The 57,098-nt window shown below is 55.8% G+C and carries 55 protein-coding genes (2 of these 55 cut by a window edge); 31 read left to right on the top strand and 24 right to left on the bottom strand.

Annotated features, from left to right (window positions below):
- Together nagZ and C7534_RS12305 are read left to right on the top strand one after the other, a co-directional pair.
- Window positions 1–621, top strand: partial view of a beta-N-acetylhexosaminidase gene (gene nagZ / locus C7534_RS12310; RefSeq protein ID WP_177412240.1) — the 3' portion only. It extends 378 nt beyond the left edge of the window; only the last 621 of its 999 coding nucleotides appear in the window; the start codon falls outside the window, past its left edge; it ends in the stop codon at window positions 619–621.
- Window positions 622–633: 12 nt separating this feature from the next.
- Window positions 634–1,371 (top strand): S-methyl-5'-thioinosine phosphorylase, encoded by a 738-nt coding sequence (locus C7534_RS12305; protein WP_109785934.1) that lies wholly within the window; start codon window positions 634–636, stop codon window positions 1,369–1,371.
- A gap of 114 nt (window positions 1,372–1,485) precedes the next feature.
- Here the strand turns inward: C7534_RS12305 and C7534_RS12300 are convergent, their stop codons facing one another.
- The 3 genes from C7534_RS12300 to mfd are packed head-to-tail and all read right to left on the bottom strand — an operon-like array spanning window position 1,486 to window position 8,217.
- Window positions 1,486–4,179: a DEAD/DEAH box helicase gene (locus tag C7534_RS12300; RefSeq protein ID WP_109785933.1), complete on the bottom strand. Its 2,694-nt coding sequence runs from the start codon at window positions 4,177–4,179 to the stop codon at window positions 1,486–1,488.
- An 11-nt stretch (window positions 4,180–4,190) separates the two neighbouring features.
- A complete protein-coding gene (locus C7534_RS12295) occupies window positions 4,191–4,757 on the bottom strand; it encodes a CsiV family protein (RefSeq protein WP_109785932.1) in 567 nt (188 codons plus the stop codon).
- Between the two features lie 10 nt (window positions 4,758–4,767).
- Complete coding sequence (gene mfd, locus C7534_RS12290) at window positions 4,768–8,217, bottom strand: transcription-repair coupling factor (RefSeq protein WP_046026983.1); 3,450 nt, start codon at window positions 8,215–8,217, stop codon at window positions 4,768–4,770.
- Between the two features lie 363 nt (window positions 8,218–8,580).
- Between mfd and C7534_RS12285 the strand changes: the two genes are divergently transcribed.
- From C7534_RS12285 to sthA, 3 genes are all read left to right on the top strand, one after another.
- The gene (locus tag C7534_RS12285; RefSeq protein WP_046026982.1) at window positions 8,581–10,044 is read left to right on the top strand and encodes a glyceraldehyde-3-phosphate dehydrogenase; all 1,464 of its coding nucleotides are present in this window, start codon (window positions 8,581–8,583) and stop codon (window positions 10,042–10,044) included.
- Between the two features lie 127 nt (window positions 10,045–10,171).
- On the top strand, window positions 10,172–11,197 hold the full coding sequence (locus tag C7534_RS12280) for an FAD:protein FMN transferase (protein ID WP_109785931.1): 1,026 nt from the start codon (window positions 10,172–10,174) through the stop codon (window positions 11,195–11,197).
- A gap of 198 nt (window positions 11,198–11,395) precedes the next feature.
- Window positions 11,396–12,790: a Si-specific NAD(P)(+) transhydrogenase gene (gene sthA / locus C7534_RS12275; protein WP_046026980.1), complete on the top strand. Its 1,395-nt coding sequence runs from the start codon at window positions 11,396–11,398 to the stop codon at window positions 12,788–12,790.
- Window positions 12,791–12,832: 42 nt separating this feature from the next.
- On the opposite strand, the gene C7534_RS12270 is transcribed toward sthA, so the two are convergent.
- Window positions 12,833–13,555 carry a glycerophosphodiester phosphodiesterase gene (locus C7534_RS12270; RefSeq protein ID WP_046026979.1) on the bottom strand — a complete coding sequence of 241 codons (723 nt, stop codon included), beginning with the start codon at window positions 13,553–13,555 and terminating at the stop codon, window positions 12,833–12,835.
- A 14-nt stretch (window positions 13,556–13,569) separates the two neighbouring features.
- Window positions 13,570–14,148, bottom strand: a complete 579-nt coding sequence (locus C7534_RS12265) for a PilZ domain-containing protein (RefSeq protein WP_109785930.1) — start codon at window positions 14,146–14,148, stop codon at window positions 13,570–13,572.
- A 94-nt stretch (window positions 14,149–14,242) separates the two neighbouring features.
- Between C7534_RS12265 and C7534_RS12260 the strand changes: the two genes are divergently transcribed.
- From C7534_RS12260 to C7534_RS12250, 3 genes are all read left to right on the top strand, one after another.
- Window positions 14,243–15,493: a lipoprotein-releasing ABC transporter permease subunit gene (locus C7534_RS12260; RefSeq protein WP_046026977.1), complete on the top strand. Its 1,251-nt coding sequence runs from the start codon at window positions 14,243–14,245 to the stop codon at window positions 15,491–15,493.
- A gap of 7 nt (window positions 15,494–15,500) precedes the next feature.
- Window positions 15,501–16,184 (top strand): lipoprotein-releasing ABC transporter ATP-binding protein LolD, encoded by a 684-nt coding sequence (lolD, locus tag C7534_RS12255; RefSeq protein ID WP_162830870.1) that lies wholly within the window; start codon window positions 15,501–15,503, stop codon window positions 16,182–16,184.
- Window positions 16,185–16,249: 65 nt separating this feature from the next.
- Window positions 16,250–17,494 carry a lipoprotein-releasing ABC transporter permease subunit gene (locus C7534_RS12250; protein WP_046026976.1) on the top strand — a complete coding sequence of 415 codons (1,245 nt, stop codon included), beginning with the start codon at window positions 16,250–16,252 and terminating at the stop codon, window positions 17,492–17,494.
- 126 nt (window positions 17,495–17,620) lie between these two features.
- On the opposite strand, the gene C7534_RS12245 is transcribed toward C7534_RS12250, so the two are convergent.
- On the bottom strand, window positions 17,621–18,970 hold the full coding sequence (locus C7534_RS12245; protein ID WP_109785929.1) for a heavy metal sensor histidine kinase: 1,350 nt from the start codon (window positions 18,968–18,970) through the stop codon (window positions 17,621–17,623).
- Window positions 18,970–19,650, bottom strand: a complete 681-nt coding sequence (locus C7534_RS12240) for a heavy metal response regulator transcription factor (RefSeq protein ID WP_046026974.1) — start codon at window positions 19,648–19,650, stop codon at window positions 18,970–18,972. The genes C7534_RS12245 and C7534_RS12240 overlap by 1 nt, the downstream gene beginning before the upstream one ends.
- A gap of 155 nt (window positions 19,651–19,805) precedes the next feature.
- Between C7534_RS12240 and copI the strand changes: the two genes are divergently transcribed.
- Both copI and queF read left to right on the top strand, forming a co-directional pair.
- Entirely contained in the window at window positions 19,806–20,339 is a 534-nt protein-coding gene (copI, locus tag C7534_RS12235) for a copper-resistant cuproprotein CopI (RefSeq protein ID WP_109785928.1), read from the top strand.
- 61 nt (window positions 20,340–20,400) lie between these two features.
- Entirely contained in the window at window positions 20,401–21,231 is an 831-nt protein-coding gene (queF, locus tag C7534_RS12230; protein WP_109785927.1) for an NADPH-dependent 7-cyano-7-deazaguanine reductase QueF, read from the top strand.
- A 172-nt stretch (window positions 21,232–21,403) separates the two neighbouring features.
- On the opposite strand, the gene C7534_RS12225 is transcribed toward queF, so the two are convergent.
- Window positions 21,404–21,667, bottom strand: a complete 264-nt coding sequence (locus tag C7534_RS12225; protein WP_109785926.1) for a DUF4404 family protein — start codon at window positions 21,665–21,667, stop codon at window positions 21,404–21,406.
- 109 nt (window positions 21,668–21,776) lie between these two features.
- Window positions 21,777–22,397: a phosphatase gene (locus C7534_RS12220; RefSeq protein ID WP_109785925.1), complete on the bottom strand. Its 621-nt coding sequence runs from the start codon at window positions 22,395–22,397 to the stop codon at window positions 21,777–21,779.
- 202 nt (window positions 22,398–22,599) lie between these two features.
- Between C7534_RS12220 and C7534_RS12215 the strand changes: the two genes are divergently transcribed.
- Entirely contained in the window at window positions 22,600–23,289 is a 690-nt protein-coding gene (locus C7534_RS12215) for an MlaA family lipoprotein (protein WP_109785924.1), read from the top strand.
- Between the two features lie 59 nt (window positions 23,290–23,348).
- On the opposite strand, the gene C7534_RS12210 is transcribed toward C7534_RS12215, so the two are convergent.
- The gene (locus tag C7534_RS12210; protein ID WP_046026969.1) at window positions 23,349–23,648 is read right to left on the bottom strand and encodes a PilZ domain-containing protein; all 300 of its coding nucleotides are present in this window, start codon (window positions 23,646–23,648) and stop codon (window positions 23,349–23,351) included.
- A gap of 276 nt (window positions 23,649–23,924) precedes the next feature.
- Here C7534_RS12210 and rssB point away from each other — a divergent pair, with 276 nt between their 5' ends.
- Window positions 23,925–25,106, top strand: coding sequence for a two-component system response regulator RssB (gene rssB, locus C7534_RS12205; protein WP_046027144.1), 1,182 nt, complete (start codon window positions 23,925–23,927; stop codon window positions 25,104–25,106).
- Window positions 25,106–25,588 (top strand): anti-sigma factor antagonist RssC, encoded by a 483-nt coding sequence (rssC, locus tag C7534_RS12200; RefSeq protein WP_046026968.1) that lies wholly within the window; start codon window positions 25,106–25,108, stop codon window positions 25,586–25,588. Before rssB ends, rssC begins: the two co-directional genes overlap by 1 nt.
- 110 nt (window positions 25,589–25,698) lie before the next feature.
- On the opposite strand, the gene tal is transcribed toward rssC, so the two are convergent.
- A complete protein-coding gene (tal, locus tag C7534_RS12195) occupies window positions 25,699–26,625 on the bottom strand; it encodes a transaldolase (RefSeq protein ID WP_109785923.1) in 927 nt (308 codons plus the stop codon).
- A 340-nt stretch (window positions 26,626–26,965) separates the two neighbouring features.
- Here tal and C7534_RS12190 point away from each other — a divergent pair, with 340 nt between their 5' ends.
- From C7534_RS12190 to C7534_RS12150, 9 genes are all read left to right on the top strand, one after another.
- On the top strand, window positions 26,966–27,349 hold the full coding sequence (locus tag C7534_RS12190; RefSeq protein WP_109785922.1) for a hypothetical protein: 384 nt from the start codon (window positions 26,966–26,968) through the stop codon (window positions 27,347–27,349).
- A 364-nt stretch (window positions 27,350–27,713) separates the two neighbouring features.
- On the top strand, window positions 27,714–28,154 hold the full coding sequence (locus C7534_RS12185) for a low molecular weight protein-tyrosine-phosphatase (protein ID WP_046026965.1): 441 nt from the start codon (window positions 27,714–27,716) through the stop codon (window positions 28,152–28,154).
- 44 nt (window positions 28,155–28,198) lie between these two features.
- A complete protein-coding gene (locus C7534_RS12180) occupies window positions 28,199–30,421 on the top strand; it encodes a polysaccharide biosynthesis tyrosine autokinase (RefSeq protein ID WP_109785921.1) in 2,223 nt (740 codons plus the stop codon).
- Window positions 30,422–30,525: 104 nt separating this feature from the next.
- Entirely contained in the window at window positions 30,526–31,608 is a 1,083-nt protein-coding gene (locus C7534_RS12175) for a glycosyltransferase (RefSeq protein ID WP_109785920.1), read from the top strand.
- Window positions 31,609–31,623: 15 nt separating this feature from the next.
- Window positions 31,624–32,736: a polysaccharide pyruvyl transferase family protein gene (locus C7534_RS12170; RefSeq protein WP_109785994.1), complete on the top strand. Its 1,113-nt coding sequence runs from the start codon at window positions 31,624–31,626 to the stop codon at window positions 32,734–32,736.
- Entirely contained in the window at window positions 32,733–33,953 is a 1,221-nt protein-coding gene (locus C7534_RS12165; RefSeq protein ID WP_109785919.1) for a polysaccharide biosynthesis C-terminal domain-containing protein, read from the top strand. The genes C7534_RS12170 and C7534_RS12165 overlap by 4 nt, the downstream gene beginning before the upstream one ends.
- Entirely contained in the window at window positions 33,953–35,056 is a 1,104-nt protein-coding gene (locus C7534_RS12160) for a hypothetical protein (RefSeq protein ID WP_109785918.1), read from the top strand. Before C7534_RS12165 ends, C7534_RS12160 begins: the two co-directional genes overlap by 1 nt.
- A gap of 12 nt (window positions 35,057–35,068) precedes the next feature.
- Entirely contained in the window at window positions 35,069–36,106 is a 1,038-nt protein-coding gene (locus C7534_RS12155; protein ID WP_109785917.1) for an acyltransferase family protein, read from the top strand.
- A 36-nt stretch (window positions 36,107–36,142) separates the two neighbouring features.
- Entirely contained in the window at window positions 36,143–37,279 is a 1,137-nt protein-coding gene (locus C7534_RS12150; RefSeq protein WP_109785916.1) for an SGNH/GDSL hydrolase family protein, read from the top strand.
- A 4-nt stretch (window positions 37,280–37,283) separates the two neighbouring features.
- Here C7534_RS12150 and C7534_RS12145 read toward each other — a convergent pair whose 3' ends face one another.
- Window positions 37,284–37,691 (bottom strand): mannose-1-phosphate guanylyltransferase, encoded by a 408-nt coding sequence (locus C7534_RS12145; RefSeq protein ID WP_109785915.1) that lies wholly within the window; start codon window positions 37,689–37,691, stop codon window positions 37,284–37,286.
- A gap of 73 nt (window positions 37,692–37,764) precedes the next feature.
- Window positions 37,765–38,598, bottom strand: coding sequence for a UTP--glucose-1-phosphate uridylyltransferase GalU (gene galU / locus C7534_RS12140; protein WP_046026958.1), 834 nt, complete (start codon window positions 38,596–38,598; stop codon window positions 37,765–37,767).
- Between the two features lie 309 nt (window positions 38,599–38,907).
- Between galU and galE the strand changes: the two genes are divergently transcribed.
- From galE to C7534_RS12110, 6 genes are all read left to right on the top strand, one after another.
- Entirely contained in the window at window positions 38,908–39,924 is a 1,017-nt protein-coding gene (galE, locus tag C7534_RS12135) for a UDP-glucose 4-epimerase GalE (protein ID WP_046026957.1), read from the top strand.
- Window positions 39,925–40,066: 142 nt separating this feature from the next.
- Window positions 40,067–40,303, top strand: coding sequence for a hypothetical protein (locus C7534_RS12130; RefSeq protein ID WP_109785914.1), 237 nt, complete (start codon window positions 40,067–40,069; stop codon window positions 40,301–40,303).
- Between the two features lie 140 nt (window positions 40,304–40,443).
- Complete coding sequence (locus C7534_RS12125) at window positions 40,444–41,499, top strand: polysaccharide biosynthesis/export family protein (RefSeq protein WP_109785993.1); 1,056 nt, start codon at window positions 40,444–40,446, stop codon at window positions 41,497–41,499.
- Between the two features lie 44 nt (window positions 41,500–41,543).
- A complete protein-coding gene (locus C7534_RS12120; RefSeq protein ID WP_263295610.1) occupies window positions 41,544–42,179 on the top strand; it encodes a YjbF family lipoprotein in 636 nt (211 codons plus the stop codon).
- Complete coding sequence (locus C7534_RS12115) at window positions 42,176–42,937, top strand: capsule biosynthesis GfcC family protein (RefSeq protein WP_109785912.1); 762 nt, start codon at window positions 42,176–42,178, stop codon at window positions 42,935–42,937. The genes C7534_RS12120 and C7534_RS12115 overlap by 4 nt, the downstream gene beginning before the upstream one ends.
- The gene (locus C7534_RS12110) at window positions 42,934–45,012 is read left to right on the top strand and encodes a YjbH domain-containing protein (protein WP_109785911.1); all 2,079 of its coding nucleotides are present in this window, start codon (window positions 42,934–42,936) and stop codon (window positions 45,010–45,012) included. Before C7534_RS12115 ends, C7534_RS12110 begins: the two co-directional genes overlap by 4 nt.
- 234 nt (window positions 45,013–45,246) lie before the next feature.
- Here C7534_RS12110 and C7534_RS12105 read toward each other — a convergent pair whose 3' ends face one another.
- From C7534_RS12105 to C7534_RS12090, 4 genes are all read right to left on the bottom strand, one after another.
- A complete protein-coding gene (locus tag C7534_RS12105) occupies window positions 45,247–46,641 on the bottom strand; it encodes an undecaprenyl-phosphate glucose phosphotransferase (protein WP_046026952.1) in 1,395 nt (464 codons plus the stop codon).
- A gap of 346 nt (window positions 46,642–46,987) precedes the next feature.
- Window positions 46,988–47,662, bottom strand: coding sequence for a helix-turn-helix domain-containing protein (locus C7534_RS12100; RefSeq protein WP_046026951.1), 675 nt, complete (start codon window positions 47,660–47,662; stop codon window positions 46,988–46,990).
- A 29-nt stretch (window positions 47,663–47,691) separates the two neighbouring features.
- Entirely contained in the window at window positions 47,692–48,453 is a 762-nt protein-coding gene (locus C7534_RS12095) for an EAL domain-containing protein (RefSeq protein WP_109785910.1), read from the bottom strand.
- Window positions 48,454–48,482: 29 nt separating this feature from the next.
- Window positions 48,483–49,223 carry a winged helix-turn-helix domain-containing protein gene (locus C7534_RS12090; RefSeq protein ID WP_109785909.1) on the bottom strand — a complete coding sequence of 247 codons (741 nt, stop codon included), beginning with the start codon at window positions 49,221–49,223 and terminating at the stop codon, window positions 48,483–48,485.
- A gap of 498 nt (window positions 49,224–49,721) precedes the next feature.
- On the opposite strand from C7534_RS12090, the gene C7534_RS12085 reads away from it, so the two are divergent.
- Window positions 49,722–50,555 carry an undecaprenyl-diphosphate phosphatase gene (locus C7534_RS12085; protein ID WP_046026948.1) on the top strand — a complete coding sequence of 278 codons (834 nt, stop codon included), beginning with the start codon at window positions 49,722–49,724 and terminating at the stop codon, window positions 50,553–50,555.
- Window positions 50,556–50,613: 58 nt separating this feature from the next.
- Here the strand turns inward: C7534_RS12085 and dusA are convergent, their stop codons facing one another.
- Window positions 50,614–51,609 carry a tRNA dihydrouridine(20/20a) synthase DusA gene (gene dusA / locus C7534_RS12080; protein ID WP_109785908.1) on the bottom strand — a complete coding sequence of 332 codons (996 nt, stop codon included), beginning with the start codon at window positions 51,607–51,609 and terminating at the stop codon, window positions 50,614–50,616.
- Window positions 51,610–51,798: 189 nt separating this feature from the next.
- Here dusA and C7534_RS12075 point away from each other — a divergent pair, with 189 nt between their 5' ends.
- The gene (locus tag C7534_RS12075; RefSeq protein WP_109785907.1) at window positions 51,799–52,458 is read left to right on the top strand and encodes a hypothetical protein; all 660 of its coding nucleotides are present in this window, start codon (window positions 51,799–51,801) and stop codon (window positions 52,456–52,458) included.
- A 63-nt stretch (window positions 52,459–52,521) separates the two neighbouring features.
- Here C7534_RS12075 and C7534_RS12070 read toward each other — a convergent pair whose 3' ends face one another.
- Window positions 52,522–53,127 carry a transglycosylase SLT domain-containing protein gene (locus C7534_RS12070; RefSeq protein ID WP_109785906.1) on the bottom strand — a complete coding sequence of 202 codons (606 nt, stop codon included), beginning with the start codon at window positions 53,125–53,127 and terminating at the stop codon, window positions 52,522–52,524.
- 304 nt (window positions 53,128–53,431) lie between these two features.
- Here C7534_RS12070 and C7534_RS12065 point away from each other — a divergent pair, with 304 nt between their 5' ends.
- Window positions 53,432–53,650, top strand: a complete 219-nt coding sequence (locus tag C7534_RS12065) for a hypothetical protein (protein ID WP_109785905.1) — start codon at window positions 53,432–53,434, stop codon at window positions 53,648–53,650.
- A 113-nt stretch (window positions 53,651–53,763) separates the two neighbouring features.
- Here C7534_RS12065 and C7534_RS12060 read toward each other — a convergent pair whose 3' ends face one another.
- The 5 genes in view from C7534_RS12060 to C7534_RS12040 are tightly spaced (at most 53 nt apart) and all read right to left on the bottom strand, a layout consistent with a single transcriptional unit that may run on beyond the window.
- On the bottom strand, window positions 53,764–54,549 hold the full coding sequence (locus C7534_RS12060; RefSeq protein WP_109785904.1) for a transporter substrate-binding domain-containing protein: 786 nt from the start codon (window positions 54,547–54,549) through the stop codon (window positions 53,764–53,766).
- A 51-nt stretch (window positions 54,550–54,600) separates the two neighbouring features.
- On the bottom strand, window positions 54,601–55,536 hold the full coding sequence (gene copD / locus C7534_RS12055; protein WP_109785903.1) for a copper homeostasis membrane protein CopD: 936 nt from the start codon (window positions 55,534–55,536) through the stop codon (window positions 54,601–54,603).
- A 3-nt stretch (window positions 55,537–55,539) separates the two neighbouring features.
- On the bottom strand, window positions 55,540–55,911 hold the full coding sequence (gene copC, locus C7534_RS12050; protein ID WP_109785902.1) for a copper homeostasis periplasmic binding protein CopC: 372 nt from the start codon (window positions 55,909–55,911) through the stop codon (window positions 55,540–55,542).
- A 53-nt stretch (window positions 55,912–55,964) separates the two neighbouring features.
- Window positions 55,965–56,852, bottom strand: coding sequence for a copper resistance protein B (locus tag C7534_RS12045; RefSeq protein ID WP_109785901.1), 888 nt, complete (start codon window positions 56,850–56,852; stop codon window positions 55,965–55,967).
- Between the two features lie 7 nt (window positions 56,853–56,859).
- Window positions 56,860–57,098, bottom strand: partial view of a copper resistance system multicopper oxidase gene (locus C7534_RS12040; protein WP_109785900.1) — the final stretch only. It continues 1,468 nt past the right edge of the window; 239 of the gene's 1,707 nt are visible here — the last part of the coding sequence; its start codon lies beyond the right edge, outside the window; the stop codon is at window positions 56,860–56,862.

The following is a 57,098-nucleotide window of genomic DNA, read 5'->3' as shown; positions in this document are numbered from 1 at the left end:
GTCGTCGGAACCCGTTCCTTCGAAGGTGACCCCGAGCGCGCCGCGTTGCTGGCCGGTGCTTTTATCCGGGGTATGAACAGCGCCGGCATGGCCGCTACTGGCAAGCACTTCCCCGGTCATGGCTGGGCTGAGGCGGATTCCCACGTCGCCATCCCGAACGATGAGCGCAGCCTCGACGAGATCCGCGCCAACGACCTGGTGCCGTTCGCCAAATTGAGCAAGCAACTGGCTGCCGTCATGCCGGCCCACGTTATTTACCCGCAAGTCGACTCCCAGCCTGCCGGCTTCTCCCGTCGATGGTTGCAGGACATCCTGCGCGGTGAGTTGCAATTCGATGGTGTGATCTTCAGCGACGACTTGTCGATGGCCGGTGCTCATGTGGTGGGCGATGCGGCCAGCCGGATCGAAGCCGCGCTGACCGCCGGTTGCGACATGGGCCTGGTGTGCAACGATCGCGCTGCTGCGGAGTTGGCGCTCAGCGCTGCCCAGCGGCTGAAGGTCAAACCGTCTGAGCGTATTGCGCGAATGCGCGGCCAGTCATACGCCAATACCGAATACCGTCAGAACCCGCGATGGCTGACGGCTGTCGGCGCGCTCAAAGACGCTCAACTGATTGAATAAGGACTTTACGTTATGACGGTTTACGCGATTATCGGTGGCACCGGCCTGACTCAACTCGAAGGCCTGAGCATTCGCCAGTCACTGGCAGTGGACACTCCGTACGGTGCGCCCTCGGCTGAAGTGCAGATCGGCGAATACGCCGGCAAGGAAGTGTTGTTCCTCGCCCGTCACGGTCATCCGCACCGTTTCCCGCCACATCAGGTGAACTACCGCGCCAACCTCTGGGCGTTGAAGCAGGCGGGCGCCGAAGCGATCCTCGCGGTCAACGCCGTGGGCGGGATTCATGCGGCGATGGGCACCGGGCATTTCTGCGTGCCGCATCAGTTGATCGATTACACCAGCGGTCGTGAACACACGTTTTTCGCCGATGAGCTGGAACACGTCACACACATTGACTTCAGCTATCCCTACAGCGAGCCATTGCGTCAGCAGTTAATCGCGGCGTTGGCGGCTGAAGGCGTCGGCTACAGCAGTCATGGCGTATACGCCTGCACCCAGGGGCCGCGGCTTGAAACTGTTGCGGAAATCGCCAGGCTGGAGCGTGATGGCTGCGACATCGTCGGCATGACCGGCATGCCGGAAGCGGCACTGGCTCGTGAGCTGGAACTGGATTACGCCTGCCTGGCGCTGGTGGTGAACCCGGCGGCGGGCAAGTCGACGGCGGTGATTACCATGGCTGAAATCGAGCAGGCATTGCATGACGGGATGGGGAAGGTGAAGTCGACGTTGGCGCGGGTGCTGAAAGGGTAAGGCAGGCTTTGCATCGAGTTGACCCAATCGCGGGCAAGCCCACTCCCACAGGATTGATGTTGACCTTGTGGGGGCGGGCTTGCCCGCGAAAGCAATCGATCAGACGCAGAGACGTCAGCGCTTCTCCAGCTTATCCGGCAGTGGCGCAAACAACGCTTCAATATCATCGTTCTGCAACTTCCAGTCCCCGGCCTTGCGTCCATCCAGAACGCCGGCAGCCAGGTCGGATTTTTCTTTTTGCAGATGTTGAATCTTCTCTTCCACTGTGCCCCGGGCAATCATCTTGTAGACGAACACCGGTTTCTCCTGGCCAATTCTATAAGCCCGGTCAGTCGCCTGGTTTTCCGTTGCCGGGTTCCACCAAGGGTCATAGTGAATCACCGTATCCGCTTCGGTCAGGTTCAAACCAACACCGCCGGCCTTCAGGCTGATCAGAAAAATCTGACGCTTGCCGCTCTGAAATTCCTTCACCGGCGCACGTCGGTCGCGGGTTTGTCCCGTCAGCAGCGCGTACTCGACGCCACGCTTCTTCAGTTCGACTTCGATAAGCGCCAGCATTGACGTGAACTGCGAAAACAGCAGAATCCGCCGACCTTCTTCAAACAATTCCTCAAGCATTTCCATCAAGCTGTCGAGCTTGCCCGATGTGCTGCCGCGAGACGGCAGGGCGGCATCGTTGACCAGGCGCAAATCACAGCACACCTGACGCAGCTTCAGCAGCGCCTCAAGAATGATGATCTGGCTGCGCGCTACGCCTTTGCGGGTGATCTCGTCGCGGACCTTTTTGTCCATGGCCAGGCGCATGGTTTCGTACACATCGCGCTGGGCTTCGTTGAGCTCGACCCAGTGAATGATCTCGGTCTTTGGCGGCAATTCTTTCGCGACCTGTTCCTTCGTCCTGCGCAAAAGGAACGGTTTGATCCGGCCGTTGAGGTGCGAAAGCCTGACTTCGCTTGCGCGTTTTTCAATCGGCACCCGGTAGTCGCTGTTGAAGCTTTTTACATCCCCCAGCCAGCCGGGCAGCAGGAAGTGAAACAGCGACCACAGCTCACCCAAATGGTTTTCCAGCGGTGTGCCACTCAGGCACAGGCGCTGGCGCGCATTGAGCTCGCGGGCGGCCTGGGCTGCCTTGCTGTTGGGGTTCTTGATGTACTGCGCTTCATCCAGCACCAGTACGTGCAATGGCTGCGTGGCAAGACGTTCGACGTCCTTGGGTAGCAGCGCATAAGTGGTCAGGATCAAGTCGTAATCGGCCAGATGGTCGAAATGTTTTTTGCGACTGGCGCCGTACAGTGCCAGCACTTTGAGTTGCGGCGTGAAGTGCGCCGCTTCGTCGAGCCAGTTCGGGATCAGGCTGGTGGGCATCACCACCATGCACGGCCGATCCAGGCGCCCGGCATTTTTCTCGGTAAGAACATGCGCCAGGGTTTGTAGGGTTTTGCCCAGGCCCATGTCGTCCGCGAGAATCCCTCCGACCTCCAGTTGCCGTAACGACTGCATCCAGCTCAGGCCTTCCAGCTGATAGGGGCGCAGGGTTGCGTTCAAGCCTTCCGGTACGGTCGCAGTGTAGTCCTTGATGTCGCGAAGACGCTGGGCGAACGAGCGGATCTGTTCCCCGCCTTCCCACAGCAGCGGCATGTCTTCCAGCGGATTCAGGCGCGTGGCGTCAGCCTTGCTCAAGCGCAGCGTGGTTTCGCCGGGTTCTTGCAGATAGAACTCGCCGAGCGTCGCCAGTACCGGCTTCAAGCGCCCGAAGGGCAGGGCGACTTGCAGTGGGCCGTATTCGGAGTTCGGACGATTGGGAATGTTCACCAGAATCAGCTCGTCGTCGCGCCGGCGGGCCAGGCGCTCCGGGTTGAGGATTTCGGTGTGGGAGCGCATCAGGTTCAACAGGATCGGCAGTAAACTCAGGCGCTCGCCATTGACGATAATCCCCAGCTCGAGATCAAACCAGTCGCGCTCCGGTGCCTGCTCGACGGTGGCGTACCAGTCGTCCACGGCGGTCAGGTCGAAACCGAAGTCTTCGTCGATCTGCAATTCCCAACCTTGGGTGCGCAGCTTCGGCAGCTCATTCAGGGTGAACGTCAGCCAGGCACTGTCATTGACCATCTCGTAGAGCTCGCCGGCGCTTTCCGGCAACGCTTTACTTTGCCGGGTGGCAATCTTGAAGCCAAGGATTCGCAGCTGTTCTCTGTAGGTTTGTTCGACGTCCGGGTGACGTTTTATCCGCAGCGTCTGGGTTTCCTGGCGAATCAGGATGTCGGTGTTCTTTTGTCCGCAGACGTATTCATCCAGATAGCTGAAAGACAACGCCGCGCGATGCTGGATATAGCGCTGCATTTTGCCGTTGCGCGGTTCGAAAGCGCTGAACTCGATACTCGCCAGCCACAGTCGCGGCACCGGTTGGACATTATCCACCAGGATTTGCGGAGGTGCTTTCGGGCTGCGGTTTTCCAGCACGGCCTGAAGTTTTTCCAGTAGCTCGGCGTCCTGCGCGGCGGCGGGGTAGTCCAGGGTTTCCTGGACCTTCAGCAGTACCGCTGCGCAATGTTTGCAGTTGTTGTGAACCGGGCAGGTGCACGTCGCGTCGACCATCAGCAAGGTGGCTTTGGCCGACTCGCGCAGGCGAATGGTCTGACGGTAAACGTTACCGCCAGAACCTTCGCACGCGGCGATAATCGTAGCATCGCCGACCTCGACGATTCTGACGCGATTCTCCAGGGCGTAGCGACGGCCGCGCTCCAGGCTTTGCTCTTTGAACCGGCTGACCCAGGAAGGTCCCAGGGGTTTGCTCAGGGTCGAGGTCATAGGGACTTCAATCAGTCCGGAATTTCATCGGGGACTGGCCGAGGTGCAGGGGCGGTAAGCGAGGTGATCTTGATCAGCAAGCCGAGGTGGCCGTTGTCGAGGAAGTTCAGCTGGCCGTTCTTGGTATGGCTTTCTTGCTTGAGGCGCTCGCTGGCGGTGACCATGCCGTTGGCGTCGATCTGGTTAACCCAGAAATCGGCGTCTACGTCGGTGAATCGTCCCAATTTCAGGTTCAGCGTGCCCTCGATCGGGAATTGGCCGAACTGTTCCTTGCCGTCGCTGATCGCGATTTTGCTCGGTGCTTCACCGAGTGTCTGTTGCCAGGCTTTGTGCAGCAACACAGTGTAGTCGGCGCTGGCGGTGAGTTTTTCCACTTCGCCATTCAGGCTTGGCGTACGCAGGCTGTCAGGTTTGATGCTTTGTGCGCCGGCGGCCCAGTCTTCCGGTGCTGCGCGGCTAACGATAGCAGGCACAGCGTTTTGGCGGACCAGAATCATTTCGACCTGATACAGGTCATCGGCAAACGCCGTTGGAGCGACCAGGGTTGTCAGCAAGGTCAGTAAGCGAAACAGGCGCATGCGGCGTCCTTCAAGCAGTTTTCGGGATGAGGCACTCAAGCAGCGCCTCTACAGTATTAAAGCGCTCTTGCGGGCTTTCCATCGGGACCATGAATTTAAACATCGTGGCACCTTCGAATTTGTAGCGTTTGGGTTGGCCCTGAATCAGTTTGATCAGTGTCAGCGGGTCGACCGGCGTCTGCGCCGCGAACTCGATGCGGCCACCTTGCGGGCCGCCGTCGACTTTCTTGATGCCCAGCAGTTCGGCCTGCAGCTTCAGCGCGGTGATGCGCATCAGGTTCTTGGTCGGTTCCGGCAACAGGCCGAAACGGTCGATCATTTCAACTTGCAAGTCTTTGAGGCCATCTTCATCGGTGGCCGAAGCAATGCGTTTGTAGAGAATCAATCGGGCGTGAACGTCCGGCAGATAGTCTTCGGGAATCAACGCCGGAACGCGCAGATTGACTTCCGGGCCTCCGCCCAACGGCTGATCCAGGTTGGGTTGCTCGCCCTTGCGGATCGATTTCACCGCGCGCTCGAGCATTTCCATGTACAGCGTAAAGCCAACCGCCTGGATCTGCCCGCTTTGACCGTCGCCCAGCAACTCACCTGCGCCACGGATTTCCAGGTCGTTGGTGGCAAGCACGAAGCCCGCGCCGAGGTCCTGGGTGTTGGCAATCGCTTCCAGGCGTTTTTCTGCGTCCGGGGTAATTTGCTGGCGCGGCGGCGTCAGCAGGTAAGCGTAAGCCTGGTGGTGACTGCGCCCGACACGGCCGCGCAACTGGTGCAGTTGTGCCAGCCCGAATTTGTCGGCGCGCTCGATGATGATGGTGTTGGCGCTCGGCACGTCGATGCCGGTCTCGATGATGGTCGAGGCGATCAGCACGTTGAAGCGCTTGTGGTAGAAGTCGCTCATCACCTGTTCGAGTTCGCGTTCGCGCATTTGTCCGTGGCCGATGCCGATCCGCGCCTCTGGCACCAGTTCGGCGAGGTCGGCGGCGCATTTCTCGATGGTCTTCACGTCGTTGTGCAGGTAGTAAACCTGACCGCCACGCAGCAATTCCCGCAGCAGGGCCTCTTTGACCGTGCTCTTGTTCTGCTCCATGACGAAGGTGCGCACCGACAGGCGACGAGCCGGCGGGGTTGCGATGATCGACAGATCGCGCATGCCCGACACTGCCATGTTCAGCGTGCGCGGAATCGGCGTGGCGGTCAGGGTAAGAATGTCGACTTCGCTGCGCAACGCCTTCAGCTGTTCCTTCTGACGAACACCGAACCGGTGCTCTTCATCGATGATCACCAGCCCAAGGTTTTTGATCTTCACGTCATCTTGCAGCAACTTGTGGGTGCCGATGACGATGTCGATCTTGCCTTCGGCGAGATCCGCGACCGCGGCGTTCACTTCCTTGGTCGACTTGAAACGACTCATCACTTCCACGGTCACCGGCCAATCGGCAAACCGGTCGCGGAAGCTGTTGTAGTGTTGCTGGGCGAGCAGGGTGGTCGGTACCAGAATGGCGACCTGACGACCGCCGTGCACGGCGATGAAGGCGGCGCGCATCGCCACTTCGGTCTTGCCGAAGCCAACGTCGCCGCAGACCAGGCGGTCCATCGGCTTCGGCGCGAGCATGTCGGCGCGTACCGCTTCAATGGTGGTTTGCTGGTCCGGGGTTTCTTCGAACGGGAAACCGGCGCTAAAGGTCGCGTAGTCGGCTTTCGGGTCTTCGAAGGCATAGCCTTCGCGCGCGGCACGACGTGCGTAGATGTCGAGCAGTTCGGCAGCCACGTCGCGCACCTGTTCGGCGGCTTTGCGTTTGGCTTTTTGCCAGGTTTCGGAGCCGAGACGGTGCAGCGGGGCCAAGGCATCGTCGCTGCCGGTGTAGCGAGCGATCAGGTGCAGGTTGGCCACCGGCACGTAAAGCTTTGCGCCTTCGGCGTATTGCAGCGTGAGGAATTCGGCCGCCTGATCGTCGATTTCCAGCGTCGCCAGCCCGAGGTATCGACCGACACCGTGATCGATATGCACCACCGGCGCGCCTTCGCGCAGTTCGGTGAGGTTCTTGATGACCGCATCGTTATTGGCGTCGGCGCGTTTTTCGCGACGACGGCGCTGCATCACTCGCTGACCGAACAGCGGGCTTTCGGCAACTAGCGCCAGCGCCGGATCATCGAGCACCAAGCCTTCGTCGAGCGGGGCAATGGTGATCGCCAGGCGTTCTTTGCTGGAGACAAAGTCCGGCCAGCTGTCGACGGTTTTCGGTCGCAGTTTCAGGCGTTCGAGTAATTCCAGCAGCACTTCGCGACGGCCCGCCGACTCGGCGGTAAACAGAACGCGTCCGGGGAATTCATCGAGGAAGCCGGCCAGTGCCGCCAATGGCTGAGTGGCCTTGGCTTCAATGGCCAGGTTTGGCAATTCCCGCGCCGGGAAGCGCTCTCGACCGACACCGGTTTCCACGTCCTGTTGGCTGGCGACGACGCGGGGCCAGGTCTTCAGGCGTGCAAAGCAGTCTTCGACTGGAAGGAACAACTCGGCCGGCGGTAATAAAGGGCGGGACGGGTCGACACGGCGTTCTTCGTAGCGATTGCGCACGTCGTTCCAGAAATTCTCCGCCGCCTGCTCGATGCCCGGCAGGGAAAACACTTGCGTGTCCTGTGGCAGGTAATCGAACAGCGTCGAGGTTTCCTCAAAGAACAGCGGCAGGTAGTACTCGATACCTGCTGGTGTGATGCCACTGCTCAAATCCTGAAAGATCGGGCAGCGACGGAAATCGACATCGAAGCGCTCGCGAAAGCGTGCCTTGAAACGGGTGACCGCGTCTTTTTGCAGCGGAAACTCCCGCGCTGGCAGCAAGCGGACAGTGTCGACCTTATCGATGGAGCGCTGGTTTTCGGGATCGAATGTGCGCAGCGTCTCGATTTCGTCATCAAACAGGTCGATGCGGAACGGTAGTTTGCTGCCCATCGGGAACAGGTCGATCAGCGAGCCGCGCACGGTGAATTCGCCGTGCTCGTACACCGTGTCGACATAGCGATAACCGCTGGCTTCAAGCCGCGTGCGCATTTGTTCGACGTCGAGTTTCTGGCCAACATCCAGCACCAGGCTGCTGCCGAGCAGGAATTTGGTCGGCGCCAGGCGATGCAGGGCTGTGGTGATCGGCACCACCAGAACGCCATGGTTCAGCTCCGGCAGCCTATATAAGGCAGCGATGCGCTGGGAAATGATGTCCTGGTGCGGCGAAAACAGATCGTAGGGCAGGGTTTCCCAGTCCGGGAAATGCAACACGGGCAAATCCGGGGCGAAGAAGCTCAGCTCCTGCTCCAGCCGTTCGGCACTTTGGCTATCGGCGGTCAGCAGCAGGGTAAAGCGCTTGGCAGCGCTGGCAGCCTCGGCAATTGCCAGGCTGAGGGCAGCACCGGGCAGGTTGCCCCAATGCTGTTTACCTGCCGCGGCAGGGAGAAGCGGTAGACGCAGAACGGGCACGGAAGGTTGAGCTCCAAGCGTTGCGACAAAGTCGGTAATTGTAGCGGTCCCGGGTGCCGCCTGTCAGTTGCAGACTGTGTCTATTACGCAGGTTTGGCGAAATGTAGTGGTAAAGACAAAATTCGGCGGTTTTTTACTGGAAATGACTGGGTATGTAGTGGCAAAACCAATGAGTGTTACGGAGGGTTACGGATAAGGGCGCGCTGTCTCCAAAAAATTGACTGCGCTGAAAGCCCCGGTTTTATTGGGCTTTGGCGAGGTGTGATTTTTTTGAACAGGAAAATGTTACGGATCGCACGACAAGCGCGCATTGCTACGGGAGGGAGTCGGCGGCATAATGTAGCCCCTTTTTTCTGCCCCTACATGTGGAAGGTTCCCGTGACTCAGAAGCCCGACCAGTGTCTTGGTGAATGGATCGACCGTGAAGCACTCGCAGAAGCGATGATTCCGCTTATCGGTCAGCTCTACCGCAATAACAACGTGGTGAGCTCGATCTATGGCCGCAGCCTGATCAACCGTTCAGTCATTGCGATTCTCAAAGCTCACCGCTTTGCTCGTCATCGTCAGTCCGATGACAGCGAATTGTCCGTCCACGAAACATTCCCGCTGCTCAAAGCGATGAGCGAGCTCAAGCTCGGCGCCGCTTCGGTAGACCTGGGCAAGCTTGCGGTCAAGTTCAAGACCGAAGGCAAAGGCCGTACTGCCGAGCAGTTCGTCCGTGAAGAACTGGCTGATGTGGTTGGTCAGCAAAACGTTGCCGCGCGCAAAGGCACCGACGTTGTCCTGTACGGCTTCGGTCGTATCGGCCGTCTGCTGGCGCGCATCCTGATCGAGAAAACCGGTGGTGGCGACGGCCTGCGTCTGCGCGCCATCGTTGTCCGCAAGGGCGCCGAGAACGATCTGGTCAAGCGTGCAAGCCTGCTGCGTCGTGACTCGGTTCATGGTCCGTTCGATGGCACCATCACCATTGATGAAGCCAACAGCACCATCACCGCCAACGGCAACCTGATCCAGGTTATCTACGCGAAAAACCCGACTGAAGTGGACTACACCCAGTACGGCATCAAAGACGCGCTGCTGGTGGACAACACCGGTGTATGGCGTGATGCCGACGGCCTGGGCCAGCACTTGGCTTGCCCGGGGATCGATCGCGTTGTTCTGACCGCGCCAGGTAAAGGCAAGCTGAAGAACATCGTTCACGGCATCAACCACGGTGAAATCACCGCTGATGACAAGATCGTTTCTGCCGCTTCCTGCACCACCAACGCCATCGTGCCGGTGCTGAAAGCTGTCAACGACAAGTTCGGCATCATCAATGGTCACGTTGAAACCGTTCACTCGTACACCAACGACCAGAACCTGATCGACAACTTCCACAAAGGCGATCGCCGTGGCCGTAGCGCCGCGCTGAACATGGTTATCACCGAGACCGGTGCTGCCACTGCTGCTGCCAAGGCTCTGCCTGAACTGGCTGGCAAGTTGACCGGTAACGCGATCCGCGTTCCGACGCCAAACGTGTCGATGGCCATTCTCAACCTGAACCTTGAGAAAGCCGCCACCCGCGAAGAGATGAATGAGTACCTGCGCTACATGGCGCTGCACTCCGATCTGCATAAGCAAATCGACTACGTCAATTCGCAGGAAGTGGTTTCCACCGACTTCGTTGGCTCGCGCCACGCAGGTGTTGTGGACGCTGAAGCGACCATTACCCAAGACAACCGCGTTGTTCTGTACGTTTGGTACGACAACGAGTTCGGTTACAGCTGCCAGGTAGTTCGCGTAATGGAAGACATGGCCGGTGTAAACCCGCCAGCTTTCCCGCGCTAAGCGCTATCCGCTGCAAATGAAAACGCCCCGACCTAGGTCGGGGCGTTTTTGTTTGTGCGGTGATCATACCCTCATTTCTATCGCATAATGGCGGGCCTTGACGGCGTGTCTGGGCTTTTTTCAGGGGATGCAGGATTTGTTGAATTGGCGGCTTTTCAGTCTCGTCACATTGATCGCCGCGTTGCCAGGCTGCGGCAACAGCGACTCCATGGAGAGTTTCGGCGGCCCGACCATGGGCAGTACTTATTCGATCAAGTACGTGCGCCGCGAAGGTCTTCCCGCCCCAAAAGACGTCAAGGTCGAAGTCGAAAAAATCCTCGCTGAGGTCGATCAACAAATGTCGACCTACCGCAGCGACTCGGACATCGAGCATTTCAACGATCTCCCTGCCAATCGCTGTCAAAAAATGCCTCCGCCCATCCTCAAGTTGATCCGTGTTGGCGAACAGCTGTCAGAGCAAAGCGAAGGCTCCTACGACTTGACGGTAGAACCATTGCTCAACCTTTGGGGGTTCGGCCCGCAGGCGCGAGCGGAAACTGTTCCCTCTGCTCAAGCGCAGGCAGAGGTTAGGCAGCGTGTCGGATACCAGCACCTGCGCATCGACGGTGATCAGTTGTGCAAGGATGCCGCCGTCGAAGTCGACTTCAACAGCATCGCCGCCGGTTATGCCGTCGACACCATTGCCGCAAAACTCGAAGCCATGGGTATCCACAATTACCTCGCCGAAGCCACGGGCGAACTCAAGGCTGCCGGCAAAAAAATCGATGGCTCAGCGTGGCGCGTCGCCCTGGAAGAGCCTCGTGACGACCAGCAAGTGGCGGAGCGCATCATTGCTGTCGATGGCTATGGCGTTTCCACCTCCGGTGACTATCGCAATTATTTTCAGCAGGACGGAAGGCGTTATTCCCACACCTTCGATGCCCGCACCGGTGCTCCGGTCCTACACACTCTGGCGTCAGTAACGGTGATTCATCCTTCGGCATTGATGGCCGATGGACTATCGACGCTGTTGCTGATTCTCGGCCCTGAACGGGGGTGGGACTATGCCCAGGCACATGACATCGGTGCATTCTTTGTGATTCGTGCCGATACAGGTTTCGTCACACGAACCAATCAGGCTTTCGAGCGGCTCAGTGGTGCAAAAACTGACTGAGGACAATACGAAAGCTGGCGTTGTAGTGCAGGCAAAAGTAGCCTACGACGCGACCAAGGGTTAATGTGCGCGGCGTTGACGCTTCTATAGACTGTGTCCGGGTTCTGCACTGGCCCCAAATTGTTCCTTCACGCCACAGATTGGCGTGATTTAGCCGCAGGGTGCCGATGGCATCGCGGCCTGTTCTGAGGAGTACGCATGGCTGTCTACAACTACGACGTGGTGGTGTTGGGTTCCGGCCCGGCGGGAGAAGGCGCGGCAATGAACGCCGCCAAAGCAGGGCGCAAGGTGGCGATGGTCGATAGCCGTCGCCAGGTCGGCGGCAACTGCACCCACCTGGGTACCATCCCGTCCAAGGCACTGCGTCACTCGGTCCGGCAGATCATGCAGTTCAACACCAACCCTATGTTCCGGGCCATTGGTGAGCCGCGCTGGTTCTCGTTTCCGGACGTACTGAAAAGCGCCGAGAAAGTCATTTCCAAGCAAGTCGCTTCGCGCACCGGCTACTACGCCCGTAACCGCGTCGACGTGTTTTTCGGTACCGGCAGCTTCGCCGACGAGCAAACCATCGAAGTGGTCTGCGCCAACGGTGTGGTCGAAAAGCTGGTAGCCAAGCACATCATCATTGCCACCGGTTCGCGTCCTTATCGCCCGGCGGACATCGATTTCCACCACCCGCGTATCTACGATAGCGACACCATCCTCAGCCTCGGCCACACCCCGCGCAAACTCATCGTTTACGGCGCCGGTGTGATCGGTTGCGAATACGCGTCGATCTTCAGCGGTCTGGGTGTACTGGTCGAGCTGGTGGACAACCGCGGTCAGTTGCTGAGCTTCCTCGACTCCGAAATTTCCCAGGCGTTGAGCTACCACTTCAGCAACAACAACATCACGGTTCGCCACAACGAAGACTACGATCGCGTTGAAGGCGTGGACAGCGGTGTGATCCTGCACCTCAAGTCCGGCAAGAAGATCAAGGCCGACGCCTTGCTCTGGTGCAACGGCCGTACCGGCAACACCGATCAGTTGGGTCTGGAAAACATCGGCGTGAAGGTCAACAGCCGTGGCCAGATCGAAGTCGACGAGGCTTACCGCACCTGCGTACCAAACATCTACGGTGCCGGTGATGTCATCGGCTGGCCGAGCCTGGCGAGTGCCGCGCATGACCAGGGGCGTTCGGCTGCTGGCAGCATCGTCGACAATGGCAGCTGGCGCTTCGTCAATGACGTGCCGACCGGCATCTACACCATTCCGGAGATCAGCTCGATCGGCAAGAACGAGCAGGAGCTGACTCAGGCCAAGGTGCCGTACGAAGTGGGCAAGGCGTTCTTCAAGGGCATGGCGCGGGCGCAGATTGCCGGTGAGCCGCAAGGCATGCTGAAAATCCTGTTCCACCGTGAAACCTTGGAAGTGCTGGGCGTTCACTGCTTCGGTTATCAGGCGTCGGAGATCGTGCACATCGGTCAGGCGATCATGAACCAGCCGGGCGAACTGAACACGCTGAAGTATTTCGTCAACACGACGTTCAACTACCCGACCATGGCCGAAGCCTATCGGGTAGCGGCGTACGATGGCCTCAACCGGCTTTTTTGACGGGCTCCGGCCGGTGGCCTGAGCCGGCCGGGGAGACCGATTTCAGCAATTCTCGAGCGTGGCGCTGGCCAAACCGGGAAAGTCTGTAATCAGGCTGTCAACGCCGAAGTCGGCGAGTCTGCGCATCAGCGCGGGCTCGTTGACTGTCCATACCGACACATGCAACCCCTGGCGCTGCGCCTTCTGCAGGCGCTCCGGCGTACACAGGGTCCAGTTCAACGCCAGAATCTCACAGCCGTAGCTTGCCGCAACCTTCAACGGGTCGAGCCAGGCGTATTCGGCCACCAATCCGCGAGACACGTCCGGCACCAGGTCCAGCGCGGCTTTCAGCACTTCGCGTGAACTTGAGGTGATCGTGACCTTGTCGAGCAGACCGAAACGCTGAGCCATTTCACGAATCGCCAGTACCGTCGTCGCAGCGCGAGTGCGTGAGGCGCTCTTGACTTCCAGTTGCCAGTGATCGAAGTCGCACTTCTCGAACAATTCTTCCAGCGTCGGGATAGGGCAGGGTTTGATCCAGCCCGGGCCACCCTTGCGTGCGTCGTAGGTCACCAATTCGGCCGCCGTGTGTTCGACGACTTTGCCGCGACGGTCAGTGGTGCGTTTGAGTGTCGGGTCGTGTATGACCATCAACTCATTGTCCATGGACAAGTGCAGGTCCAGTTCGCAGCGGCGCACGCCGTGCTTGAGGCATTCCTGAAAACTGATCAGGGTGTTTTCCGGTGCTTCGCCCTTGGCGCCGCGATGGCCGTAGATGAGGGTCACGGTTCTTCCTTAAATTAAATGCCTGATTCGTTTTCGCGGGCCAGTCGTCGTTCCTGGGCCTGCTTTTGCAAAATATAGCGGGCGAGCAACTGCCGTTGAGCATCGGTCGGGCGTTCGAACTCGGTGCCGATATCAAAGGCACCAGCCTTGCGGTCGCAATGGGTGACGCGGGCTCGCAGCAACAGGCCGAGGGCTTGCGGCATCAGCACCATTTTGACGGACAGGTGTGCACCTACGGATATAGGTGTCGGGTGCTGGAAGTCGATGCCGCCTTCGGAAATGATCACCGGCTGCGGTTCGCCGATCTGTCCGAGCACGGTGATCGCGATCACCTGGCTCAGTAAATCGATACGTTTGTTCTGGGATTTCAGGAAGGCTGCGAGGTTGCGCTCGCGCTCACTGATCTGGCGTAACAGGTGTTGTGACTCGAATTCGCTCAGGTGCAGTTCGCTGAGCAAGTTGAATAGTGGAGAAGCATCCTGCAACACTTCCAGGCCTGCGGCCTCGGGAGCGGACAGGGTCCGAATTTCCAGTGCGATCGTGTCCTCGATACGGTAGTATTCGCGGCGATCTTCTTCATCTAATGTCGACATGGCGAACCCATGGTAGCGGCGGTGGTCTGAGTGTAAAGCTGGTTATCGACCCCCGCCACAAGGACGTTCCTTTTCCCTCCGAACAAGCCCCGACATGTTCAGACCTCTCTTCGCATTTATTGGCACGCGTTATACCCGTGCAAAGCGTCGCAATCATTTTGTGTCGTTCATTTCCCTGACCTCGATGATCGGACTCGCCCTTGGCGTAGTCGTGATGATTGTGGTGCTGTCGGTCATGAACGGCTTCGATCATGAGATGCGCACCCGTGTGCTGGGCATGGTGCCCCACGCGACCATCGAGTCCGGTGAGCCGATCAGCGACTGGCAAAGCCTGGCCGCCAAGGTCAAGCAGAACTCGCAGGTGACGGCCGTTGCGCCGTTTACTCAGATGCAGGGTTTGCTGACCAACAACGGCAAAGTCTCCAAAGTCCTGCTCAACGCCATCGATCCTGCGCTTGAACGGCAGGTCTCGATCATTGATAACTTCATGCAGCAGGGCAAACTCGACGATCTCGTTCCGGGCGAATTCGGCATCGTTATCGGCGACAAGGCGGCAGCCAAGCTCGGCGCGGCTATCGGCGACAAACTGACGTTTGTCGCGCCAGAGGTCACCGTGACCCCGGCTGGCATGTTCCCGCGCATGAAACGCTTTACCGTGGTGGGCATTTTCCATGTGGGCGCCGGTGAGCTGGACGGCTACCTGGGCATCACCAACCTGCAGGACCTGGCCCGGCTGCACCGCTGGAAGCCGGATCAGGTCCAGGGCATCCGCTTGAAGTTCGACGACCTGTTCCAGGCGCCGCGCACCGCGTGGAGCATCGCCCAGCAACTCGGCGAGGACCGTTTCTACGCCCGTGACTGGACGCGCACCCACGGCAACCTGTATCAGGCGATCCGCATGGAAAAAGCCATGATCGGTTTGCTGTTGCTGCTGATTGTCGCCGTTGCTGCGTTCAACATCATTTCCACGCTGGTGATGGTGGTGAACGACAAGAAGGGCGACATCGCGATTCTGCGCACACTGGGCGCCACGCCGCGCACGATCATGGCAATCTTCATGGTGCAGGGTACGGTCATCGGTGTGGTCGGTACGCTGATCGGCGCTGTGGTCGGGATCTTCGCCGCGTTGAATGTCAGCGCCGCGATCTCGGCGCTTGAAGGCCTGATCGGCCACAAATTCCTTAACGCCGACGTGTACTTCATCGATTACCTGCCGTCGCAAGTGCAAAGCCAGGATGTGTTGATGGTCTGCGCCGCCGCGTTGGTCCTGAGTTTCCTCGCCACCCTGTATCCAGCCTGGCGTGCCGCGCGCACCCAGCCTGCGGAGGCGCTACGTTATGAGTGAGTCGGGCATGAGTGATAAAGCAATCTTGAGCTGCCGCAACCTGGGCAAATCCTACGAGGAAGGTCCGGAGTCGGTTGAGGTTCTGGCCGGTCTGCAACTGGAACTGCACCCGGGTGAGCGCGTAGCGATTGTCGGCAAGTCGGGTTCTGGCAAAAGCACCTTGCTCAATATGCTGGGCGGGCTCGATACGCCGACCAAGGGCAGCGTCTGGCTCGACGGTGAAGAACTGTCAGCGCTGAGCGAGAAGAATCGCGGCCTGCTGCGTAACCGCGCCCTCGGGTTCGTTTACCAGTTTCACCACTTGCTGCCGGAGTTCACGGCCCTGGAAAACGTCTGCATGCCGCTGCTGATCGGCAAGACGTCGATCCCCGAGGCGCGTCAGCGTGCCACGGCGTTGCTGGAGCGCGTAGGGTTGGGCCATCGTCTGGAGCACAAACCGGCCGAATTGTCCGGTGGTGAACGCCAGCGTGTGGCCATCGCTCGTGCCTTGGTGAACAACCCGGGCCTGGTGATGCTCGACGAGCCGACCGGCAACCTCGACTCCCACACAGCCCAGGGTATTCAGGATTTGATGCTGGAACTCAGCACCTCGATGCGCACGGCGTTCCTGGTGGTGACCCACGACATGAACCTGGCCCGCCAGATGGATCGCGTCCTGCATTTGCAGGAAGGTTGCCTGACACCCATCTGATTGGCCGAAACCCGGTGTGCTGAACAGTGCGTCGGGTCTTTTATTTTTATACGGTGCCCCAGCGAATGTTCAGACCGTTATCGATCTTTATCGGCACGCGCTATACCCGCGCCAAGCGCCGCAATCGCTTTGTTTCCTTCATCTCGATGACCTCGATGATCGGCCTCGCCCTGGGTGTGTTGGCGATGATCGTGGTGTTGTCGGTCATGAACGGATTTCAGCGCGAAATGAGCTCACGCATCCTTGGCATGGTGCCGCATGCAACCATCGTCGGCGTTAACCCGATCGACGATTGGCAGCCCGTTGCGGCGGCCGCGATGAAAAACCCGGAAGTGACGGCCGCCGTGCCGTTCACCGAAATGGAGGGCATGCTGTCCTACAAGGGCTCGATGCAGCCGATCCAGGTCAGCGGTGTCGATCCGGCACTCGAAGGCAAGGTTTCAATTGTCGCCAAGCACATTGTTCAAGGGCGCCTCGATGCCCTGAAGCCGGGTGAGTTCGGCGTGGTGATCGGTGAAATCACGGCCCGGCGCTTTCGCTTGAACGTCGGTGACAAGATCACCCTGATCGTGCCGGAAGTGAGTACTGCGCCGGGCGGGATTACCCCGCGCATGCAGCGCCTGAACGTGGTTGGCGTGTTCAAGGTCGGTGCCGAGCTCGACGGTTCGATGGCGTTGATCCACGTCGCCGATGCAGCGCAGATGCAGCATTGGGAGCCCAATCAGGTGCAGAGTGTGCGCCTGGCGGTGAAGGATTTGTACGCGGCGCCGCAAGTATCCAGCGATATCGCCAGTGGTTTGGGTGCTGCCTATAAGGCTGACGACTGGACCCACACCCAGGGCAGCCTGTTCAGTGCGATGAAGATGGAAAAAACCATGATCGGCCTGCTGTTGCTGATGATTGTCGCGGTGGCGGCGTTCAACATCATCGCCACCTTGATCATGGTGGTGAACGACAAAGGCGCGGATATCGCGATCCTGCGCACGATTGGCGCTACGCCTGGGCAGATCATGGCGATCTTCATGGTTCAGGGGACGGTGATCGGTGTTTTCGGGACCTTTATCGGCGGCGTGCTCGGCGTGATCGCGGCGCTGAACGTCAGTGAAATGGTGGGCTGGATCGAGCGGGTGAGCGGCCAGCACATCTTCAGTTCTGATGTGTACTTCGTCAGTAACCTGCCTTCGGAATTGCAGGGCGCCGATGTGCTGCTGATTTGCTCGGCGGGGTTCATCTTGAGCTTTCTGGCGACCGTCTACCCGGCCTGGCGTGCGGCGAAAATTGAGCCAGCTCACGCGTTGCGGTATTCGTAACTCCTGAAATCGCCATCGCGGGCAAGCCCGGCTCCCACAGTTGATCGAGTTGAATCACACATTTGTGAACGACTCAAAACCCTGTGGGAGCCGGGCTTGCCCGCGATGAGGCCGGTACTGCTGGCCTCAATCTCCCTTTGGCAACTCAATCACAAACCGCGTCCACCCATTCGCTGATTCGCAACGAATCTGCCCGCCATGGGCACGCACGATCGACTGCGTAATCGCCAACCCCAACCCCGCATGTTCGCTGCTGCCTTCCTGGCGCGCCGGATCGGCCCGATAAAACCGGTCAAACAATCGCGGTAGCAACGCCCCGTCAATCCCATCGCCACTGTTCTCAACCACCAGGCTCAACCCTTTAGCCTCCTCGACAATCCGCACTCGAACCTCACCCTGGGCCGGTGTGAACCGCAACGCATTGTCCAGCAGGTTGGACAATGCCCGACGGAGCATGCTGCGATCACCCTCCAGATGCGCGGTGCCTTCCCGCGTGAGCGTCACCTGAGCGTCTTCCGCCAGCGGTGCAAAATACTCCAGCAACAGATCCACTTCCTGCGCCAGCTCCAGCGGCTCGCGTTTGGGCGTCAGCAATCCGTGATCCGCCTTGGCCAGGTACAACATGTCGTTGACCAGTTGCGCCATCCATTGCAGTTCTTCGAGGTTGCTGTGCAGCGCCTCGCGGTAGTCCTCGATGGGCCGGGGGCGGGTGAGGGTGACCTGCGTGTGGGTCAGCAGGTTCGACAGCGGCGTGCGCAATTCATGGGCGATGTCAGCGGAGAACGCGGAGAGCCGTTGAAAAGAGGCATCAAGGCGTCCGAGCATGGCGTTAAAGCTGTGGGCCAATTCCGCGAGCTCAGGCGGCATGTCTTCTTCGGGCAGTCGAGCATTGAGCGATTGCGCCGACACACCGCTGGCGACCGCGCTCATGCGCCGCAACGGGCGCAACCCGCTACGCGCAGCCCAGGCGCCGAGCAGGGCGGTGGCCAGGGCTGACAAACCCACGGTCAGCCAGATCAGGTGCTGCATGCGTTGCAAAAAGTGCTGGTGATGGGTGATGTCCAGCAATAACGTCAGTTGTGGGGAATCCGGTCTATCGTCAAACAATGGCGCAATCAGCACGCGGTAGTCGGTGCCGTCGTTGTTCAGGGTCGATAAACCGGGCTGTTGCGGGAGTTTTTCCGGCAGGTGCGCGGAACTGTCATACCAGCGCTGGCCGTCACTGCCGGTGATGCGTAGCGACAAATCAGCCTGGCGGCTGAGTTCATCTGCCAGTCTGATTTCGCTCTCGCTGGATTGAATGTCCTGAAGCGCCCGGCGTAAACCAATCAATTTCCCGTCCAGCAATTGCTGATCGAGTTCGACGAAGTGCGCTTCGCTGGCACGGCTGAACAATACTCCGGCGAATAGCGAAACCACCGCCGTGCAGGCCGCAAACAGCAACGCCAGACGGCTGCTCAACGAAAGGTGCCGCATCAGGCTGCACGCTCTTCGAGGACGTAGCCCATGCCGCGCACGGTGTGTATCAGTTTGTTGGGGAATTCATCGTCGATCTTCAGACGCAACCGACGGATCGCGACTTCGATCACATTGGTGTCGCTGTCAAAGTTCATGTCCCACACTTGCGAGGCAATCAGCGATTTGGGCAGCACTTCACCCTGGCGACGCAGGAGCATTTCCAGCAGGGCGAATTCCTTGGCCGTCAGGTCGATGCGCTGGCCGCCGCGCTCAGCGCGCCGCCGAATCAAGTCCAGGTGCAAGTCTGCCAGTTGTAATTGGGTTTCCTGAGGTGAGGCGCTGCCGCGACGCAGCAGGCTACGGACCCGGGCCAGCAGTTCGGAGAAGGCGAATGGTTTGACCAGGTAATCATCGGCGCCCAGTTCGAGGCCATGAACCCGATCTTCCACTGCGTCTCGTGCGGTCAGAAAAAGTACCGGTGTGTCCAGGCCATTACTGCGCACTGCTTGCAGAATCTGCCAGCCATTGCGGCCGGGCAGCATCACGTCGAGAATCAACAAGGCGTAGTCACCGCTCAGCGCCAGTTGTTGGCCGGTGTTGCCGTCAGCCACCAGTTCTGCGTTGAACCCGGCCTCGGTCAGGCCCTGACGCAGGTAGTGGCCGGTTTTCGGTTGGTCTTCGACGATCAGCAGTTTCATGGGCAACTCGAGATAAATGGAACGAACGCTTTATACCGTGGGCAGCGTTAATTCAGGTCAACCTGACAAAGTTGTAATCTGGCTGTCAGGTTGCGGGCAGTGACAGCAGTTTAGAGTTTTCCACAGGCTGAACCTTATCTTGTTGGAGTACGACGATGTTTTTGCGCAAATCTTTGCTGCCGGTGGTGTGTTTGTTGGCGCTGAACTCGCCAGTGTGGGCCGGCCCGGCAAACACCTACGATTTCGGCCAACCTGCGCCGGCGGCCAAGGCGACTCGCAGTGTTGAAGTGGTGATGGGTGATATGTCGTTCTCGCCCAAGGCCATCGATATCAAGGCCGGTGAGACCATTCGTTTTGTGCTGGTGAATAAAGGCCAGTTGCTGCACGAATTCAACCTCGGTGATGCAGCGATGCATGCCAAACACCAGCAGGAAATGTTGCAGATGCAACAGAGCGGCATGCTGGCGCCTATCGCCATGAAGGAAATGGACCACAGCGCCATGGCCGAAATGGACCACTCATCCGGGCAGGGAATGAAGCATGACGACCCGAACAGCGTGCTCGTGGAGCCGGGCAAGACCGCCGAGCTGACCTGGACCTTCACCAAGGCCACCAACCTGGAATTTGCCTGCAATATCCCTGGCCATTATCAGGCTGGCATGGTCGGCAAGTTGACTGTCAGTCAGTAAGGACTCAATGGCGGGAGCAAAGGCTGGTAGAATCCGCTGATTCTTCAGTCAGGTTTCCGCCATGCATCCCGCAGCCGAACATTCGCCGCTGGGCAAATCCAGCGAATACATCGCCACTTACACGCCGTCCTTGCTGTTCCCGATCCCGCGTACTGCGAAATGGGCCGAGTTGGGCCTGACGGCTGAAACCCTGCCGTATAAAGGCGTGGATTTCTGGAACTGCTTTGAGCTGTCGTGGCTGTTGCCGTCGGGCAAGCCCGTGGTGGCGATTGGCGAGTTCAGCATCCCGGCGGATTCGCCGAATATCATCGAATCGAAGTCGTTCAAGCTGTACCTGAACTCACTGAACCAGACACCGTTTGCCGACACGGCAAGCCTTGAGGCGACACTGGCCAAAGACCTGTCGGCCGCTGCCGGCAAACCGGTCGGTGTGCGCATTCGCAGCTTGAAAGATGTCGAAGCCGAAGGCGTCGTGGCGCTGCCCGGCGTGTGCATTGATGACCTGGACATCAGCGTCAGCAACTACGAGCATCCGCGCCCGGAACTGCTGCGTTGCGATGAATCGCGCATCGTGGAGGATAGCGTGCACAGCCATTTGCTCAAATCCAACTGCCCGGTTACCAGTCAGCCGGATTGGGGCAGTGTGGCGGTGGAATACCGTGGCGCGGCACTGGATCACGCGAGTTTGCTGGAATACATCGTGAGCTTCCGACAACACTCGGACTTTCACGAGCAGTGCGTGGAGCGGATTTTCCTCGACTTGCAGCGGTTGTTGAAACCGGAGAAGTTGACGGTGTATGCGCGCTATGTGCGCCGTGGCGGGTTGGATATCAACCCGTACCGGAGCACCGAAACCGTCCAACTGCCGAATCATCGGTTGGTGCGTCAATAAAAATCCAATGTAGGAGTGAGCCTGCTCGCGATAGCTGACTGACATTCAATATTGATGTCGTCTGATCCACCGGTATCGCGAGCAGGCTCACTCCTACAAGGGACTGCGTTTCAAATTGTGGACATGAAAAAGCCCCGCCAGTGATGGCGGGGCTTTTTTGCGTCTGGCGGGTTCAGATGCCCATGTTACCCAAGGCTTGCGCGATGTTGCGCAGGGTGCCAGCCAGGGTAGGGTGTTCGAGTTCGAAGCGTTCAACTGCCAGGTTAACGCCATCGGCGAGGCTGGCGTCCTGGGTTTTGGTTTCTAGCTCAAGCTTGAGTTCGATCTGTTGCATCAGTTCATGCAGGTTTTCGCGTTCGGATTCGGACAGTGGAGGATTCTGTTCCAATTGCTCGCGCAGGGCATTGAGCTGTTCTTGCAGTTCGCGGGCAGGCATGGCGTTCTTCCTTCTCTCGATTGGCACTGGCATAGACCGCGGCAGTGCGCCAAAGGTCTATGGCTGACCTTTAGATTAATCCACTCTCGCGCAACCTGCATGATCTCGGTCAGGGCTTTTCGCCCTTGAGTCGGCGCAGGCTGATATCGGCCAGGCAGGTGTCGAGTTCACCCAGGTGATCGATCACCGAATGCACGCCCAGGCCGAACAACTGCATCGTCGCCTTGCCGCGCAGGTGTTCACGTTCCTTTTGGCTCAATGCGTGCCATTCGCTGGGCGCCAGGCCGCAGAGCGAGCCGCAGGACGCCAGGCCAATCGTCCACAAGCCGGCGTTCAAACCCGATTGCAACAAGCGTGGTTCGCCACTGACCAGCACGCAGCCATCCAGACGTTCGACATTCAACGCCATCAGGGCTTGCCAGCAAGCGTTTGGTGCAGGCCATGGATTGATTGTTGCCGGGTGTTGCGTCGATGTAATCCAGGACGGCAGGGTAACGGCCAGAGAATGGCTGAGGGCGGGGGGTAGTTCATCGAGCCAGGCGCAGGGGATTTGCTGGCGCTGCAAACTGCGCAGGCTGTCCAGCGCGCCGGGCGTGGCTTCGGCGAGCTCCGCAGAATACGCCCCGTGCTGGCGCGTCCGGGCGCCGAAATCCACCAGGCAACCACTGAGGCCGAACAAGACGGCGGTCAAACTGGGGGCAGCGAGAGGCAAAGTTTCGGCGTGCGACATATCAACGTCCCTGAAATAGCAACAAGGCTAGGCGGCGTGAGTGACAGTTGAGTGACATTGATGTGAAACGCTCTCAGTCAGCGCGAGTCATCTATAGTCGAAATGCGCGCGATGCTGCCTAAACCGGGTTTTCCGTCTTATACTAATCAGCTTAATGCCCGGGCCAAGTGCTCGCGCCAGTACAAATCCAAGGAGTTTTTCTATGCGCTGGAGCAATCATTTCGCTCAGCTTTTTGTGTGTGCCAGCCTGTTGCTGGTTCCGTTTGTGGCTCAGGCTGCTTCGGAAGACGATCCTTGGGAAAGCGTTAACCGTCCAATCTACAAATTCAACGACGTCATCGACACGTATGCCCTCAAGCCTGTGGCTCAGGGCTATGAGTTCATCACGCCGCAGTTTCTGGAAGACGGCATTCACAACATGTTCCGCAACGTCGGTGACGTCACCAACCTGGTGAACAACATTCTGCAAGCCAAACCGGCTGCAGCGGGCACCGACACTGCACGCATCATCTTCAACACCACGTTCGGCTTGCTCGGTTTCTTCGATGTGGGCACCAAGATGGGTCTGCAGCGCAGCGACGAAGACTTCGGTCAAACCCTTGGCTATTGGGGTATGGGTAGCGGTCCTTACGTGATGCTGCCGCTGTTGGGTCCAAGCACCTTGCGTGATGCGCCGTCGAAGGTCGTCGACAGCTACACGGGCCCGTACCCGTACATCAACGACGTGCCGGTGCGTAACTCGGTCTTCGGCCTGAATATCGTCGACACGCGTGCCAGCTTGCTGTCGAGCGAAAAACTGATCACTGGGGACAAGTACACCTTTATCCGTAATGCGTATTTGCAGAACCGTGAGTTCAAAGTCAAAGACGGCCAGGTTGAAGACGATTTTTAATCTCGACCGGTAAAAACGAAGAAGGCGGCCATTGGCCGCCTTCTTCGTTTGGATCCGGTTTATTTCATTTTCAAGATTGTAAGCCCGAGTTTCTGAGCATCACCGTCCAATGACTTCACCCACACCACCTCGGTGTCGGCTTCGAGCCCCTTCAACGCTGCGTGATCGGAATCGATGCGCACATTGAGCCGGTCACCGACTTTGAACTCTCGTTTCGCTTCGACCTGCATACCACTGCTGGAAAGGTCGATGCAGACGGCTGGCACCTCATCGCCTTCATGAATCAGCGACACATCGGCATCGACGCGCATGCGAATGAAATCACGCTTTTCGCTGTAGTCCCGACCGGTTTGACTCATGGGCTCGATCCTTCCATTGGGTTACGGATTTGCCTGTTCTTATAACTCCCGGTGATTTGACAAGTAAAGACGCCAAGCGACCATCGGCGTGAGCTTGAAACGCCCCGCGGATGGGAGTACCGTCTGCGCCTTAGAAGGGCACCTCTGGTGTACGTGTGAGTAGGGCAAACGCTCGAAAACGGTGCAATAGAGAGGCTAGAAAGCGAATCCAGTAGTGTGAGCCGGGCTAAAGGCCTTGCCTGCTACGCCAACCTAATTCTGGCGCCGTTTGCCCACATGCCAAAAACCAGTGCCACGCTGCTGATAATCGATGATGACGAAGTAGTGCGCGCGAGCCTCGCGGCCTATTTGGAAGACAGTGGTTTCAGTGTCCTGCAGGCCAGTAATGGTCAGCAGGGTCTTCAGGTATTCGAGCAAGACAAGCCCGACTTGGTCATCTGCGATCTGCGCATGCCGCAGATGGGCGGACTCGAACTTATCCGCCAGGTCACCGAGCGGTCACCGCAAACCCCTGTGATTGTGGTTTCAGGTGCCGGCGTGATGAACGACGCGGTCGAGGCGCTGCGCCTGGGTGCAGCGGACTACCTGATCAAGCCTCTCGAAGATCTGGCCGTGCTCGAGCATTCTGTTCGCCGAGCCCTGGATCGTGCGCGCCTGCTGCTGGAGAACCAGCGCTACCGCGAGAAGCTGGAAAAGGCCAACCGTGAGCTCGCTGCCAGCCTGAACCTGCTCCAGGAAGACCAGAACGCCGGTCGCCAGGTACAGATGAACATGCTGCCGGTCAGCCCCTGGGCCATCGACGAGTTCCAGTTTGCTCACCAGATCATCCCGTCGCTGTACCTGTCGGGTGATTTCGTTGACTACTTTCGGGTCGACGAGCGCCGGGTAGCCTTCTACCTGGCGGACGTTTCCGGTCATGGTGCTTCTTCAGCCTTCGTTACCGTGCTGCTGAAGTTCATGACCACGCGCTTGCTGTTTGAATCCAAACGCAGCGGCACATTGCCGGAATTCAAGCCTTCAGAGGTCCTTGGTCATATCAACCGGGGCCTGATCAGTTGTAAGCTGGGCAAACACGTCACAATGGTCGGTGGAGTCATCGACGAGGAGACAGGTTTGTTGACCTATAGCATCGGTGGTCACCTGCCGTTGCCAGTGTTGTACACACCCGACAGTGTTCGTTATCTGGAAGGGCGCGGTCTGCCTGTAGGCCTCTTCAATGAAGCCACCTACGAAGACCACGTACTGGAACTGCCGCCGACGTTCAGCCTGACGCTGATGTCTGATGGCATTCTGGATCTTTTGCCAGAACCCACACTCAAAGAAAAAGAAGCGGCGTTGCCCCAAAGGGTCAAGGCTGCGGGCGGCACCCTGGACGGGCTGCGGCAGGTTTTTGGATTGGCCACGCTTGGGGAGATGCCGGATGATATCGCCCTGTTGGTGTTGAGCAGGAATCTTTAATGAGTACCGGTAGAATCCAGTTCGCCGAGCAGGACGGCACCTTCGTCCTGAAATTCGTCGGTGAAGTTCGCCTGACCCTGTGTTCGGCGTTGGATGCGACTATTGATCGGATCTTCACCGCGTTGAACTTCAATGCGATCGTGATCGACCTGACCGAAACCCGCAGCATCGACAGCACCACGCTGGGCCTGCTGGCCAAGCTGTCGATCCTGTCGCGGCAAAAGGTCGGCCTGCTGCCGACCGTCGTCACCACCCACGAAGACATTACGCGTCTGTTGGAGTCAATGGGCTTCGAGCAAGTGTTCAACATCGTTGACCAGCCCGTGCCCTGTCCCGAATGCCTGGACGACTTGCCAGACCAGGATCAGTCCGAAGAAGTGGTGCGGATCAAAGTCCTCGAAGCGCACAAAATCCTCATGGGTCTGAACGACTCCAATCGTGAAGCGTTCCATGACTTGGTAAATGCGCTGGAGCGACACTGATTCCCTGTAGGAGCGAGCCTGCTCGCGATGGCGTCCTGACAGTCACCAGACACATACAAAAAAGGGCGAACCTGTGAGGGTTCGCCCTTTTTGCGTTGGCCTGTCAGCTGTTACAGCTTGGCCTGCAACAACGCCTCAAGCTTCTCCTGATCCCGGGCAAACTGACGAATCCCCTCAGCCAGTTTCTCGGTCGCCATCGCATCTTCGTTGGACAACCAACGGAACTGCGCTTCATTCAAGCTCAAGCGCGCTTCACCGGCATGCCCAGGTGACAACTTGCGTTCCAGCTTGCCAGTGTCAGCCGCCAGTTTCTCCAGCAGATCCGGGCTGATAGTCAGGCGATCACAGCCTGCCAGTTGCTCGATCTGGCCCAGGTTGCGGAAGCTCGCACCCATGACCACCGTCTTGTAGTCATTGGCCTTGTAGTAGTTGTAGATGCGTGTCACCGACTGCACGCCCGGATCATCCGCACCGGTATAGTCGTTGCCGTTGGCTTTCTTGTACCAGTCGTAAATCCGGCCCACGAACGGTGAAATCAGGAACACACCGGCATCCGCACACGCCGCTGCCTGAGCAAACGAGAACAGCAGCGTCAGGTTGGTCTGAATCCCTTCTTTTTCCAGCGTCTCTGCCGCGCGGATACCTTCCCAGGTGGAGGCGATCTTGATCAGCACGCGGTCACGGCCAATACCGGCCTTGTCGTACAGCTCGATCAGACGGTGCGCACGCTTCAATACGGCGTCAGTGTCGAACGAGAGGCGTGCATCCACTTCGGTAGAAATACGACCCGGTACAACCTTCAGGATCTCTTGCCCGACCGCTACGCCAAAACGGTCGCTGGCCAGGCCCACATCGCCCTTGCAGTCGTGAACGCAAGCATCCAGCAATTCGGCATACGCAGGAATTGCCGCGGCTTTGAGCAGCAGGGAAGGGTTGGTGGTGGCGTCCACCGGTTTAACGCGGGCGATAGCTTCGAAGTCGCCGGTGTCGGCAACCACGGTGGTCATTTGTTTAAGTTGTTCCAGCTTGGAAGTCATGGGCGTGCTCTGTCCTGTGGGTCTAATGACATTACCCGAGCGCTGACAGCCACTCAAGGGCGCATGTACGTATCGATGGCCCCAGCGGCAACAACCTGAAAACAGGTGTTTGAAAGGTGAGGGGCGCGGTGTCGGTTTATACGATGCCAAAACGGGGCGCAGGTTCAACGTAACTGACCGTTGACCCCGCGCCAACAATGTCGCCGCCGGTTCTTACGGGCGGGCCTTTGATCGTTTAGCGCTGTTAAAAAGTGTCGATTTTGACCGTTATAATATGTCAAATAATCAAGGCCGATGAAGTGTAATGTGCTGCCGATTAACGTAGGTAGCGGATGGAAAGATGACTTCACAGGAAACACAAGTGTCTGGAATTGTGGAGGCTTTCGATGACTTTATACTCGCTTATGTCTTGAAGAAGTTGACCGATGTATTGGAAGAGCTGATGGCGGTCTCGAAAAGAAACTACCCGGACAATATGAGTGGTGTGCTTGAGATGGGACGGGTTAAAGCCGCAGCGAAAATTCCCATCTGGTTAAAAAGAGTGAAGTACAGTGATCCCTGTAAAGTGACCCGCATGATGAAGGAGCAAATGGACGACGCGCATAAATGTAACCAGAACTTGCGCTTCGAAGCACAGGTCGTATTGCTGGAGGTGCTGGTGGAAGGGGCGCTGGCAATAAACGTGGCGTGTTATTCCGAGTTTATTGGTAAGCGCCTGCATTAAGTGAAGAGAGTATTTTTTCTATTGTGATTTTAATAGCGTCTTGACAGCGCGGACTTCCTGATGATTACGATGTTTGTCCGGGCGGAGGCGAAGTCAAAACAGGTTTGGCCAGTCATATACAGCGATATCATCAACCCTCTTATGCAAACGCTCCAATGTTATTTTTTGTCGGGTAAATGACGGCGGGATTGTTGTCGTTATTTTTGGTCCGGCTATTCTTGTTGGGCGTTTTTTGTATGTCGTGCTATTTAATGCACTTGTATTTTTATGATGGATTCATCTCTGAATGCGGGACCGATTTTGTCGGTTCACTCATGTCCCCGCTACACATTGGCCGAATCGACACTACACGGGAAGAGTAGCCTTGTTCAGAAAGATTCTTATCGTATGCGTTGGTAATATTTGCCGAAGTCCAACCGCTGAAATGTTGCTCCGCAACGCGCTGGATCCTTCAGATATCTCGGTGACCTCCGCGGGACTCAACGCGCGGGTGGGGGAGTCTATGGAGCCAAACGCACTTTCAGTTCTCGAAGAACAGGGTGGCGCCGCCCAAGAGTTTAAAGCGCGGCAGATCACTCCAGCCATTGTTAATGAGTCAGACCTCATTCTGGTCATGGAGAAAGAGCATGTAAAAGGCGTGCTGAGTATTGCCTCGCACGCGAGGGGCAAAGTGTTTCTTCTGGGCAAGTGGCAGAGTGAGCGCGAAATAAAGGATCCGTATCGTCAAGGAAAAGCTGCTTTTGTCCATGCCCATGCATTGATTGAAGATGCTGTTTGCTCATGGGCACAGCGCCTCGGACGTTGATGGATGATTTTCAGATTAGTATTAATGGTAAAAGAATAGACCTTATGCAGTTACCGTCAGTAGTCAGTGGCCGAGATAACGATAAAGACGAGATTGATCTTCTCGGTTTGCTAGGCACATTGATTGATCACAAATGGTTAATAGGCGCCATTACCGGAGCGTTCATGGTGACCGGTGCCGCGTATTCGATTTTGTCGGCGCCCGTGTATTTGACAAACGCCCTGGTGCAGGTCGAGCCGAAAAAGAACGACATGTTGGGCTTTTCGGATATCAGCAGCATGCTGGGTGGGCAATCCCCGGCGGCTACCGAGATCGGAATTATCAAGTCTCGCGCAGTCATCGGCAAAACAGTCGATGACCTGCGTCTGGATATTGTGATCACGCCGAACACCTTTCCCGTCGTGGGTGGTTTTATTGCGCGGCGATATAAAAGTACTCCCGGCCAAACTATTTCGCCTCCACTCCTTGGCATGAACAGTTTCGCCTGGGGTGGCGAGCAGCTTGAAATCGAAAAACTCAAACTGCCCGATGAACTGTTAGGTGAAAAACTGACCCTGATTGCCGGAGAGCAGAACCGCTTCAAGCTTTACGATGAAGAGGGTGGATTGTTGGCCGATGGAACCACAGGCGTCGCCGTGGTAGAGAACGGGGTCGAGGTGCTGGTCGCGAACATGATTGCGAACCCTGGCACTAAATTCGAAGTCGTACGCAACCCACGAATTGTCACTATTCAGAATTACCAGGACATCCTTGAAGTCTCCGAACAAGGTAAGGAGTCGGGCATTATAAGTCTGGCGCTAGCCAGCACCGACTACTCTCTGGCTGTGAAAATTCTGAACAAGATTTCGACGCTTTATGTAGAGCAGAATGTGCAACGCACCTCTGCCGAGGCGGCTCAGAGCCTGGATTTCCTGCAGTCACAGCTCCCTCAAGTCAAAGAGGATCTGGTCAAGGCCAGCAATGCGCTGAACAGCTATCAAACCCGCGGAAATACAGTAAATATCTCACTCGAAACCAAGTCTGTCCTGGAGCAGATGGTGGTTTTGGATACGCGCATCTCCGATTTAAAACTCCAGCAAGCAGAACTGGATCGAAAGTTCACCCGTGAGCATCCGGCCTACCGCGCCTTGATGGCCCAGTTGGGGGATTTGAATAATCAGCGCCGCGGTTTGGAGAAGAAGGTTCAGGATCTTCCGGCAACGCAACAGGAGCTTTTGAACCTCACTCGTGATGTGGAAGTGGCGACACAGATTTATACCCAACTGCTGAATAAATCCCAGGAGCTGGACATCGTAAGAGCGGGGGCGGTCGGGAATGCTCGATTGATCGATACCGCCGATGTCGACATCACATCCCCGGTCAAACCGCGCAAAGCCTTGCTCATTATTATTGCAACGTTGCTGGGCGGGTTTGTCGGCGTTGCCTTGGTGTTGGTGCGTAAATCGTTGAGCCGAGGACTTGAGGGGCCGGAAGCCATCGAACAACTCGGGCTGCCCGTCTATGCCTCTATTCCCTACAGCGCCCTGCAACAAGAAGAAGACAATAAAAAACTTCGGTTGGGCGATAGCGTCAACCGCCAGGCTTTCCTATTGGCGCTGCGCAACCCTACTGACCTGTCCATTGAGTCGATACGCAGCCTGCGAACCTGTTTGCATTTTGCGGGGCTGGATGCGACCAACAACCGGATCATGATTTCCGGTCCGAGCCCGCAGGTGGGCAAAACGTTTGTTTCCTCTAACCTGGCCGCGGTCATTGCTCAAAGCGGGCAGAGGGTCGTACTGATCGATGCCGATATGCGCAAAGGTCACCTGCACAAAACCTTGGCTACACCAATCAGCAACGGCTTATCCGATCTTTTAACCAAACGCTGCAGCATTGAGCAGGCAATCAATAGGCTCGAGGTTGATAACCTGCATTTCATCAGTCGTGGACAGGTACCGCCTAATCCATCAGAGCTGTTGATGCATGCCAACTTCAGAGAACTCCTGGCAGAACTGAGTGAACTCTACGACGTCGTCATCATCGATACGCCACCTCTTCTGGCAGTAACAGATGCTGCAATCGTTGGGCGTGAAGCTGCCATTAATTTGATCGTGACTCGCTTTGGTGTAAATCCGGCCAAAGAGATTGAATTGACAATTCGTCGGTTTGCGCAAAACGGTATCGAGTTGAAGGGGGCTATTTTTAATGGTGTCGAGAAGCGGGCATCCAGTTACTACGGTAACGGCGCTTATTACAACTATGAGTACGCCTCTGACAAGTCCTGATGCAAGTTCTATCTACCAGGTAATCGGTTGGGAGTGAGTGGGTGATAACTCACCACTCTTAATCGTGTTTTGCCTGCGACTAAGTTCATGGAGATAGGTGGATTATGAAAAAAATATTACATGTGGCGGAAACTATCAAGGGTGGCGTTGCGACGGTCATTCGTACGATATCAACCCCCCCTCGGGACCATGCTCTGAAGTATGAACTGGTTTATCTGGTTCCGTACGACCAGAAGAAAGAGTTGCATGGCATTGATGAAAAAAACATCAGGACCTTTTCCCGAAACAAGCGCGATGTCATGTCCCTGTTGCGGTTTGCCTGGCAATTGGCCCGCGTGATCTTCAAGGAAAAACCGGATGTCGTGCACTTGCACAGCACGTTTTCCGGGGTCATTGGCCGATGTGTCTGTCTGCTACTGCGCCCTTGGCGGTCACCTAAAATTGTCTACTGCCCGCACGCATTTTCCTTCTTGATGGAGAGCTCGCCAGTCAAGCAGAAAGTGTATTCGCTGGTGGAGCGACTCTTGCAGAAAGTAACGGACGTCATTATCTGCGTCAGTCAGTATGAAATGGATAAAGCCGCGTCGTTTGGTATTGATCGTCACCGCATGAAGCTGATCTACAACGGGATTCATTATAAAAGTGATGAGAACAAGTCCAGCGAAAGCACGGACATTCAGCTTCTATTTGTAGGTCGACTGGATTACCAAAAAGGCTTCGATCTTTTGCTCAAGGCGTTTGCTGAAGTCGAGCGAACTGACTTGAGACTCACTGTCGTTGGGAGTGCTGTCAATGAAGACTTCGTCGAGTGCCCCGATATTGACGCCGTGGAGTACCTGCCTTGGGTGACTCCGGCTGAAGTCAACGAACTGTACAAAACGGCGGATGCCTTGATTGTTCCAAGTCGCTGGGAAGGCTTTGCCATGGTTCCCCTCGAAGGGATGGCCATGGGCGTGCCGGTGATTGCCAGTGACTGTACATCGCTTCCTGAATTGGTGACGGACAACATCACCGGCTACCTGTTCTCGACCGGCGACTACCAGGCCCTTGCCAGCATATTAGTGAATATCAAAAAACATAAGCTGCTGGAACTCGGTACAGAAAGCCGCAAGAAAGTGCGCGAGCGGTTCAGTGCAACGTTGATGATTCAGCAAACCTATGACGTGTACTCCGCTAAAACTTATTAAGTAGACAATCAGATGATGAACGTAACTATTTTGCATGGCTACAGTGCGTCCAGTTCGGGTGATGGTCTACTCGTGGATTTGGCAATAGCCACGGTGCAACGCAATTTTGGTGCCGGCACTTTAATCAACGTAGTTGCGTCAGACCCTCAATCATTTAGCTATCTTTCCTGTAAGCGATATGAGGCGCCGGTCATGGCGGCTAAGGGATTCGGAAGGGTGAGGGAAGCTATTTTCCTTAAACAGTCTTATGTCCCCCTTGCCGATCTTTTGAATACCAGCGATCTGGTTGTCGGGGTGGGCGGTGGGTACATGCGCTCAAAAAGTACCTTTGAACACTTCAAGCTGAAACTGGGTCATGCCAAACAGCTTGAAACCGCGATTTTGAGCAAGGTACCGACGGTTTACCTCCCACAAAGTATCGGTCCGTTCCATGGCGAGAGCAGCAAAATCGTAGAGCACTACGCCAGCGCCGATGCGGTATTTGTCAGAGACAACCGGTCTTCGGAAATTTTCCAGTCCAATGAGAATGTCTACCGGGCGCCGGACCTGGCGATCCAGGCGTTAGCGAAAAAGATACTGCTGCAGCCCAAGTTTATCCACTGTGCATCATCTCCTGCCGTGGTCTGTGTTGTTCTACGCAAGCCGTCGCACTGGAGCAAAGAGAAGAAAGTCGCCTACGTTGCAAACCTGAAGCTTCTATTGAGGAGATTAAGGGCGAAAAGCCAAGTGGTCTGCGCTGTGCAAAGCACCGTCTGCGGCAATGACGATGGCGCGTTTTATCGCGAACTTGGCATTACCGAAGACCTGCTGCCTTTGAAGGCAACACTTGCGAAATATCAGCCGGATCTGGTTATTTCCGTGAGGTTACACGGGGCTATCGAGGCGCTCCTGGCCGGTGTACCCGCGTTCCATATCAGTTATGAACGCAAAGGTTTTGGGGCGTATCAGGACATGGGAGTGGAAGACTGGGTGATCAACGAAGGCGATATCAATGTCGATACCATCATCGACACTGTTTACGCCCCCAACGCTCTATCGAGGTTTGCCAAGAAACTCACGGATACCTGTAAAGAAATCGAAGCCAAAACAGTGCTGATGGACAATATCATCAAAGGGGTTGTTCGATGATATTTCGGTTGTTGCTTAGGGGGACTGCATTAGGCGCGAAGTTTTTGCTGGTGTTGGCCATCACTCATTACCTGGGTTATGACGCATTAGGCTTCTACGGCGTCGTGGTGATCGCCCCTTTGCTAGCCTCGAAGTTTTACAGCGTCGGGTTCAGCTCTGAAATCAATCGGTTGATCAGCATCGGGGGCAGCTCCCGATTCGTCATCGATAAAGTACTGGTCTTGTACCTGGCCGTCGGATCGTTGTTTTCGGTGGTCACAGTCATACTCTACTCACTCTTCAGCGATGTTCCGGCGAGCACCGCGTTGATCGCCTGCGTCATGCTGCTCCTGATCACGGAGCATCTGTCCTTCGAAATTAATTCCTTTGTTTTTTCTGCGCAAAAAGCCAATTGGGGAGCGTTATTGTTCTTCATAAAAACCGGGCTCTGGGCGCTGATTGCTGTGGGAGGGCTAATGACGGGCGTGGTGTCCAGCATTGCCAGTGTTCTTTGGTTGTGGGTGATCAGCAACCTTCTGGTGATCGTGGCCGGATACTTTATTGTGGTGAATGTACATAAGGGGAGGGAGGTCAGTGCCCTCACTACGGCTTCTGTCTGGAAAGCCGGATTGCCCTTTTATCTGGGCGACGGTTTGATGTTATTGAGTCAGTTTGCCGAGCGTTTTCTGATTGTGGACCTGGAGCCGTACGACAGCCTTGGCAAGTACGTGTATGCCTGGTCTGCCGCTAACACGTTGCAAGCGCTGTCTTTTGCCGTTGTTGCCGTCGTTGGCATTCCGGTACTCGCCAAGCGTTATAAGAATAATCAACAGGCACTGACGGTCCGCCAACTCTTTTTCAATCAATGGGTGTTGCGTTCCCTGGTTGTTTCCTGCGCAGTTGCTGTGCTGATTTATGCCTTCTTTAATGTCGTGCTGGATTATGTGGACGCGGCAGTTCCGCGTCCGGATAACGGGGTTTTGTGCATCCTGATTTTCTCGTTTGCGCTGCGAGCAGTCGGCGACATCGTATGGGGAGGTCTTATTGCTTCGAAGAACAATCGGGTGTCGTTGGCCAGTGCGGTGATCTGCCTGCTGATTTCACTGCCTGTCAGCTATGTCCTTATTAAACACTATTCAATTTATGGGGCGGCCTGGGGGAACGTTTTCTCGATTACGGTGCAGCTGGTCGTTATTGCTTTGCTGGCCAGGTTTGCCCAGGCGAAGGGGGCGTTGTAATGGCTTTATCTCTGCCTTCCATAGAATTTCGCGGTACAAAGCTGGATTCGTCGATCTCACTCCTGATTTTGATGTGCGGTCTTTTTCTGTCCGTAGCAATGCCGCTGCTGGTTCACCGAGAACCGGGCCCGGATGCGATGACGTTGTGGTCGTCATACGCTCGTTCAGACTACTGCAATTTCTGGAATCCCTTTTCGCCAGACCGGTCTTCTTACGATTGCACTGCTTACGTGCTACGTCCCACCGGCATCAATCTGGACAATGCCTGGGCCTACGGGATGATGTGCAACTTGTTTCTCACGTCTATCCCGATCTTTATCTTCAGAAGAATACCGCTGACGATTTTTCTGACCCTGTGTCTGTGGGGGGTGGTCAGGTCGTTCTTTCTCGATAACCTGACCAAGGAAATCATTGTTTCGGTGGCGATGATTACCATCCTGGTTTTTTCATTTTCGAAGCAATACAGAGTGGGCTTTTTTCTCTCTGCGCTGTTTTACGGCATCTTGGTTCGACCCTACTGGATACTGTTTTCGCTGGTCTGGGTTGGCGTGTGTGTCATGAAGAAGCGTGTGTCACGTTTCAGCTTTTTCCTGATGTTGTTCACGTTCTATTTGGCCATCGCGACAGCGATTCAGATGCTCGCCGGCTATTCGGTTTCGTCCATTCGAGCCAATAGTAACGAGCAGCGCACACTGGGCGAAGAGGGCTCAAAGTCATTGATTGTGTCGTGGATTAACGGCGGCGACTTCGTTTCGCAGGCCGTGGATTCGATGAGCATCTTTTTCAGGTTGTCTTTCCCGGTGGAGTTAATCCTTCTTTCCGGCCTGGGGCAGATCATCTTTGTCGTCCTGATGATGATGACCTCGTTGCTGATGTTCAAAATGATGACGTCGAGTCACTACAAGGGCTCAATCATCGAACCCAAAGTCAAAGAGCTTATCGCTATTCCGCTGTCCTTTTTATTGGTGCAGGGCCTGTTTGAACCTGACTTCGGATCGTTTGCCCGACATTTCTCCATGGTGGTTCCGGTTCTGTTTGTGGGGCTGGGGTTGCAGTTGCGCTCAAAAAAACCTGAGTCGCTTGAATCAAGCGTCTTGAACTGAGGTTTGTGGTTTATGCAAAGCAATAAGAAGTCGTTGGAAATAGAAACACTCAGAGGGCTGGCATGCCTGCTGCTGGTGCTCTATCACGTGATAGGGCCATTAGGCGGCGGATTGAAAATCGACCTGGGATCACCTTTTCGAATCCTGGCCGATTCGATGGTGTACGTCCGGATGCCGTTGTTCACTTTTATATCGGGCTACATCTATTCGATTTACAAAATCAGAGGCAACGACTTTTCCGCTTACTGGCGTGGCAAGGTAAGAAGATTGATCGTGCCATTGTTTTTTGTCGGTATACCATTTTCGGTGCTGCAGGTTGTCGGGCCGGGGGTAAACAACGACTTCGGGTTAATAGACGCCTTGTTGTCGTTTTACGTGCCGATTAACCACTTCTGGTTCTTGCAGGCGGTTTTTATCATCTTTATGTTTGTCGGATTTCTTCAGTGGCGCGGCTGGTTGCAGACGGCGACACGGTTGTACCTGTTGTTTTTGTTTTCCGCAGCGGTGTTCTTGATGCCGCTTTTTCCAGTCGATGCCTTTGGCATCAATGGCGCCATCTATTTGCTGCCGTTCTTCGTGACGGGGATGATTTGCCACGAAAAGGTCAATGAGTTAAAGCAGTCCCTGAAAGTGATCGGGCCCGTCGTGTTCGTCTTGATATCGGTCGCACTGCTCTACATTGCCGCCGTGGATCGCGAGTTCATTGTCGATCGCAGAAGCCTTGTCGGATTGCTCGTTGGCTGTGCCTCCTGCATCGCGTTGTTGTCGAGTGACATGCGCTCGAAAGCGCTGATCTGGCTCGGTGGATATTCCTACGCGATTTTCCTCTTTCACGTTCTGTTTGCGGGCAGTTCACGGGTCGCGTTACGTCGTTTGGGTGTCACCGATGAAAGCGTTTTGGTTGTTGGCGGTGTGCTGTTCGGATTGTTGGGGCCCGTGGTGCTGTCGAATGTTTTCAGCCGTTTCGCCATCACATCGACTTTGTTTTTGGGCGAACGTGCGATCAGCAAAAAGACCCCGGCGAAAGGTCTGAAGGTGTCTCGCACCTGAACACCAAAGCAGGTTTCCTGATAGATAGATGAGCCAATGGTCTATGTCGATGATGTGCGTCCTGTCCCGGCTCCGGTCATCGAGGTGAGAAGCTCACGCGAACCGCTTGCCGGACTGGGCAAGGGTAAAGCGGGGATGGTGCTGGACATCTCGGTGATTGGCGACAGCTATAGCGCCGGGCAGAACTTTTATCTGAATGGCCTCACTCAACGCTTGGCGAAAGACTTTGGTTTCGCCGGGCCTGGTTATGTCGGGTTTAACCACGGCGTAGCGCTCGGCGGTACGAACTTCAAGTACACCCGCAGCAATCAGCAGTACTTCGGTGGTGATTGGAGCGTTTCCAGTCTTGGGCAAGCGAGCCCGGACAGTCGCACTGTTACCGGGAAGGCGGGTGCTTATCTTGAGATCGATTCCAGCCAGACGGCTGCGATTGATACGTCCATTGCCCACGCCAACTTACTCTACTTGGGAAACGGCAAAACCAGCGAGATGAGGTATCGGTGGACACCTTCAGGCCCGTGGCATCCATTGACGATAGCGGGGGCCGGTGTTCAGGAAGTGCAACTAAGCGTCCCCGCCAGTGCTGACTGGGCGCTAAGGCTCGAAGTGGTGAAAGGTGCGCCGACATTATTTGGCTTGTGGCTGGCCAATGACCGGGGCGGCATCAGGGTCTCCAAACTCGCTGCTTCAGGTGCCACCTCCGGTGACTTTTTTAAAAGCGACAACCAATGGCAGACCCAGTGGAAGGCCGTCGTTTCAAAGATACCGGCAGACGTTTACCTGATTATGTTGGGCGGCAATGATCAGGGGTTTGGCGTTAAGCCCAAGGATTATCTTGAGAACATGAAAGGCTTGGTGCAGATGGTTCGCGAGGTTCATCCGGCAGCGAGCATCAATGTGATCTTGCGTCAGGACACAACACGTTCCAGTGCCTATCCGATGTCGGACTATGCCCAAGTACTTGAACCATGGGCGCGTTCGCAGAACGTCGCCTATTGGAGTTTGCAGTGTGCGTTCGGTGCCGACTTCAAACGCTACGCCAGTGACGGGCAGACCCCCATGATCGGCCCCGACAAGATTCACCCCATCCCGGGTTCGGGAGGTCGGCTTATTGCCGATTACTTCTATCGACTGCTTGTCGGTGAATTGCCGTGTGGTGCCGCTTCAAAGTAATCCTTCACCGTTCAAAGTGCTCCAGCTGACTCAGCAGTTCTGCGGTTTTCAGAGGCATGAGTTCGGGATCACACCGCGTTTCAACATTGATGACGATCGCCGGGTCGTTGTAGCGAATGCGAACCCGGAATCGCCAATCGTTGAAAATCACTTTAAGCCCTTCGCGTTCATCGATATCCAGGGCCTTGTCGGCATACAGACTTTTCAGGTGAGCCAGGAGGGAAAGCGGGTCCCTGATCGGGCGATGGATATCGCCCGAAGAGGGGAACACCCCGATACGTTCAACCAGCAGGGTTGTGCCCAGCCAGGCAGCAGTGTCGAAGGATAACGATGGCGCTTTTGACAGCCAGGCCATCATTCCGAAGTTGCTCGCTTTCAGTTCGGTGTCTACCGAGCGTTTTGCAGTGGTCATAGTGGCCTGCCTGGATGAAAGAGTGTGACGGAGGGCTCCGCAAGGTGAGCGGTGAGTGTCCTGAGCCGATTGGTTAAAGGCCCTTGAGATACAGCTGCTCATAACAAAAGTTGGTGGCGTCGATATAGCCTTCTGCACCACCACAATCAAAGCGCAGGCCTTCGAACTTGTAGGCCAGCACGCAGCCATCTTGCGCCTGCTTCATCAGCGCGTCGGTGATCTGGATTTCGCCGCCCTTGCCGGGCTGGGTATCGGCGATCAAATCAAAAATGTCGGGGGTCAGAATGTACCGGCCGATGATTGCCAGATTGGACGGTGCGTCCTCGGGGGCGGGTTTTTCAACCATGCTGTTGACGCGGTAGATCCCTTCGGAAACCAGTTCGCCGGCGATCACCCCGTATTTGTGTGTCTGATCCCGCGGGACTTCTTGAATGGCCACGATCGAGCAGCGAAATTTATTGTAGAGCTTGATCATCTGCGCGAGCACACCGTCACCTTGCAGGTTCAGGCACAGGTCATCCGCCAGCACCACGGCAAAGGGTTCGTCACCGATCAAGGGGCGACCGCTGAGAATCGCGTGCCCCAGGCCTTTCATTTCGACCTGGCGGGTGTAGGCGAAGGTGCAGGTTTCTATCAGCTCTCGTGTGCCGGCCAGAAACTTTTCTTTCTCGGTGCCGCGAATCTGGTGTTCCAGTTCATAGCTGATATCGAAATGGTCTTCCAGTGCGCGCTTGCCCCGACCGGTAACGATGGCCATGTTCTGCAAACCGGCGTCCCGTGCTTCTTCAACGGCGTATTGGATCAAAGGCTTGTTGACGATCGGCAGCATTTCCTTTGGCATTGCTTTTGTTGCAGGCAAGAAACGCGTGCCATAGCCGGCGGCGGGGAACAAGCATTTACGAATCATAGATATTTCCTGGAAAGTCATTGTTCACAGCCACACAGGAGAGGGTGGCCATGAGTTTGGATGTTTTACGATGGTTGTACTTTAATACCTGAGGCGTGGTTTGATGGCAATTAATGGCATGTGCAGAATGGGGTAAATGTTATTAGTTGTCGGGTCTGCCTGTATTTGGTTAGTTTTAGTCGGTGTCTATTAATAGTGTCGGTTCTTGTGAAGTGCTAATAAGTCGTTGGCGTCAATTTCTTGCGTGCGCTAATTGCTTTAAATATGGCATGCAGTTGAATACTTCAATACCCCACTATGGACCGCTCTATGAAGATTCTGGTAACGGGTGGAACCGGTTATATCGGTTCGCACACCACTCTTGCGCTGCTTGAAGCAGGCTTCGAAGTGGTTGTGCTGGACAACCTTTGCAATAGCTCTGATGCCGCCCTTCATGCGGTTGAAGCCATTTGCGGAAAATCCGCCTTAATGATTCACGGGGACGTGTGCGACAGAGCGTTGCTGGACCGGATTTTTCAGCAGCACTCCATTGATGCTGTTCTGCATTTTGCCGGGCTCAAAGCCGTAGGTGAAAGCGTGCGCAAGCCGCTTGAGTATTACGAAACCAACGTTTGCGGAAGCATTACGCTTTGCCAGGCGATGTCTGCGGCCGGTGTATTGCGGTTGGTATTCAGTTCATCGGCCACGGTGTATGGCGCGCCTGAGCAGATGCCGATTCGTGAAGACTTTCCGACGGGCACGCCCACCAATCCCTACGGGCAATCCAAGCTGATCATCGAAAACGTATTGCATGACCTGTGTGCGGCGGACCCGCGCTGGAGCATCGCACTGTTGCGTTATTTCAATCCGATCGGTGCTCACGCAAGTGGGCAAATGGGGGAAGACCCCAACGGTATTCCCAACAATCTGGTGCCGTACATCAGCCAGGTTGCCGTCGGCAGTCTGCAGGAGTTGTCGATATTTGGTGACGATTACCCCACCGTCGATGGCACCGGCGTACGCGATTACATCCACGTCGTGGACTTGGCTGATGGTCATCTCAAAGCGTTGCAGTCGATCTCGGCGCGCACCGGGATCAATATCTGGAACCTGGGCACTGGCGATGGTTACAGCGTTTTTGAAGTACTGCGGGCATTTGAGCAAGCGTCGGGGCGAGCGGTGCCTTATCGGATGATGCCGCGACGCTCGGGCGACGTCGCCGAGTGTTGGGCCGACCCCTCTAAAGCGGCGAAGGAGTTGGGTTGGAAGGCCACACGGAATTTGCAGGAGATGATGACCGATACCTGGCGTTGGCAATCGAATCATCCCCGGGGATACGTCGATTGAAACTGATGGGCGGGCCTTCAACGGCCTGTTTTTCTGCTGAACTGTTATATCAGGCTTCGATGTTATTTATGGTCGGGAAAATTGACTGGAAACCCATCCAGCAAGTCCGTAGATATAAAGAACTTGCAGGAAGGAGTTTGATATGAAAAAGATGATGGTAATAGCCTTGTTGTCCATGATGAGCAGCTGGGTACTCGCCGTAGAAGAACCTCTCACTCTGGAAACAAAAGTGTTGGGTGACGTGACCGCTGGACAAGCCGTACTGGCAAGTACCGCACTGATTGCAGGTGCCGTGGCCGCCTCCAACAGTGGTGGAAGTTCCAATGGCGGAACCACCGGGACAACAGGTACTACCGGGACGACCGGCACCAGTAACTAAGAAATTTCGCAGGTGTAATACGAGATTGCCCGGCTAACACTGGGCGATCTTGTTTTGTATTTGCCCTTGAATAGCGTAGTGCCTTTATGATTCGTAGTGTTCCTTTTTTAATGCTGGCAAGTATTGCTTTGCAAGGTTGCATGTTTTCGCCGGGTCAACATCTGAGCACCAGTGATATCACTCGCGAAGGGGCCAGCGAAAGCAGTCGGGTCGAGCTGATTCCAATTACCCCCAAGCTCATCGCCATGGACAGGGCCGCACAGATCGATAAGCCACTGCCCGCGGAATTACTGACGGCACCCGCCGAGTACCGCATCGGTAATAACGATGTCTTGTACATCACGGTGTGGGATCACCCCGAGTTGACTGCACCCTCAGGGGCGCAGCAGCAGATCGATGCAAACGGACGACTTGTCCGTTCCGATGGCACGCTCTACTACCCCTATATCAAGGAAGTCCAGGCCGCCGGCAAAACCATCCAGCAACTGCGATCCGATATCGCAGAAAAGTTGTCGACCTTCATCTCTGATCCGCAAGTGGATGTCGCCGTGTTGCGTTTCGCCAGCCAGAAAGTGGTGGTGTCGGGCGCCGTATTGAAAGCAGGTCCTCAAGCGATTTCCACCACCCCGCTCAATGTTGTTGAAGCCTTGGGTTCCGCCGGCATTGACCCGCTGAATGCTGACTTGTCCGGGTTGCTGTTGACGCGAAACGGGCGGGTGTATCCGCTCAACCTTGATGCGCTCAATCAACAGGATGCGGCGTTGCAAAAGGTCTACCTCAAAGGCGGCGATCAGTTGTACCTGCCGTACAACGACAGCAAAAAGATTTATGTAATGGGCGAGGTCAATCAGCCACGCGCGTTGACGTTCAAGACACGCACCATGAATCTTTCTGACGTTATAGGTTCGGTAGGGGGATTGAATCAGGCCACCTCGAACGGCAACGCCGTGTACGTCATCAGGGGCGTAGAAAACCTCGATGTAGAACCCGCCAAAATCTTTCAGCTGCAAGCTGAGTCGCCTGCCGCCATGGCACTCGCCACTCACTTCGATGTTCGCCCCCAGGACATCGTTTATGTGGGACCTGCCAACGTCACCCGCTGGAACCGCTTCATCAGTCAATTGGTGCCTTCGGCCGCGATTCTGGGCATTGGCGCTGCCGCACAAAACAACTTAAGCGAAGCTAACAACCGATAAGGTCTGGTCCAACTGTGAGAGCGTTGAGAGTTAGCGTCTGCTTGATGGCGGCGTTGCTGTTGTGTGGATGTAATCCGCTGATGAAGGCCACGCTGGCGAACTTCAAAGCCGTGGCCGGCGGACCTGATGATCTGGAGTTGACCCCGGCTCAAGTAGCCGAAGTTCACTACCCCCAACTCAAATTGACCACCCCTTCCGGCGTAGGGGTGTTGGCGATGGTGCGTGAACGAGGTGACTTGCAGTACTGGGTCGCGTCCGGCAAGCAGGTGTTGTTGCTGCGCGATGGCCTGGCAATTCGCAGTGTCGGTCTTGGCGTCGGAGGGGATCTGGACGGGACCCGTTTTGAAGCGGTCTCGCCATTCAAACAGGGGCTTCATCGGCTGCCCGATGGGTACACCAGCCAGCGCTGGATCGATCTTTATCATGGCTACGAAGTGGGTGTTGTCGTGAACAGTCGCTTCACGCGACACCCCATGGAAACCATCAGGATTCTGGACAAGGAATACGCTGTGATGCGTGTTGATGAGCATATTGATGCGCCGCTTATTGGACTGCACGCGACCAATCATTATTGGGTCAATCCGGATAACGGTTTCATCCTGCAGAGCGAGCAGCAACTGACAGCGCAACTCAGGGTGACGATCGTTCAACTGACCTCTGAACGCAGGGCTGTCCGTTGAAGTTTCCCAAGGTGTTATGGACGTGCCTGTGGTTGATCTCCGGCGGCGTGAGTGCAGCTGTCACCGTCAGCGGTGACGTGCGCAATCCGGGAGTGGTCGAACTGCAACCCGATGGTCGAGTGCTGGACGTGATCCGCGTCGCGCAACCCAATCCTGAAGGCTACTGGATGGCGGCAGGGTGGCTGCGACGGTCATTGCTCGAAGAGCAGACTCGGCTTAAAGCCGGAGTCTTGTTCGACTTGAAGGTGTTGCAACGTACCGCGTTGCTCCTGGAGCGAACCAGCCGGGCGACGTTGGCGTTGCGGATGTACGAGCAAGTCAGCTACTTGCCCGTCACGGGGCGCCAGGTGGCCGTCCTGGATCCGGTCGCGGTAGAGGTCGGGTTCGCTCGCAATTTCCGCCTCGCTGACGGCGACAGGCTGATCTACCCGATGCGCTCCAGTGTGGTTGAAGTGCTGGGTGCTGTCGCCGAACCGTGCCGGCTCGCGTATCGCCCCATGCAGGAAGCGCGTGACTACCTGCAAGGGTGTGCACCGCTTGCCGATGCTGAAGCCGATTACCTCTGGATCATTCAGCCCGATGGCGTTATCCGCCGGGTCGGCATTGCGCCGTGGAATCGCGAAAGCGGGCAGGTGCCTGCCGCGGGCAGCAAAATCCTGGTCCCTATCAAAAACGATGATCTTAATCCGCCTATACCTGAACTGAATCAGCAGTTGGCCGAATTTCTTGCCACGCAACTGGCTGAGGTGGTTCCTTGAATTTACGTTTTGCAGCGGTATTGTTGTTGCCATGTGGTTTGGTTCATGGAGAACCGCGATTTACTCAGAGTGATTTTGGCGGTGTGGGCTTGATGCAGACACCGACTGCCCGGATGGCGCCGGCCGGCGAGCTGAGCGTGAATGCCAGTCGAACCAGTCCCTATAGTCGTTACAGCGTTTCACTGCAGCCATTTGAATGGCTGGAAGGCTCGTTTCGCTATACCGCGATCACCAACCGTAAATATGGCCCCGAGTCGTTGAGTGGTGACCAGAGCTATAAAGACAAGGCTGTGGACGTCAAGCTGCGCCTTTGGCAAGAAAGCCACTGGGCACCTGAGTTGGCCGTGGGTTTTCGCGACGTCGGTGGTACTGGTCTGTTTTCCAGCGAATACGTGGTGGCGAACAAGCGCTATGACGACTTTGATTTCAGCGCGGGTGTTGCCTGGGGCTATCTGGGGAATCGAGGCGATTTTGAAAACCCGCCAGGTTGGGTGGATGACCGCTTCAATACCCGCCCACAAAGCGAAGGCACCGGTGACGTCAATACCAACGCCTACTTCCGTGGTCGACCCTCTTTGTTCGGTGGCGTGACCTACCAGACGCCCTGGGACCCGCTCAGTCTCAAACTCGAGTACGAAGGCAACGACTATAAAAACGAGCCGAAGGACAACCACATCAAGCAAGACTCGCCCATCAACATTGGCGCAGTGTTCAAGCTGACCGATTCGGTTGATCTAAGCGCTGGCTGGGAGCGTGGCAATACGGCCATGTTCGGCATCACCCTGCACACCAACTTCGTCAGCCGCAAGGCGCCGGCCAAGACCTACGATCCGCCAGCGGAGCGCCTGCCGGCGCATGCACCCGCGACTGCGCCGGATCAAGTCAACTGGGCCAACGTGTCCCAACGGCTGCAAAAAAATGCGGGCTACAACGTTGAGCGCATTGCCCAGCGCGGCTCAGAGTTATTGGTGTACGGCGAACAGTCGAATTATTTCTATTCGGCAAAAGCCGTCGGCCGGGCCAGCCGGATTCTGGACAACAGTGTTAACGACGATATCGACTGGTTTACCGTGGTCAACAAGCGCTACGACATGCCGCTGGACGAAACCAGTGTGCCTCGCGAGACCTTTCGCGAGGTGGTCAACAATGAGGAGCCATTGCACAGTCTGCACCGTGCGACTGAGGTCAATAACCCGCTCCCGCGCACGGAGACCACGCTCTATACCGGGGCGCTCGATCCATTCAAATATGGCATCGGGCTGGGCTACAAACAGAACGTGGGCGGCCCTGATGGGTTGCTCTATCAGTTGACTGCCGATGTGGACGCCGAGTACCGCTTCACGCGCAATATCTGGTGGAGTGGCCTGCTCAGTACCAATCTGGCCAACAACTACGATCACTTCACCTACGACGCGCCAAGTGGTTTACCCCGGGTGAGGACGGACCTGCGCAAGTACCTGACGACCTCGGATGTCACCATGCCGACGTTCCAACTCAATCACGCTGAACGGCTGGATAAAGACCTGTATGGCATGGTCTATGGCGGCTACCTGGAGTCGATGTTTGCCGGCGTTGGCGGTGAGGTACTGTTTCGTCCAATGGGGCAGCGCTGGTCTGTCGGCGCGGACCTGAACTTCGTGCGTCAGCGCGAGTTTGACCAAGGCTTCGGCCTGCGGGATTACTCGACCGTTACGGGCCACATCACCGGTTATACCGACTTGCCTTTCGAGGCTCAGGCGGCTGTCAGTGTCGGTCGTTACCTGGCGCGGGATTGGGGCGCTACGGTCGATCTGTCACGGGAGTTCGCCAATGGTGTGCGATTCGGGGCCTGGGCCACGTTGACCACCGCAACGAGTGAGGAATACGGCGAGGGCAGTTTCGACAAGGGCATTTACATCTCCATACCGTTCGACGAAATGATGAGTATGTCGACGATGCGTCGCGCCAATATCGTCTGGTCCCCACTGACCCGGGACGGTGGTGCACGGCTCAATCGCAGTTACTCGTTGCACGCCATGACCGATAGCCGTGACACCGATCTGTTCTACCGCAACTTTGACAAGATCACTGAGTGACTGCGGGCGATCTACAGGGCAATCAGCGCTGTAGATCGCACCCGGATCAACCGCAAGATGTGGCGCAGAGTTCTCTGCGCTATCTCCCCCCAAGACACCAATGCAACACTAAGCCCGGGAATCCCTGAGGTGGTTGGTCGTACTTGAGTGGCCATCAGAGAGCCCAATCGGCGCCCACGAAAAAGGGGACTTGCGTCCCCTTGTCGAGCTTGCCTGTGTCCAACTACCAAGCCATCAGTAAATATCTTTAGACAGCAGGGTGAAGGGCGTCTTCACCAGGATCTTCAGGTCCAGCCACAACGACCAATTGTTGATGTACTTGAGGTCGATCTCGACGCGTTTCTGCATCTTGTCGAGGGTGTCGGTCTCGCCGCGGCAACCGTTGATTTGAGCCAGCCCGGTAATCCCCGGTTTGATTCGGTGGCGCGCCATGTAGGCGAGAATTTTCCCTGAGTAGTAATCATTGTGTGCAACGGCGTGCGGACGTGGCCCGACAAGCGCCATTTGGCCTTGCAATACATTGAACAGTTGCGGCAGTTCATCGATCGAGGTGCGGCGGATAAAACGTCCCACTGAAGTAATCCGTGAATCGTTACGACTGGCTTGCTTTACTTCATGATCATCGTGCACGCGCATCGAGCGAAACTTCCAGACCTGGATCACCTTGCCGTTCCAGCCGTGACGGTCCTGCTTGAAGAACACCGGGCCAGGCGAGTTGAATTTCACGGCCAAGGCAATGAGCAACAGTAGTGGGCTCAGCAGAACAATGGCCAAGAGCGCAACGCCCTTTTCCAGCAGGCTTTTACTCAATGCAGCGGTGGGCTGGCTGGTCAACGGGCTTTCATTCAAGTAAATCGCCGGCAAGCCGTCCACGATACTCACAGAATGATTAAGCAGTGTCAGGCTATTCAAGTCCGGCACCCATACCACGTCTACGTTAGCTCCCAGCAAATCGATATACATGGCCTCGATTTTTGCCGCTTCACTCAGGGGCAGCGTAATGTACAAGCGTCGGATGTCATGGACTTTGATCAATTCCAGCAGTTGCTCTTGCGGACCCACAATACGCGGTGAACCCATTCCCGGCGGGAGCGAGGTATCCGTGCTGACCAGTCCCACGAGTGGGGAGTGTTCCAGGCTACGAAGGTTCCTGGCCAGTCCCAGCGCCAGCTCGCCAGTACCCACGATCAGGGTCTTATGCTCGCGTTGTAGTGACCTTCGATAGTATTGCGAGAATCCGTGCAGTGGGACGTACAGCAGGGCTTGCCCGATGTAGCCGCATGCGGCCCATATCAGGATAAGTTGACGAGAAAACAATTCGTCAGCCTTACAGATAAACGCCACACAGGCTAACGCGGCCAAGGTCATTGACCACCCCATCAGCAATCGTCCCAAGCCTGTCAGGTAGTTATCCTTTTTTGCATAGACACCACACCACGAATAGGCGGGAACCGAGGCAAGCACAGTAAGAATTGCGCACACTCGATAATAAAACTCTACCGTTCCGGTCTTGTAATAAACCAATGAAAATAACAGGGCAATAACAAAGCCCTGACCCAATGCCCATTGTCCCCAGAAGGTCAATCCTTTGAGGTGGGTATTTCGATTGATACGAAGATTGTTAACCATGCGATATCCCCAAAATACGTCCATTTGCGCGTCGACAGACAACAGCCAAAGTTGATGAAATAGGCGTTATTATTTTTATAAGTTGGCAAAACATTGACGACCGAAACGCCACTGTGCGGCGTACTCGTCAGTGAATAGGTTAAATTATTGGGGGGAGGGCTGTCTGACGACTTCTAACGAGTAGTTAGTTTCTGCGTCCATTAGCCTGGACGGTAAAGTGTTAGAAATAGTCGATAATGTGCGGAGGGCGGCGGAGTATTACTAGAGGAGTTTGTTTTGGCGCCAAGGAGGGACTAGTGTGCTTTTTATTTTTGTAATGCACGATCAGTCTGGTTGTTATGTTTGCTCAGTTGAGGCCTTTTCCTCGAATGATTTTTTGTATAAGGCAGTAGCCGCGGTTCCTGACCGCGCGGAAAAGACGCTCGCCATTGCTGGCATTTTTAAACTTTTCCTGTAATCGGCTAAGGCACATTTCGAGACCTCGATAATATTCGGGCTCTCTGCCAATGCTCCGAATAAGATCATCCTTGCTGACCACGCGATCGTCATGGTGCAACATTCTTTTGACCAGTGTGGCCTCCAGGCCCGTCAAGACAATCTCGATGTCATCTTTGATTAAGGCGCCGTTGCCATTGCTCAGTCGCCAGGCATCTGCATAGGGGGTGTGCGGTTTGGCCGTTTTGGAGAGGGTGTCTCTGGTTTCAACTGCAAGTGAATGGATGTTGTCAAACCGAGAATCGGAATGAGCCACTAGCCATTCGGATTCAAACATCGAAAGTATGCGTTGCGTATCGTGTTTAATAACAGGTGGGACAATGTTGTCCAAGTGAGGGGGAATGAATTCCATGAGTTTAGGGGCGGAAGAGGGCATGACAACACCTTCGACAAACATTTTTGCCTGTGACGTGCCAAATGAGTTGTATCGCTCGCTTGACAGTAATTCCTCAAGCTCAAGTTGTAATGCCGGGCTATGAGTAACTACGACAAAATATTTTCTGGGGAGGGGTGTGCGGCTTTCCATGTCTTCTCTCCTGAAGTGCACTCTCGGTTTTAATTTAAAAGTATGTCGGCGGGGGAGTAGTGGCTCCCTTGGAAGTAATCAAAGGGCAGTGCACGGGCCAATATGTGGCTGGCGGCATGCTCGACTCTGTCAGCTATAAAGACGACTTTTGTAGTGTGAGTCAGCATGGTCATACGTTCATGCAGTCGATTGAATAACTCGGGGTTGCCAGTCAGTTTAAGGCCAGAGTCTAGGGTTGAAAGGGAGATTTTTATATAGTCGAATAGATTCAGGGTTGTAAAGATTTCGATACTTTCGTCGTGGATGTTATAGCCATCGAAAGCGATTTCTATGCCGTGATCTTTCAACAGATATACGTTGTTGAGGATTTTCTTTTTGTCGGTGAAGCTGATCGCCGAAAGAGGCAGCTCATTGAGAGCGATAGCCAATGTCTGACCGAAATTGCGCAGCGCATCGTTGCACTGTATCAACTCTTCGGTGAGGGCCGCACTGGTGAGATCTGATTGTGCTACGCATACAAAACGTCGGCTTAAGTACTTGTTTTCGCTAGTGGCATTTTGATCTTTTAGCGAGAAGGCAATCAGTCGAGTATGCATGAGTACTTCACTGTAGATGCCACTCATCTGATGCAGCGGTGGCGTACAGGATGCACGAGTAGGCGAAACCTGACTGTCGTCAAGTTGTATTCTGATCTCACTGCCAAATGGGCAGTCATCGCGAGCGAGGATCAGTTGTCGAGACAAGTAATGACTTGCACGATTGACGTGAGACACGCTTCCCGTTGCGTTCATACAGCAGTAACTCCCTTGCACATTAATCATCAGGCGGTCGAGATCAGACCCCTGATTAAACGATATCCATGACCACGAATACTTTGAATAGCGTTCGTGCCATACAGGCCTTTTATTTTTCCGCGAAGGCGGCTAATGGACTTTTCCAAGGCCCTTGGATCATAAAAAGTTATATTGAGGCCCATGATTATGGCGATTTCATCATGGCTCAATATTTGGTTTTTAGTTTCGGAGAATGCTTCAAGAATTTTCATTTCAGAAAACGAAACATCTAGTTTTTTACAGTCTCCGATCAGACACATGCGAGTCGGATCCAGGAGTAGATTATGCTGCTTTTTCCATTCGGCGCTATTAAAAAACTCGGAAATCACGTCCGGGTTTTCCTCAGTTACAGTGTCAAATTTAATGCAGTGATCGGCGCCGGCAAGATAGTATTTCATCTTGTTGAAGGTGCCTTTTCCGGTGATGGCAACTACAATAATAAGTGCATGGTTACCGGCGCGAATGTTTTCAACCAGGGTGAGGCTTTCAGCAAACGCCTGAGGGCTGTCAATGACAATAAAAACTGCGCGATACGAGTGGAGGTCCTTGTTTTGTTTGAAGGGGTTGCTGTAGCACATCGTATCAACGGATATATCATCGGTGACGTGGTGTACTACTAAAGTCTTAAAGCTCTCCACTAACGTATGGGTCCGTCCGATGGTGAGAATACCGGTCATTTCCTTTGTATGGTTGTGACTGGTAGTCGTTATTTTCCTTGTAAGCATCATGCTTTGACTCGGCTGGGTGCTGACATTTGAATGTTAAAGCACCAATTCTCATTTGTGACTGACAATTGGTAACATTTCATTGGTTTTCCTAGCGGACGGCATAGTTTTTTTTAACATTGCTGGTGAGGAGGACGTGAATCTTTGCGCTCGTGTGTGGGAGGTGACGATTGAGGAGAGAGTGTCATTGTGCCATCTTTTGCTGTGATGTCCTGCATTTTCAGATCGATTCGCTATGGGGTCGGTTAATGCTGCTGTTACTTGGATTGTTGTTGGGGTGCTATGAATTACCATTGCGTGATTGCTTAATTGGTTAGTTTGAGTTTTTCTTCAGTCATGATCTATCCACTTTGTGCCGATACATAACATCGAGTATGTTATTTGTGGCGCTGGACAATTATTAACATTGGGTTTTAATTTTGGAGTGGATGCGGTTTACTTTCTCCTTGGCGATACATTAAAAAGCACGTCAGTGTGTGCTTTTGACGATGAGGGGGAGCAATGGATTTTTTGACTACCGTAAAGGTATTGATTTTAGGGGTGGTCGAAGGGCTGACGGAGTTTTTGCCCATATCAAGTACTGGGCACCAAATTATTGTTGCAGACTTGCTCGATTTTGGCGGCGAACGAGCGATGGCTTTCAATATCATTATTCAACTGGGCGCCATACTCGCGGTCGTCTGGGAGTTTCGTCGCAAGATCCTCGAGATCATCACAGGCTTGCCGACTCAACGTAATGCACAACGTTTTACTTTGAACTTATTGATCGGTTTTCTACCGGCCGTTGTCCTGGGCGTGTTGTTCGCCGATAAGATCCATGAATATCTGTTTAATCCAATCACCGTGGCGGTGGCATTGGTAGTGGGCGGCATCATCATGTTGTGGGCTGAGCGACGAGAACATGTGGTGTATGTCGATCACGTTGATGATATGCGCTGGACCGACGCCCTTAAAGTCGGCTTCGCCCAATGCCTGGCGATGATCCCGGGCACCTCACGTTCTGGATCGACCATTATTGGCGGACTGCTGTTTGGGCTGTCACGCAAGGCCGCAACCGAGTTTTCGTTCTTCCTGGCAATGCCAACCATGGTCGGTGCCGCGGTCTACTCAGGCTACAAATATCGGGAACTGTTCCAGGCCGGCGACCTGCCGGTGTTTGCCTTGGGTTTCGTGACCGCGTTCTTTTTCGCCATGATTGCTGTGCGCGGCTTGCTCAAGTTCATCGCCAGCCACAGTTACGCTGTATTTGCCTGGTACCGGATCGCATTCGGTTTGTTGATTCTGGCAACGTGGGTATTCGGTTGGGTTAACTGGACTGAAGCGGCAGCACTCTGATACGTGCACCAGGCTGAAGACATACAGCCTGGTTTTCGTAAATCCAGACGGCTAACCGTTAACGTCCCTCAAGTAACTCCGCTGCTTGATCCAGCAACGCCAAAGGCTCTTTGGCCTTGTGAATATCCACGGACAACAGCTGCCGAAACTTGCGCGCCCCCGGAAACCCGGTGCCCAGCCCCAGCACATGCCGAGTGATGTGGTGCATCGAACCGCCCGCATCAATGTGCGCCGCTATATATGGCCGCAACTGCGCCAGCGCCTCGGCCCGAGTGATCACCGGTGCCGTACTGCCAAACAGTTGCTGATCCACTTCAGCCATCACATAAGGATTGTGATAAGCCTCGCGGCCCAGCATCACGCCGTCGAACGTTTGCAAATGTTCATGGCAGGCTTCCAGCGACTTGATCCCGCCGTTGAGAATAATCTCCAGGTCCGGAAAATCCTTCTTCAACTGCGCTGCCACGTCATAACGCAGGGGCGGAATGTCGCGATTCTCCTTCGGCGACAACCCCTCCAAAATCGCAATTCGCGCATGCACGGTAAAACTCGTGCACCCGGCATCCCGCACTGTGCCGACGAAATCACACAGTTGCTCGTAACTGTCCCGCCCATTGATACCGATGCGGTGCTTCACCGTCACCGGAATCGACACCGCATCACGCATCGCCTTCACACAATCAGCCACTAACTGCGGATGCCCCATGAGCACCGCGCCGATCATATTGTTCTGCACCCGATCACTCGGGCAGCCGACATTCAGATTCACCTCGTCGTAACCGTGCTCCTGTGCCATGCGGGCGCAGGCGGCAAGGTCCAACGGGACACTGCCTCCGAGTTGCAGGGCGAGCGGGTGCTCGGCTTCGTTGTGACGCAGGAAGCGATCGTGATCACCGTTGAGCAGCGCGCCGGTGGTGACCATTTCGGTGTAGAGCAGGGCGTTTTTCGACAATAGGCGTAGGAAAAAACGGCAATGGCGGTCAGTCCAATCCATCATCGGGGCGACGGAGAAGCGGCGGGAAAGTGGGGCGGGTGTGGCGGTGATTGGGGGCATTGGCGGTCTGGAATCGGTGGGGCGAAAGACGGGAGTTTATCAGGAATGGATCTGTTGGGTTGAGGCGAGTCCTGCGGCTATATCTCCGGCTGCCATTGGCAAATCTACTGGAGGTAATGGGCGAGACAGCATTTACGCGGACTGATAGCATATGGCTACTAACTACAAAGCCGTTCGAGGAAGGATCCCATGTTGAAGAAAATTGCGTCATTTGCTTTAGTCACCGCCATCATTTTTCTATTTGCGCAAGGCGCAGCTGCCGAAGACAAGCTCTTCAAGAATTACGTCTATCAATCCCCCCTCGCGAACTACACCGAAGCCACTGGTTACTACGACTGCTCCGAAGATGTCGGCGGGACGGCAAGGTGCATCGACGACGTCGATTTCCTGGAAGAGAAATTCACCGTGGCGTTGGTGTTCTCGGGAGACAAGCTGATCATGGTGTCGTTGATCAGCCCGTTCGATCAGGATTTGTATGGCAAAGCCATCGCAGGGCTTTCCAAGACATTCACGTTGGTTTCCATGACCGATGATAAGTCGATGCTGGACGTGGTCGAAGTTGCGAAAAAAGTGAGTAGCAAAGACGAGTTGACAGCGAAGTTAACTAACTTCGAACAGGTCGCGCTGACCTCCGGGAGTCTGACCTATACGTTTTTGGAAGGTGTGAGTGCCAAAGGACAGTCGAATGCGGTTGGCGCGTTGAACGCATCGCCTGAGAATACGAGATCTGCTGAGTTGGTGCTTGCGGGAGAGGGGGCTGACGCGGGGGTGTTGATTCGGTTTTCGTTTCCGCGGTTAGAGGCGAATAAGATTATTCAGGCGGCTAAGAAGCCGGTTGAGGCTTTTTGATTTTTTCAGCCCTGAAATATTGTTACACCTATTTCAGGGCTGGACACTAGGCATGTACGCAGCTCAAAAAAACCAGCTGCGATCATCCTCAAGTTCCTGGCGACATTGCTTGAGCTGCGAGCTGTAGTTCTGTGATTGTTGTTCTACTTTGCGCGCTACCTGCATTAGCCAGGGCTTGCTGAGATAGGTGCCGTTGCGATATCCCCCGCGTCCTTCGTGGTACGCCAGATACTGGTTATAGGTATCCCATTTGGAGATCCCGAGTTGGCGCTGAGTGCCGGTGGTGTACCAGCCGATGAACATGATTGCGTCATCAAAGTTGTCGCGCGAACCGCCATTGCCGGTGCCGTCTTTGTACTCGCCCCACACGGGGTCTTGCGCTTGCGCATAGCCGTAGGCGGAGCTGACTCGACCCCAAGGGATGACCCACAGCAGGTAGTCGCGAGGGGGGAGCGCATCGGCAACAAAACTGCTTTCCTGCTTCATGATTGCCATCGCCACATGTTGAGGCGTGCCCCACTTTTCCTGCATCTCCAGCGAGTTTTCGTACCAGTCAGGGTATTCACGATAAATATTGCAGAGGTTGTTTTGGTCCTTGGGTGGCGACGTTGTGCAGCCCGTCAAGATCAGCAGCATCAATACAGGTATCCATGTTCGCCATTGCTTCATTCATCGTGTCTCGGAAAAGAGTAAGGGTGACGTCAGCCCAAATAAGTCGCACGTGGCCCGCATGGACCAAAGCACCGACGGCAACGTGTGATGTCATCTGGCTGGACGAGGTCACCCGTTGGCGAGGCTGCTTTGTAACGTTCTGCTACCGTTGAACGACCCTTTTTCACCTCCCGGGCCGCCGAAGCTGAACCAATGCTGTCGGCGCGCAAAGTTTCATGATGCCCGGCGAAATGGCAGTCTAGGATGACCACTTAAGGTCGTATCACCGCGCTTGCATCCCATCCCATAGAGGGAACTGAAAATGATCTCGAAACTGTTCAAAGTCGTGCTGATCGGTGGTGCGTTGCTGTTGAGCGCCTGTTCGGGTGTGAGCACCCAGAGCAATTATTCGGAAGAATCCGTGCCCTCTGCCGGCTTTGGCCCGGGACCCACCAACAATCCCGGTAAGATGAATTTCCATGGCAGTGCGCTCGGCAACAGCTTTGGCGAGTACAGTTCGGGGTTGTTGCACGATGATTGATTAACGGCGGAAGTGTTTCCGCCGTTTTGCGTTTTACTTGAGGGCTGGCGACTGCTGCGCAGTCGGACGCAGGCTTCGCCAGCTGCTACAGGGGGGGCGTGGCAGGTTGCGGGTTATTTAGCTTCGGGCGTTGCTATCCATTGTCCCAGGACTTTCTGGTAGTTGCCCGTCACCTTGGCCAGGTGCAGCCACTGATCGACATACAACTTCCAGGTGATGTCGTCGCGCGGCAGCAGGTAGGCCTTTTCCCCATACTGCATAAACCGGCTCGGGTTAACCGCGCACAAACCGGGTTTGAGTTTCTGCTGGTAAAGCGCTTCCGACGCATCGGTAATCATCACGTCCGCCTTCTTGTCCAGCAGCTCCTGGAAGATGCTCACGTTGTCGTGAAGGCTCAATTGCGCCTTGGGCAGGAGGGCGTGAACAAAGGCTTCGTTAGTGCCACCGGCCGGTTCAACCAGACGAACTGAAGGCTGGTTGATTTGCTCCACGGTCTGGTACAGCGACTGATCTTCGCAGCGCACCAGCGGGATCTTGCCGTCGACATCCAGCGTGCTGCTGAAGAAGGCTTTTTTCTGCCGCTCCAGCGTGACCGAGATCCCGCCCATGCCGATGTCGCATTTGCCCGCCAGCAAGTCGGGCATCAGGGTTTTCCAAGTGGTCTGCACCCATTCAACCTTGACGCCCAGGCTGTCCGCCAGTGAACGAGCCATGGCAATGTCGATGCCTGAGTATTCACCGGTCTCGGCTTTGTAGGTGTAGGGTTTGTAGTCGCCTGTCGTACAAACCCGTAGTTGGCCTTGTTGAATGACGCTGTCCAGGTGCGAAGGTTCTGCCTGAACGCCAAACGATAGAGCGAGTAAGCCCCCGAGCATGATTGTGCTGCTTATGTGTTTCATTGTTGTCCGGCTTCCATGATGGATTTGGGACTCAGAGTAGAACTTGATTTGCTAAAGATTGCTCGTCTCTACTTCAGGGCTCAACGTCCCCAGCCACGCTACCAATCCCAAAATCAACACGGCGGCTGCCAATTCCAGGATCACGCTGCGCCGCAACGCCTTTGCCGCGACTCGATACTGCCCGTCCCGCAACGACTGCTCCAAAAAAGGCCCCAAGTGAAACCGGTTCAAGGCAGCAAGCACCAGCATCCCGGCAAACAGTGCCACTTTGATAAACAGCAAAATCCCGTAAGTACTGAGTAAAACGTCATCCAGTTTGGGGCCGACGATGAACAGGTAATTCACGACTCCCGTCACCGAAATGACGACGACGATCACCGCACCCACCGTTTCAAATCGTGCAACCGCACGAGCCAGCAGCCTGACGGGCTCTTGCGATTGCAGCGCATTAATCTTCGCCATCATCGCAAACACCACGAGCGCGCCAAGCCAGGCACCTGCCGCCAACAAATGAAGGATGTCGCTGGTGAAATGCCAAATGCGCCGGCTGCCTTCGTCCATTGCTCCGTGTCCGCTCCAGGCCAGGGAAGCGAGGGCGATGCCGCCGGCAATAGAGGCAATCAGCAAGCTCAAGTCGGGTGCGCGAGTGTTGAGCGCCATGGCTAGACCGCAGACAGTCAGCGCAACGATTCGCGCCACCCAGGCCAACCCGACGTCCGTCTCCAGCACCATCATCTCGATGTGCGGGCGCAATTCGGTAAAGTCCGTTTCACCGCTCATGGCGCTCGCCATCACCACCATGCTCGCGACAGACAGCAACACACCCAGCATCGCCGCCCCCGCAAGCATCGACCGAAACGGCAATACCACCCCGGACAACCGTTCCCGTCCGTTCAGGCTGTACAACCCGAATGCCGCTATGCCAAACAACAACATCAAGTCCAGATACAACACAAACCGCAGGGCAACGCTGAACGACTCGCTCATCAATCACTTCACTTTGAACGAAACGTTGCCGGTTATCGGATGCGTGTCCGAAGACACCGCGCGCCATTCGACGTTGTAGCTGCCCGTGGGCAGTGGCGAGAGCGGGGTGATGAGCATGGTTTTCGGGTCGCTGCCAGCGGCGACTTTGGCTTTCATCGGCATCGGTGAGTGGGCCATGCCGGGCATTTCGGTCATGACCAGTTTTGCGCCGGAGAATTGGGTCATGAGGTTTTCGGAGAAGTGCAGTTCGATGGTGTTCGGCGACGTACCGTCGGCACCTTCAGCGGGGGTGGAGGAGAGCAGTTTCGGGTGCGCTTGAGCGAGTGTGCTCATCAGCAGTCCGAGGGTGATAGCGGTGATTTTGATGGTGCGCATGCAAGGCCTCTTTAAGCGGTTGTTTTTTTGATTTTGATTTTGATTTGATGCATTCAGAACCACAGTCGAACGCCGAGGACGAGGCGCGTTTCACTGCGATCTTCGCCTTCATCAGCGGCGTAATCGGCGGTTTTGCCGTACGTGCGGTTCCAGGTCACACCGATGTAAGGCGCGAACTCTCGGCGGATTTCGTAACGCAGGCGCAGGCCGGCTTCGGTGTTGGACAGGCCGGAGCCGATGCCGCGTTGTGGGTCGTTTTTGCCATAGGCATTCAGTTCGGCCGTCGGCTGCAAGATGAGCCGGTTGGTCAGCAGAATGTCGTAGTCGCCTTCCAGCCTCGCGCCGGTTTGACCTGCTTCGCCAATGAACGCAGTGGCCTCGGCTTCGAAGTTGTACAGCGCCATGCCTTGTACGCCGAATGCCGCCCAGGTTTGCGGGGCACCGGGTTTGAAGTCCTGGCGAACGCCGCTCACCACGTCCCACCAGGGGGAAATCGCGTGGCCCCACAGGGCCTGGATTTCGGCGTCTTCGGTCTTGCCGTTGCTGCGCTCGCCTTCGGAGCGCAACCACAGGCGATCGATGTCGCCGCCGACCCAGCCGGAGAGATCCCACGCGAGCGTGCTGGCGTCGTCGGCGTCCTGCCATTCGAGTTTGTCGGCAAGGAAGTAATAGTTGAGCGCGCTGTCATGCACATTGTGGCCGCCGGGGCTGACGAACACGGCGGCGCGGTCGGCATCGGTCAGCACCGGGATCGGCGTGCGACTTTCGGTCGGCGCGGCGGGCTGCATCTGGAAGTCGTCCATGCTTTGCATCTGGCTGGGGTCCATGCCGGTCATTTGGCTGTGGTCCATGCCCTGCATGTCGGGGGTGGCGGCCATGGCCGATGAGAGCGGCAGGCCCGCAGTCATGAGCGCGAAAGAAATCGGGATAAGTCTGGTCATGAGCGCCTCATTCTTCCACGCGAACTTCACGGAACATGCCCATTTCCATGTGGTACAGGAGATGGCAGTGATAGGCCCAGCGACCAAGCGCATCGGCGGTCACCCGGTAGCTGCGCCTGGAACCCGGTGGCATGTCGATCGTGTGTTTGCGCACCATGAACTGGCCGTTCTCGTCTTCCAGATCACTCCACATGCCGTGCAGGTGGATGGGGTGGGTCATCATCGTGTCGTTGACCAGCACCACCC

The sequence above is a fragment of the Pseudomonas sp. OV226 genome (assembly GCF_003148705.1).
GTDB lineage: Bacteria > Pseudomonadota > Gammaproteobacteria > Pseudomonadales > Pseudomonadaceae > Aquipseudomonas.
The sequence above is the reverse complement of the archived record's forward strand: the minus strand, read 5'-3'. Positions and strand labels throughout refer to the sequence as shown.

Coding starts and splice junctions, on each gene's coding strand:
- C7534_RS12305 (WP_109785934.1), top strand. CDS start 634: ATGACGGTTTACGCGATTATCGGTGGCACCGGCCTGACTCAACTCGAA.
- C7534_RS12300 (WP_109785933.1), bottom strand. CDS start 4,179: ATGACCTCGACCCTGAGCAAACCCCTGGGACCTTCCTGGGTCAGCCGG.
- C7534_RS12295 (WP_109785932.1), bottom strand. CDS start 4,757: ATGCGCCTGTTTCGCTTACTGACCTTGCTGACAACCCTGGTCGCTCCA.
- C7534_RS12285 (WP_046026982.1), top strand. CDS start 8,581: ATGTGGAAGGTTCCCGTGACTCAGAAGCCCGACCAGTGTCTTGGTGAA.
- C7534_RS12280 (WP_109785931.1), top strand. CDS start 10,172: ATGCAGGATTTGTTGAATTGGCGGCTTTTCAGTCTCGTCACATTGATC.
- sthA (WP_046026980.1), top strand. CDS start 11,396: ATGGCTGTCTACAACTACGACGTGGTGGTGTTGGGTTCCGGCCCGGCG.
- C7534_RS12265 (WP_109785930.1), bottom strand. CDS start 14,148: ATGTCGACATTAGATGAAGAAGATCGCCGCGAATACTACCGTATCGAG.
- C7534_RS12260 (WP_046026977.1), top strand. CDS start 14,243: ATGTTCAGACCTCTCTTCGCATTTATTGGCACGCGTTATACCCGTGCA.
- lolD (WP_162830870.1), top strand. CDS start 15,501: ATGAGTGATAAAGCAATCTTGAGCTGCCGCAACCTGGGCAAATCCTAC.
- C7534_RS12250 (WP_046026976.1), top strand. CDS start 16,250: ATGTTCAGACCGTTATCGATCTTTATCGGCACGCGCTATACCCGCGCC.
- C7534_RS12245 (WP_109785929.1), bottom strand. CDS start 18,970: ATGCGGCACCTTTCGTTGAGCAGCCGTCTGGCGTTGCTGTTTGCGGCC.
- C7534_RS12240 (WP_046026974.1), bottom strand. CDS start 19,650: ATGAAACTGCTGATCGTCGAAGACCAACCGAAAACCGGCCACTACCTG.
- copI (WP_109785928.1), top strand. CDS start 19,806: ATGTTTTTGCGCAAATCTTTGCTGCCGGTGGTGTGTTTGTTGGCGCTG.
- queF (WP_109785927.1), top strand. CDS start 20,401: ATGCATCCCGCAGCCGAACATTCGCCGCTGGGCAAATCCAGCGAATAC.
- C7534_RS12225 (WP_109785926.1), bottom strand. CDS start 21,667: ATGCCTGCCCGCGAACTGCAAGAACAGCTCAATGCCCTGCGCGAGCAA.
- C7534_RS12220 (WP_109785925.1), bottom strand. CDS start 22,397: ATGTCGCACGCCGAAACTTTGCCTCTCGCTGCCCCCAGTTTGACCGCC.
- C7534_RS12215 (WP_109785924.1), top strand. CDS start 22,600: ATGCGCTGGAGCAATCATTTCGCTCAGCTTTTTGTGTGTGCCAGCCTG.
- C7534_RS12210 (WP_046026969.1), bottom strand. CDS start 23,648: ATGAGTCAAACCGGTCGGGACTACAGCGAAAAGCGTGATTTCATTCGC.
- rssB (WP_046027144.1), top strand. CDS start 23,925: ATGCCAAAAACCAGTGCCACGCTGCTGATAATCGATGATGACGAAGTA.
- rssC (WP_046026968.1), top strand. CDS start 25,106: ATGAGTACCGGTAGAATCCAGTTCGCCGAGCAGGACGGCACCTTCGTC.
- tal (WP_109785923.1), bottom strand. CDS start 26,625: ATGACTTCCAAGCTGGAACAACTTAAACAAATGACCACCGTGGTTGCC.
- C7534_RS12190 (WP_109785922.1), top strand. CDS start 26,966: ATGACTTCACAGGAAACACAAGTGTCTGGAATTGTGGAGGCTTTCGAT.
- C7534_RS12180 (WP_109785921.1), top strand. CDS start 28,199: ATGCAGTTACCGTCAGTAGTCAGTGGCCGAGATAACGATAAAGACGAG.
- C7534_RS12175 (WP_109785920.1), top strand. CDS start 30,526: ATGAAAAAAATATTACATGTGGCGGAAACTATCAAGGGTGGCGTTGCG.
- C7534_RS12170 (WP_109785994.1), top strand. CDS start 31,624: ATGAACGTAACTATTTTGCATGGCTACAGTGCGTCCAGTTCGGGTGAT.
- C7534_RS12165 (WP_109785919.1), top strand. CDS start 32,733: ATGATATTTCGGTTGTTGCTTAGGGGGACTGCATTAGGCGCGAAGTTT.
- C7534_RS12160 (WP_109785918.1), top strand. CDS start 33,953: ATGGCTTTATCTCTGCCTTCCATAGAATTTCGCGGTACAAAGCTGGAT.
- C7534_RS12155 (WP_109785917.1), top strand. CDS start 35,069: ATGCAAAGCAATAAGAAGTCGTTGGAAATAGAAACACTCAGAGGGCTG.
- C7534_RS12150 (WP_109785916.1), top strand. CDS start 36,143: ATGGTCTATGTCGATGATGTGCGTCCTGTCCCGGCTCCGGTCATCGAG.
- C7534_RS12145 (WP_109785915.1), bottom strand. CDS start 37,691: ATGACCACTGCAAAACGCTCGGTAGACACCGAACTGAAAGCGAGCAAC.
- galU (WP_046026958.1), bottom strand. CDS start 38,598: ATGATTCGTAAATGCTTGTTCCCCGCCGCCGGCTATGGCACGCGTTTC.
- galE (WP_046026957.1), top strand. CDS start 38,908: ATGAAGATTCTGGTAACGGGTGGAACCGGTTATATCGGTTCGCACACC.
- C7534_RS12130 (WP_109785914.1), top strand. CDS start 40,067: ATGAAAAAGATGATGGTAATAGCCTTGTTGTCCATGATGAGCAGCTGG.
- C7534_RS12125 (WP_109785993.1), top strand. CDS start 40,444: ATGTTTTCGCCGGGTCAACATCTGAGCACCAGTGATATCACTCGCGAA.
- C7534_RS12120 (WP_263295610.1), top strand. CDS start 41,544: ATGGCGGCGTTGCTGTTGTGTGGATGTAATCCGCTGATGAAGGCCACG.
- C7534_RS12105 (WP_046026952.1), bottom strand. CDS start 46,641: ATGGTTAACAATCTTCGTATCAATCGAAATACCCACCTCAAAGGATTG.
- C7534_RS12100 (WP_046026951.1), bottom strand. CDS start 47,662: ATGGAAAGCCGCACACCCCTCCCCAGAAAATATTTTGTCGTAGTTACT.
- C7534_RS12095 (WP_109785910.1), bottom strand. CDS start 48,453: ATGAACGCAACGGGAAGCGTGTCTCACGTCAATCGTGCAAGTCATTAC.
- C7534_RS12090 (WP_109785909.1), bottom strand. CDS start 49,223: ATGATGCTTACAAGGAAAATAACGACTACCAGTCACAACCATACAAAG.
- C7534_RS12085 (WP_046026948.1), top strand. CDS start 49,722: ATGGATTTTTTGACTACCGTAAAGGTATTGATTTTAGGGGTGGTCGAA.
- dusA (WP_109785908.1), bottom strand. CDS start 51,609: ATGCCCCCAATCACCGCCACACCCGCCCCACTTTCCCGCCGCTTCTCC.
- C7534_RS12075 (WP_109785907.1), top strand. CDS start 51,799: ATGTTGAAGAAAATTGCGTCATTTGCTTTAGTCACCGCCATCATTTTT.
- C7534_RS12070 (WP_109785906.1), bottom strand. CDS start 53,127: ATGAAGCAATGGCGAACATGGATACCTGTATTGATGCTGCTGATCTTG.
- C7534_RS12065 (WP_109785905.1), top strand. CDS start 53,432: ATGATCTCGAAACTGTTCAAAGTCGTGCTGATCGGTGGTGCGTTGCTG.
- C7534_RS12060 (WP_109785904.1), bottom strand. CDS start 54,549: ATGAAACACATAAGCAGCACAATCATGCTCGGGGGCTTACTCGCTCTA.
- copD (WP_109785903.1), bottom strand. CDS start 55,536: ATGAGCGAGTCGTTCAGCGTTGCCCTGCGGTTTGTGTTGTATCTGGAC.
- copC (WP_109785902.1), bottom strand. CDS start 55,911: ATGCGCACCATCAAAATCACCGCTATCACCCTCGGACTGCTGATGAGC.
- C7534_RS12045 (WP_109785901.1), bottom strand. CDS start 56,852: ATGACCAGACTTATCCCGATTTCTTTCGCGCTCATGACTGCGGGCCTG.